We start from the raw sequence: 56108 nt of genomic DNA, 5'->3' as shown, positions 1-56108 counted from the left end.
ACGGCTTGCCCAGCTCTTTTGCGGCTTCTTCCGCAATGTAGCGGTGAGAAGTACCGTGGGCACCGTAACGACGAATACCGTGTTCGCGGTAGAGCTTGTGCGGCAGCGCATAGAGGTAGGCCTCTTGCGGCAGAGTCTGGTGGAAAGCGGTGTCGAACACGGCCACGTTCTTCTCGGACAGCTGCGGGAACACTTTCAGCGCGGCGCGAATACCGATGAGGTGGGCCGGGTTGTGCAGCGGGGCGAACGGAATGGCGGCTTCGATACCGGCGATCACGCCGTCATCAATGCGCACGGAGCGGGAGAACTGCTCGCCACCGTGTACGATTCGGTGACCGATGGCCACCAGTTGCTCGGCAAGAGTCGGATCCTGCGGCAGGATGTGACCCACGATATGGTCGAGGGCCTCCTGGTGAGCGGCACCCGCTCCCAGCATGGCTTCGCCCTTGACCCCGTGGAGTTTCCATTTGATACGTGCATCATCCAGATTGAAGCATTCGGCCAGGCCGGACAGCATGTCCTCACCTGTTTCGGCGTCCATTACGGCAAATTTCAGGGAAGAGCTACCGCAGTTAAGGATCAATACCAACTTGCTCATTTTCTACATCTTCCTGTGCTTCGGCTTTATGCCGACAGTGTCGTGTCATCCAAAAGAGGATGGGATTCCCCTGCCGGGGGCTTATGGTCGCAGGAGGGTGCGTCCAATTTTTCAATTCTTGCTCTTGAAAGAGTCATCGCAACCTGTGGTGCGTATCACTGGTTTCAATTCTTGCTCTTGAAAGAGTGATCGCAACTTGTGGTGCGTATCACTGGTTTCAATGCTTGCGAGTCTCAACGCATCAGCTGCGCAGGGCTCGCCTCAATGGGAATGCTCAGGCGATAGCCAGCAGATCCTTGTGTACCTTGACCACCAGCTTCTTCACCTTGGCGGGCTGGTTGAAGGTACAGAGCGGGCGGTGCAGCTCGCCCGGCCAGAAGATGGCAAAATCGCCCGGTTGCAGCGCCAGATAGCTGGTCTGCTCGTCCTCGACAAACCAGAGGTCAGGATGGGGATGGTCGGCGCCGTCGCTCACATAGTCGTGGGGGCCCACACCTATCCACTCTTCACCGCGCAGCAGCAACTGGATATCGAGATACTGCTGATGGAATTCGCCACGGCGATCCGCGGCTGGCTCGGTCAGATCTTCGCTCACCAGACAGAACAGGTTGAGGCCATCGATCTCGCTCTTGCCGAGCGGAGCGTCACCCCAGTGAGCCACGCTCTTCACCACCTCGGCCATGATGCGGGCCAGCGGGGCGGGCAGCGGCGTCCGCTGCAGGGTGTTCAGGCTACCGGTGATCATGGCGTCTGTTTCCTGTTAGGTATATCTGGGCGGCATCTTTGCCAGCCAATGAAAAAGGACCTGTGACAGGTCCTTCAATAATGCCGTCTGCAATCCGTGCAAACCGGTTTAGAGCTTTTGCTCATGTTCAGCTATATGGGCACTGTTACACACTCGTCAGCACCTTGCCAAGAGACATAATCCCATTTTCATAGTGATCGTACCAGCTGAAACCATATTATTCACCACCCTTTCCCCCTCGACTTTGACCAGACGCAAAAACGGGCGCATCAGCGCCCGTTTTTTTCGCAAAACCGTTTAACAACCGGTTTCATTCAAGCCTTTTGGGCATTTTCCACCGGTTTGGCGTACATGGCCCGCCAGATCGCCTTGTGCTCTTCCGGCACCTCTGACTGACGGGTCAGGAAGGCCGCCTGCTCGATGGTATTGGCCTTGCCGGAGACATCGGCCGCCAGATAGTTGCTGGGGAACAGGTGGTAGCTGCTCCAGATCGCCTTGTCGATCAGCGCGGCCAGTTCGTCCGGATCGCTGAAGCCCTCGGTGATCGGCGCGCCGAAGGAGACATGTACCCGCCCCTTCATGCCGACGATACCGGCGACGATACTCTCGATATCCTCGAACTCGCCCTTCTCATAGCTGCCGTTGACCGACTTCTCGTAGAGCTCGCGCGCCTTCGCCTTGTCGGTCGGATCCAGCTCGTAGCTGATGCTGACCGGCACGATATTGAGGCTGCGCATATAGTCGACGAAGTCGATCTTCTGCTTCTTGCCGTCGACGTAGAACATCTTGAGGATGGCGGGATCTGTCTTGTCATCGCCATTCTTGGCGCGTCCTTCCTTCTGGGCGATCCAGATGGAGTGACCTTCGTGAACCGAGTTGCCGATATAGGCAGACAGCTCGCCGAGCGCCTTCATCATCTCCCGCGGCCCCTTGGCGGAGCGTTTGACGATAAAGCTCTTGTTGAGCTTCATCAGCTCGGTGGCGCAGGGTTTGCGCAGCAGGTTGTCACCGATGGCGATGCGCACGGTATCGAAACCGTGGGTGTGCAGCCCCCAATTGACGAACGCAGGATCCATGGCGATGTCTCTGTGGTTGGAGACAAACAGATAGCCCTGCTCTTTCTTCAGATGCTCGATCCCGGAGAAGGTCACCCCCTTGGTAGAGGTGGCGATCATGCGGGACATGTACCGGGTGACCCCCATCTGGACCTGATGCACCGTGGTCACTTTTGACCATTTACGGCGCAGAAACAGGCGGATCATCGGGCGAATGGCCCAGCCCAGCCAGCTCATCAGGGAACCGAAACGATACTTGGCGATGGCGCCGATAAATTCATCATCCTGGATCAGCCGTTCGATGGCTGCCGGCACTTCTTCATCGCGGTAGGGGCGAATATCCGCGAATCTATCTACTTCAGTCACAATGTCAGCCTTGCATGCTAGGAAACCGCAGCCAACCCGTGTTGGCCGGGGAAAATTCAGGGCGCAATTTTACACGCTTTTATGGCAAGGGGTATGAGACAAGCATGAATAGTGAGATCTGACCAGTTAATTAATCGGAGCAGAGCGCCAGTGCCACGGCGGCCTCGGCATGGATGGCAGTGGTGTCGTAGAGCGGCACCGCCGCCCGGGCATCGCCCACCAGCAGGGCAATCTCGGTGCAACCGAGGATCACCGCCTCGGCACCAGCATCCACCAGCGCCTCGATAATGGCCAGATACTCGGCCCGCGACGATTCACGGGTCTCCCCCAGACAGAGCTCGTCATAGATGATCCTGTGTACCCGCTCCCGCTCAGCTTCGGCAGGCACCAGCACCGCCAACCCGAAGCGATCCTGCAAGCGCCCTTTGTAAAAATCCTGCTCCATGGTGAAGCGGGTGCCGAGCAGGCCGACTCGGGTGATCCCGTCAGCCCGCAATTTGGCCGCGGTGGCATCGGCGATATGGAGCAACGGGATATCGATGGCGGCCTCAATCTCGGGGGCGACCTTGTGCATGGTGTTGGTGCCGATCAGCAAGAAATCGGCGCCGCCATCCTGCAACTTGCGCGCCTCCGCCGCCAGCAAACGAGCGGTAGCGGGCCAGTCACCGGCATGCTGCAACCGCTCGATACCGGCAAAATCGACGCTGTTGAGCAGCACCCGCGCCGAGTGCAAACCGCCGAGCTGTGCCCGCACCCCACGGTTGAGCGCCTGATAGTAACTGACGGTGGACTCCCAGCTCATGCCACCCAACAGACCGATACATTTCATAGGAACTCCTTCATTCCAAGGGAGGGCAGAACCACGCCACCTTGCAGGCAAGGTCACGCAGGCGAGATAAAAAAGGCCCCGCAGGGCCAACAAGACAGCCGGTAAAGGCCCGGGTCAACCCCGGGCTAAATCCAGATCATCCCGACACAGGCGGCCGTCGCCAGCCCCATGCCGAGATTGAAACGCCGCCAACCCCGGGCAGTGCGAATGATTTGCCGCACCTGGGCACCAAACAACACCCAGAACGCCCCGGTGTAGAGGCCGGTAATAAAGAAGATCACCAACACCCAGAGCGCGGAGGGCCAGTAAGCCTCCCCCGCCAGAGTGAAACCGCTGATGGCGGAGAGCGCCATCATCCATGCCTTGGGGTTGAGCAGTTGCAGCATGGCCCCCTGATGGGCGGGAATGAGCGGCCGGTTGCCCTCGGCCGGGCCGCTGGCGGTCGCCACCTTCCACGCCAGCCAGAGCAGATACGCCGAGCCGATAATCTTGAGGCCATCGTGCAGCAGCGGCACCTTCTCGAACACCACGCCAAGCCCCAGCGCGGTAGCGAGGATCATCAGATTGATCCCCCCCACCACCCCCACCAGCAGGGGAATCGTGCGGCGAAACCCCTGCGCCGCCCCGGCGCTGGTGAGCAACATGTTATTTGGCCCCGGCGTGCCGCAGGTAACCAGGGCAAACCCCGCCAGGGGCAGTAACCAGTTCAGATCCATCTCAACCTCTTGTCGATTCAACGCCCCCGTTATGGGGAAAGCCTTCTAATATGCAGAGCCAACCCCGTGGCGACAAGTCAGAAATGCCTCTTTCTCGGCCACCTCCCCCTCCAGCGCAACACGGCTCAATACCAGAGCATCACCACACAGAGTGCCGTCAGCAGGCCGAGAGAACCGTTGAGTCGCCGCCAGCCCCGATCCGAGCTGATCCAGTTGCTCAGCTGATGGCCGAACAGTACCCAGACAAAGCAGACCGGCAGGGCCACCAGCGCAAACATGACCATCACCGCCAGCTGACTCGACCAGTAACTGGCGCCGGGCAGGCTGAACAGACTGATGGCGGAGATCCCCATCATCCACGCCTTGGGATTGAGGAACTGAAAGCCCAGCCCCTCCAGCATGGTCAACGGACGGGCCCTCCGGGCCGGATCCCCCGGCGCCCCGGCCACCGCGATACGCCACGCCAACCACAGCAGATAGAGGCTGCCGAAGATCTGCAAACCGAGCCGTAGCAGGGGCCAGCGCTCGAACAGCGGATAAAGCCCCAGCGCCAGCACCAGTTGCAACACCGGCTGCCCCAGCCCCACCCCGAGCAGATGTGGCAGAGTGCGACGCACCCCGAAGTTGGCGCCGGAAGCCGTCAGCATCAGGTTGTTGGGCCCCGGCGTACCGCAGGTGAGTACGGCAAAACCGAACAGGGTAACATACCACTCCATCGTCATATTGTGACTCCTTACTCGCTGAGTTGTATCGATACAATGCAAGCTATTTGATTGTTATCAGGCTGAAATTCACGCTATATTGACAACAAATTTGGATCAATGGATTTATTGTCACCATGACAATCTGGACGCCCGACCTTGCGGCCTTCGATGGCCCCCTCTACCTCAAGCTGGTCAAAGCAATCGAACAGGGGATCGCGAATGGCGAGCTGCCACCGCAGACCCGATTGCCTACCCACAGATCCCTGGCGGATCGTCTGGGTGTCACCGTCGGCACCGTCACCCGCGCCTACAGCGAGGCGGAGCGGCGCGGCCTGCTGGCCGCCCGGGTGGGCCACGGCACCTGGGTCAAGGGAGCGAACACGGATCCCGCCAATGAGTGGGTGATCCGTCAGGAGGAGGGGCACCGCATCGAGCTGTGGCAGAACCTGCCGGTGCAGCTGGATCGGGCGGCCATCATTCGCCCCATGCTGGGGGAAGTGGCGGACGGGGATCTCAACGCCCTGCTCGGCTACGACAAGGAGGCGGGACGACCGGATCAGCGCCAGCAGTTCGTCAACTGGCTGGCGGAGCAAGGGGTGGCCTGTAGTGAGGATCGCCTGCTGTTCAGCCACGGCGCCCAGCACGGCATCATGCTGGCGCTGCTGGCGACCGGCTGCGTGGGGGAGACCATCCTGTGCGAGGGGCTGAGCTACCCCGGTATGCTGGGCAATGCCCGCCAGCTGAAGAATCAGGTGGTGGGACTGGCGATGGACGAGGAGGGGCTGCTGCCCGAGGCGCTGGACGCCGCCTGCCGCACCCGCCGGGCCAAGCTGCTCTACCTCACCCCAACCCTGCAAAACCCCACCACCGCCATCATGAGTCTGGCGCGGCGGGAGGCCATCGTCACCATCGCCCGTCGCCACGATCTGCTGATCATCGAGGATGACGTCAACGGCCTGCTGCCCCAGCAACCTGTGATCCCTCTGGTCAATCTGGCGCCGGAGCGGGTCATCTATCTGGGCAGTCTGGCCAAGATCGCCTGCGGCGGCCTGCGGGTGGGCTTCGTGCTGACGCCCCCTGCCCTGCGCAGCGCCTTCGCCCAGACCATGCGGCTGTCGAGCTGGATGGTGAGCCCGCTGTTGATCGAGCTCGCCTGCAAAATGGTCAGTCAGCGCCAGATCATGCCGCTGGTCGAGCAGCAGCGGGAGATCCTCAAACGCCGTGGCGAACTGCTGCGCCACCTGCTGCCTGCCGCCCGCTGGCAGCCGGGCAGCATGCACGCCTGGCTACCGCTGCCGGAGCCCTGGCGCAGCCAACAGTTTGCTGCCGCCGCCGATGCTCTTGACGTTGGCGTGGCGAGCGGGGAACACTTCGCCGCCGGTCAGTTTGCCGCTCCGCAAGGGGTGCGCCTGAGCCTGAGCCAACCCGCCACCGATGCCCGGGTCGGCGAAGGGCTGGCCCGTCTGGCGCAGCTGCTGCAGGGGACGCCCCCGAGCAATCCCCTGCTATAGTCAGGGCCAGCCGACCTGACCTTCACGCTTCATCGTCATTGCCAAGGAGATGCCGTGCCCCCCATCAGAGCCGCCCTACTGCTTGCCACCCTGTTGCTGGGTGGCTGCGCCTCGTCAACGACCCACCAGCAGCTGGGGGCCGCGCTCAATGGACTGGAAGGGGAGTTGCAACGGCTGGAAGAGGAGCTGGCGGCCATGAACGGCCTGCACTATCAAAAGGCGATCGATGCACCGCTCAGTTTGCGCCGTGCGCTCGGGGCGCCGCAGCCCACGCCAGAGGGGCTGGTGCCGGTGGCCAGCAAGCTGGAAGATGGGCCGATCCTGCGCTATCAATACCGCCTGCCAGCGGGTATGACGAGTCTGCCCCAAAACAACCTCTGCCAGCGCTACGAATTTGAACTGCGCCATCTGGGCCGCCTCGGCAAGCTGGAATTAAGCTGGCAGGGGGAACAGGGGAGTGGCTCACACCAGATCCGTCAAACAGAGTGTGTCTTTCTCACCGAAGCACATAAATCCCGGTAACCGCCTATAATGCCCTTCCTCGTCTCGCGCCGACTACTGTCACTTTTCCTCCCCCGCAGAGTTGTCGCCATGTTCCTCTTGGGTCTAATCTGATCTACTCGTGGAGTATTGAAAGGACGCGTGCATGACGATACTGCTGCTCGAAGAGGATCCCCTGCTCCGTAGCGCCATCACCCGGGAACTGACCGAACAGGGTATCCCTGCTGAACGGATCCACCACCACAGCCACCCGGGTCAGGAACGCAGCGGTCTACTCACCCTGCTGCAACAACAGCCATTTGATGCCATTATCTGCCAGCAAAATAGACAACTGGGGCATGACGGCGCCCGCCTGCTGCATGAAGCACACTACCTCGGCCTGCTACAACCCGCCTGCGTACTACTGTTGATGGATGCAGACCAGAACGAGCAGGATTTTCTCCCCTCGGACCTCTACTTCTCCCTCCATCTGCCACTCCCCTTCATGACCGGGGAGCTCACAACTGCGCTCAAGCAGTTGACACAACTGAGCAGGATGACCCACACCCTCGCCCCTCCAACCCTGCTGCGGGAGTGGAAACTGGCGACCGCACTCTGTGAAGACCTGCTCTATCAACGGGACAACCGACCCCTTGCCCCCTGGCTGGATCGGTTCAAGGGTTACCTGCTGCTGCAGTCCAGCGAACAGCTCACTGCCGCCCAGCATTATGCCCTGTGTGCCAACGAGTATCGGGCAAGCTGGCCGAGGGCCGGATTGTTCTACGCCATGTTGGGACTGGGCAAACTGCAGAGTGCCGAAACCGACTTGCAGCGTCATCAAACCATATTGCCGACCGCCACCCGACTGGAGCTGCAACTCGCCAGTCAGTTGCACCAACATCAGTGGCAGGCAGCCTGGGAGACCATGGTGCAGTTGCAACAAGTCCGCCCCCATCAACCCCGCTGGCATCAGCTGGCCATGATGCTGGGACTATTACAGCAAGACGAGAGGAAGGTGCTGGAACAAGCCAGCACCCTGAATCTTCACCATTTCAGTGAACAGCGCGTCCGGCTGGCCATCGACCACTTCATGATCAACGCCATGCTGGCGGTGCTGTGGCATACACCATCCAGCAACCGGATCCGCTCCCTGCAACAGGAGTGGGCCCATCTGAAGCGAACAGTAAACCTGCCCGCGCAGGAGTTCGAGCTGCTGCAGGCACTGATGCAGGGATTGGATTACCGCTTCGACGAGGCGCTGATCCTGCTCGCCCACCATCAACCCAGCCAGGCGAGCGAGAACCATCTCACCCTGTTATTGGGCTTTGCCGTCTGTCAGTTTTGTGGCCTGCCCCACCATGCCCAGCGCTATCTGGCGCAGCTGACACACTACCGTGACCGTGTCGCCCCCCACCCCCTGACCCGTCAGCTGTTTCACCATCTGCTAACGGAACTGGGCCAACAGTTGACGGCGCGGGAGCAGCGCCTGACCAGCTTGCGCCAAACCCGTCATCAAGGGATACAAAAAGGTGACTATCAACTGGCACTGCAGGCCGGCTTGCAACTGCTGGAGGAATTTCCCGCCCTGCCCGGCGATGCCTGGCAACTGCTGGAGCTGCTACAGCACAGCTGGCCGGCGGGCATGGCGGCCCCCAGGGTTGCGCTGCTGGTCGATACCCTGGAGCGGCGCCTCAAGCACAGCCCTGCGTTTCTGGATCAACATGCCCAGCAGTATCAGCGTACTCTGCACGAGATCCGCACTCACTTGCAGCCGCACCTCTCCGGCAGCGCCCCCGCCAGCCTGGGCAAGGGGCCCCCGGAATCATGATGAGGCTGGCCTGTGCCGCCAGCCACATAAGAGAGAGGGGAGCCTTGGCTCCCCTCTATTCATTTCGTGTAACCTTATGGCCCTCAAGAACGGGCACAAGCAGATACGGTGACAGATGACTGTTAAGTCCCCGGGCTCAGCCCAGTGCATCACTCTCCAGCGCCGCCTTGAGAAAATCCTTCCAGCTGATGATGCCGACCAGGGCGCCATTCTCCAGCACCGGCAGGCAGGAGACCCCCTTCTCCAGCATCAGCTTGACGCCGTCGCGCACGGTGAGATGGGGAGCGATGGTGACGAGCTGACGACTCATGATCTGGTGGGCCCGCTTGTTGAGGGTTTCGGTATCGCGGCTCATCTCGGCTTCGGAGTCGAGATAGGGGCTGATGGCGCGGAACAGATCCCGATCCGAGATGACCCCCACCAGCTCCTCCTCTTCCAGCACCAGCAGGTGGCGAAAGTGTGCCTGCTCGAAGATATCCCTGATGACTCGGAGTCGATCATCCATTGAAACGGTGGCGACCCGGGTCGTCATAATATCCCTGATATGCATGCTAACCTCCCGTAACCAAACTGGTTTCTCTGTTATGGCATGTTTTTGCAGTGCCAGCCAGTAGCCAGCCCTTCGCTACAGTGCAAATCAGCGTCATTTCACGTAAGATCCGCGCCAGTTTTTCTCCTCCATTTTGAGCAAGCAGATCCCACCCATGATAGTTGCCAGTCAAATCGAACTGATCCGCGGCGGCCGCAAGCTGCTGGACAACGCCTCCGCCACCATTCACCCCGGCCACAAAGTGGGTCTGGTGGGCAAAAACGGCTGTGGCAAGTCCACCTTTTTTGCACTGGTACGGGGCGAGCTGGCCATCGACAGCGGCACCTTCAGCCTGCCCGCTGGCTGGCAGATCGCAGGCGTAGCGCAGGAGACCCCGGCGCTCGACTGCTCCGCGCTCGAGTATGTGATCGACGGCGACAAGGAGTTCCGCTCGCTGGAAGCCCAGCTGGTACAGGCCGAACAGGATGACAATGGTCTGCTGGTAGCCGAGCTGCACGGTCGCCTCGATACCATTGGCGCCTACAGCATTCGCGCCCGCGCCGCCGAACTGCTGCACGGCCTCGGTTTCAGCGATGAGCAGCTGAGCTCGCCGGTTCGCAGCTTCTCCGGTGGCTGGCGCATGCGTCTGAACCTGGCTCAGGCGCTGCTCTGCCGCTCCGATCTGCTGCTGCTCGATGAACCGACCAACCACCTAGATCTCGACGCCGTCATCTGGCTGGAGAAGTGGCTCAAGGGCTATCAGGGCACGCTGGTGCTTATCTCTCACGACCGCGATTTCCTCGACTCGGTCATCAGCCGCATCATCCATATCGAGAACGGCAAGCTCAACGAATACAGCGGCGGCTACTCCGACTTCGAACTGCAGCGCGCCGAACAGCTGGCCCAGCAGCAGTCCATGTACGAGAAGCAGCAGCGGGAGATGTCCCACATGCAGGCGTATGTGGACCGCTTCCGCTACAAGGCCTCCAAGGCCCGTCAGGCCCAGAGCCGCCTGAAAGCGATGGAGCGGATGGAGAAGATCCTGCCCGCCCACGCCGACTCGGAATTCAGCTTCGAGTTTCGCGAGCCGTCGGCCCTGCCGACCCCGCTCATCGCCATGGAGAACCTCTCTGCCGGTTACGGCGACAAGGTGATCCTGGAGAAGATCAAACTCAATCTGGTACCGGGTTCGCGCATCGGTCTGCTCGGTCGCAACGGCGCCGGTAAGTCGACCTTTATCAAGATGCTGTCGGGCTCCAACCCGCCGCTCTCTGGCAAGCTCGAAGTGAGCGCCGGGGTGAGCATCGGCTACTTCGCCCAGCATCAGCTGGAGACCCTGCGTCTCGATGATTCCCCGCTCGATCATCTGGCCCGCCTCGCGCCGGACAAGACCGAGCAGGAGCTGCGCAACTATCTGGGCAGCTTCGGTTTTCACGGTGACAAGGCGCTCGACAAGGTGGCGCCCTTCTCCGGCGGCGAAAAAGCGCGGCTGGTGCTGGCGCTGATCACCTGGCAAAAGCCCAACCTCTTGCTGCTCGATGAACCGACCAACCACCTGGATCTGGAGATGCGCCACGCCCTCACCATGGCGCTGCAAGGCTTCGAAGGGGCCATGGTAGTGGTCTCCCACGACCGTCACCTGCTGCGCACCACCACCGACGACTTCTATCTGGTACACGGTGGCCGGGTCGAGCCGTTCGACGGCGATCTGGACGATTACCACAAGTGGCTCGGCGAGCAGGAGAAAGAGGCCAACGCCAAACCGGCCGATGGCCCCGTCTCTGCCAACTCGGCGGTGGCTCGCAAGGATCAGAAGCGGCGCGAGGCGGAGTTCCGCCAGCAAACCCGCCCCCTTCGCCAGAAGCTGGAAAAGCTCGAAGCGAGCATGGAGAAGCTGCAAGGCAAGCTTGGCGACATCGAGAGCCAACTGTCCGACCCCGCCATCTACGAAGAGAGCGCTAAAACCAAGCTCTCCGAGCTGCTCAAATCCCAGGGCCCCCTCAAGGAGCAGCTGGAAGAGGTGGAGCTGGAGTGGATGAGCCTCTCCGAAGAGCTGGAAACCATGGAGCAGGCCTTCTTTGCGTGACGAACAGCTGATGGCCAGCGAGCGGGTCGCGGTCCACGAATTGCCGACGCCGATCGGCTTCTGGCACTGGAGCGGCAAGGTCTATGGTGAGCGCAGCCAGGATTGGCTCACCGTGCAGGAGCAGGGGGGCAACGTCAATCTGGCGCTGCTGCTGCACCGGCTCGATCAGCTCGGCATCGTGGTCGATCTCACCGATCTGCAACCGGCGCTGGTGCAGACCGAGGCGGTGCTGACCCCGTGGCGCGCCCTGCGCCAGAGCGCCAAGACGCGACTCGACGAGCAGCAGTATCAGTCGATGCTGGCCCACGAGCTGGAGCTGGAGCGGCTGCAACAGGGCGTCCTGTTGCAGACCCTGCGCAGCCTCTCCCTGTTTCGCGGCAACAGCCGCAATTTGTTGAACTATCTATCGTTACTGGGTGCCCAGCAGGGCCCCCTCAGAGATCTAATATGCTGAGCTACCGCCACGCCTTTCACGCCGGCAACCATGCCGACGTGCTGAAACACGCCGTTCAGGCCCTGATCATCGAGTCCCTCAAGAAGAAGGAGAAACCCTTCATCGTGCTGGACACCCATGCCGGTGGCGGTCTCTACGACCTTCGCGGCGACTGGTCCCAGAAGAAGGCGGAGTATGCCGACGGCATCGGCCGCCTGTGGGACGAGCGGGCCCAGTGGTCTGCCATGGCTCCCTATCTCGGCGTCATCGAAGAGATGAACAGCGATGGCCAGCTGCACTACTACCCCGGCTCGCCGGAGCTCTCCCGTCGCCTCACCCGCGAGCAGGACAAGCTGGCGCTGATGGAGCTGCACAACAACGAGGTCGAAGATCTGCGCGCCAACATGGGTTATGACCCTCGCGTCGCCGTACACCACCGTGACGGCTTCGAGGGGCTGATCGCCCTGCTGCCGCCCACCCCGCGCCGCGGGCTGGTGCTGATCGACCCGCCCTATGAGCTCAAAGAAGATTATTTCGCCGTGGTCGATACCCTGAAAAAGGCGCAAAAGCGCTGGGCGACCGGCATCTACGCCCTCTGGTATCCGATCCTCGGGCAAGAGGCAGACAAATCCCGCGACATGCTGCGCGCCATCAAGCGAGAGAACTTCGGCAACGTCTTGGTGGCCGAGCTGGAAGTGGCCGGTCAGACTGCCGACTGGGGCATGAACGGCTCAGGCATGCTGATCATCAGCCCGCCCTGGATGCTGGACGAGCAGATTGAAGCCTTCCTGAAACCGCTCTGTGCCAAGCTGGCGCAGGGCGCAGGCGCCCAGTACAAGGTGGAGTGGCTGAACAAGGTCGAAGAGTAAACCTGCACCAGCCCGCTCTGGCGCCCGGTCAACGCGCCAGCAAGTCGCTCACCCAAACCGTTCACAGTGACGGCATGGCCAGCAAAGAGAAGCCCCGTTCAGGGGCTTCTTGTTTTTTACCTGCCAGCGCTTTTACCCACTAACTGTTTTCCTCACCAATGGCAGCACCCGCCCCATCTGCGCACCAGATCAGTCGTTATTGACTAATTAGCCGATCCAGATCAGAAATCGGCCATCTGGTCCTTTCCCTCCGTCTACCCGCCGCTAATATACCCGATTGGCAACAAAGCCTCGTAGGAGTCACCCCATGAGCCATGCCAACCCCATCCAGTTGGTTAAACGCAGCAGACTGGAGGCTGTAATTCAGGGGCGGTAGCCATGCCGGATGGAATGGATAAGCGAACGTTGCCCACGACTACCCAGTCAACATGGTGACAGCCTTATGCTGATTTCTGACCCGCTCACGCAGGCGTGCTTTGGCGGCGCTTGCCAAGAGTGTGCTGAGCACTGATTTTTCATACTGTAGTAACGGTGGCGCAAAAAGAGGAAGTCAAGCGAATACGCCCAGCATGCGAAGAAAGCTGATGACGTTATGATTTAATGGTTGTTTTTACTTGGCGGCAATGAAAATGTTACGGAGTTATATGGAATGCTCTGCTAACGGATTAGTGCCGCCTTCTATCTAATCACTGTTAGCCGACTTGTCATAGAATAGGTACTTTAAATGACCATATATCAAGACTTTTTTAGGGCAAAAGTGATTGGAGCAATCACTGAAGCTAAAGCTGCGAGCAAGCTGACACATCAAGGTGTAAAGGGGACAGTGTTAGAGATTCTGATTTCCAAATTATTTCGGCCGCTATTGCCAGCAGATATCGGTGTGGGAACTGGACAGGTTGTTGAACAAGCAACGGGGAAAATGTCGAATCAGATTGACATTATACTTTATGACAAATCCATATTGCCTCCGGTGTTGTTTGATGAAACCACAGGTATTTTCCCAATTGAAGCTGTTTTATACGTAATTGAAGTGAAAACAAAACTGACAATGAAAGATCTAAGAGTTGCTCATGACAGCGCTTCTTTTTTGGAAACATTTAGCTTTCTGCCAGGTTTTTTTGACCAAAATGGCCAAGCAATTCAAACGCCAGCGGTAAGTCCAATTAGTGTTCTATTTGGTCTTGATAGTACATTAACCGGTAGCCAAATTTCGGAAGCTGAGCGATATAAATCGTACTATGGGGAGATAAATCGGCCTAGTATAAAAGCTATTTGCATTGCAGGAAAAGGTTATACGTGGATGGAAGGGTTTGAGTTTTGGAAGCACTTTCCTGCGTCAGATGATTATGATGAAATACTAGCATTCATTGGTGGTATTACTAACACATATAAAGATATAGCCGCATATCGAGGACAGCCAAAACTAGGTCATTACATCATTCCAGACAAACAAGCTGTTCGAGGGATTGATGTTTAACTCCAGCATATTCGGCTAACAAACTGCTTAAGAGGGATTCGCAATGCTTGGCATTTTTAGGATGCTTTGGGTTTTGTGATTAAGTTGGTGTGCGGTAGCTTTCCTAGTGCATTGCTCACCCCTTAGCAGGGTGTTAGGCGCCAGAAAAGTTTCAAATTATTTTAAGGATTAAAAAATGAATAAAAATATAGTGATTGAAGATCATGTTGTACCTCAACTATTCACTACGGCCATAGAGGCTTACGAGTTTGAACATAAGGCGCATAAAAATGGTAAATCGCATAAAAACTTGGAGACCTTCGGGTTGTTATGGGGTTATTCGATTCCTCAAAAAGGAAATTTACCCGCTCGGGTAGTAGCTACAATGGCTACAGTGGAGACATCTGCTTTAAGACATCAGGATTGGGTTCAGCCTGATTTAAATTCAATAATCGCGAAAAAACGCTTTTTCGAAAAATATTGGCCAAATATCGAATTAGTAGGAACGTTCCACTCTCACCCATACGCTAACTTGACTGAGGTAAACGAAGTGAAAGGCTGGCGAGCATCTCCAGGAGATGAAGGATTTTGGCCTTGGTTCCATAAAATTGTGTCACCTGAACAACCTTTGTTGGCTCACTTGATTGTTACGATTACTAAACTTGAAAAAAAAGGTTGGGCATATCCGGATCGCCTTAAAGGAACAGAAGAGCTTAAAGGATATGCGCTCTCGGCCGAAGACAGGAAGCTCTGGTTGCGCTCATACGCCACTGAGTTACATATGTCTGATAACAATGAAGAAAATTTTGAATATGCAGATGATTTGCAATTAGAAATCCCTTCGCTCCAAAATAGGTTCTGGTAAAGCGCCTAACAAACCACATCACAAATCTGGGACACCCACCTTTTTGAGCAAGACGTAGCATAGCCCGAACCCAAAAGATGGGTGTCCAAGGTCTTAAAGTAGAGCAAATAGCCTCATGACCGAAATGCGTTGAAATGTGCATGAAGTACTGAAATCGAGGAAAAAATGAAGAACCTGATACCTGTAGTTGCCAGTGCATTTTTGATAGCTGGTTGCCAATCCAACCCTTCCCAGAACACACCTGCATCGGGAATTGAGTTCGCACATGACAAATTCAGCGTTCTCATGGTTTCGGTTGATGACACATTTGATTTTCCGAGAGGTAAGTTTTTCCGCTCCTCCTATGCTATCCAGGAAAAATTAACGGTCAAATTGCCTGGTGTTGTGGGCATCTATGCTGACTTCTTCGACCACTGCCTGAATACCGGCAATAAACCGCAGATTATCGATGGCGTCGCGCTAGTCTGCCGATCTGATCAGGTCAATCTTTATGCCGTTATCGCTGTAGAGGCTGGCAGGACAGCGTGGCTGCAAGTCGTTGAACCGAGTGACATGAGTTTACAGATAAGTGCACAAGAGCTTGCTGACTATGCAATGAATAATTTTGCCAATTATGTTGAGGCTGATGTGAGCAGTACCAAGCGGCTGCTTGGCACCAGCTCTCTTTACAAAAACGTTCCCGATTGGCCGTAACAAAGTAACGGGAGTATAAGAAATGCAGCAAATCTCCAAATCTGGGACAAATCTGGGACACCCACCTTTTTGAGCAAGGCGTAGCAGAGCCCGAACCCAAAAGATGGGTGTCCAAGGTCTTCTGCTCACCGAGTTCAAAAGCAAAAGCCCCATCACGGGGCTTTTTCTATTGGTGCGGCCGGTGTGTGCGGCAGCCTGAACCAGCCCGCCCTATGAGCGGGCGGGCAGATCCTGTTTCAGCGCAACCAGCAACAGGGCCAGCAGGCCAAAGGGCGGAAACAGACAGAGTAGGGAGCAGATAAGGGTGACCAGCGCCGGATGCTCGCTCTTGCGGCGCGCCAGTCGCCAGGCGATGACGCCGACGATGACCATCAGCAACGCAATGAACTGGCCAAGCAGGGTGGCATTGATATTCATGAAAGATCCTTTTTCATGGGCAAGTGTGAAGAACCTGTACTTTATCGCCTTGGCTGCGATTGGCAACCGCTGAACCTCACCGGCCACTCGCCCGTCGATAGGTTCTCTCTATTTCGGCAATAGATGAGAATAGTTTTCATTTAATCTCATTTCGGCAGATACTCTCATTATCAACAGAGGGAGCCGCCATCATGAAAAAGACCATCAGCTTTGCCATCCTGCACTTCGGTGTCGCCTTTACCGTGGCCTACCTGCTGACCGGTGAGCTGCTGACCGCCAGCCTGATCGCCCTGATCGAGCCCGCCGTCAACACGGTCGCCTTCTACTTTCATGACCTTGGCTGGCACAAGCTCAAGCCAAAGCACAGCCTGCAGGCCAAGACCAGCAGCTTCGCGGTGGTCCACTTCTCGGTGGCCTTCGGGGTGGCCTTCCTGCTGAGCGGCGAGCTGCTCACCGGTGGTGTGATGGCGATGATCGAACCGGCCATCAATACCGTGGTGTTCTTCTTCCACGAGCGGCTGTGGCGCGCCCGCAGTCAGCAACTGGCGCTGGCCTGATCAACCGGGCAACCCGCCTCCCCCCTTTATCGCGGCCACAAAAAACCCGACATTCCGGCCAGGAGTGTCGGGTTTTTCCGTTTGGCAGCCATTCAGCAGCGCAAGTACGCTCGGCTCCCCTGCTGCATTGCCCTGTAGAGTGTGCTGTAGTAGGCAGATATGCCCTCCTCATTGCTGGAATCTATCGATGAACAAGACCTTGCTTGCCACCCTGCTGTTTGCCCCTCTGCTCGCCAGCGCCGCAACCCCCTCCTTTGACTGCACCAAAGCGTCAGGGTCGGTCGAAACTCTGATCTGCAAGGATGCCGGACTGGCCACCCTTGATAACGAACTGGCTGCCCTCTACCCCAAGGCGATTGCTGCGCTCTCTCCCGAACAGCTCAAGACAGAGCGCGCCATGCAGCGCGGCTGGATCAAGGGGCGTAACGACTGCTGGAAGGGGCAGGATCTGCGCCAGTGTGTGGAAGATAACTACCTGCTGCGGATCACCGAACTGCAGATCAGCGGCGGCCAGCTGATGGTGCCGGCACCGGTCAACTACAAGTGCGGCAAGAGCGTCACTCTCTCCACCTACTTCTATAACGATGCCAAGCTGCCCGCCGCGGTGATCAACCTGAGCGAGGGCGACAAGCAGCAACAAGTGCTCGCCTATGAAGCCCCCAGCGCCAGCGGCGCCCGTTATGAAGGGCAAAACCTCACCTTCTTCATCAAGGGGGACGACGCCACGCTGGAGCGTTACGGCCAGCCAACCCTCACCTGCATGGAAAATCCGACCAAGGGCTGACGCTCATAGGGGCGGCTCATCTTGCCGCCCCACCTTGACTAGATGGCGATATCCAGCGGTTTTCCTTCCCGCACAATCCGCAACTTGAGCGACCCCGGCTTGCCGGTGCTGAGCAGTTCACGCACCTTGTCGATCTCGAGGGGACGATAAGCCACCCCGTTGATCTGTTCCAGAATGTCGCCGTTGGCCAGACCATAGGGGGCAAGATCCCGTTCGTCGCTGTAGTAGACCTGCAGATGCTCGCCATCAAAACGCACCCCGATATTGCGCAGGACTGGCGGCACTTTGCGCGCCAGGCTGTCGGCGTCGTAGCAGAGCATCATCCGCCCGGGCATGATCGCAAAGCGATTGAAGCGGTTAACAAAATCCAGCCCCAGACCATACTGCTCATTGCTGTTTTCCGACACGCGCAGCTCACCGAGCTGGCGCTCATCAAAATGCAGGCCGGTGAGGATATGGTCACGCCCCTCTACCATACCGCTGGCGTCCACCCCTTTGCGTGGCGAGGCATCTTCGCCAGAGATCGCCTTCTGGCTCGCCATAAAGTCGATAAAGGCATGGTCGGCATAGCTCTGATCGGCCCCGGTATCCAGATACATGCGCACACTGCTCTCGCCGTGGGTCAGATACACTGCCGGGGAGCGGTTGTAGCTGTCTTCATAGCCGATGCAACGCTCGAACGTGGCTGCCGACGGTGCCGTCAGCGAAGCTATGAGCTGATGCTTGTCGCGATCAAACACCCAGTTGAAACGGCGGATGGTGTCGATCCCGAGGATGCCATCGATACGGCTGCCAAGAGACTGGGAGAAGAGATCGAAATCAACTGTTGCCCACAGATCGCTGTCATCAATGGTGACCGACCCCAGCGAGAAGGGCTGCGGCTCAACAAAGCCAAGCTGCTCGCTGCCCAGTTGGCTCGACACGCTGCTCACAGTGGCAAAATCAGCCTGATAGGCCCTGGGCAATTCGCTTAAGGTCAGCGCCTTGAAACGGCTGGCCAGACGACGATCGATAAAGGTGATACTGGCCCCGGTATCCAGCAAAAACTGGTACTGCTCACCCGCTATGGTGACGGGGATCAGGGGGGCGCTTTCGTAATGCACTGTCAGCACCGGGCCGGGAGCATTGTGCTTGGTGGATGAATCCGGGGCTGTGCAGCCTTGGACGACGAACAGGGCCAACATGGCCAGCGCCACTTTTAACTGCGACTTCATAACTCTCCTTCCCGATAGCTGATGCCCCCGCGACGCCACCGCATAATGCTATCTTGTTGATTTATAGATAAATAAGCTGTTTCAGCGGGGAGCGCGGACAATAACAAAGAGTTTTATGCTGGTTCAAGCCAGATATGACCATGAATATTCTATGGGGATTGATAAAGAATGGCTGTTCACGCTATCTCGGCACGTCATCAATCGTAGGCGACATTTGATTAATTTATTGATCTTGCACAGAAAATCTCAATATTGAGCTTTCTCTCCACAGCGCCATGGTTAATATTGCCATTTGGCAACACTTGCCTCGTCGGAGTCTCCCATGAGCCATGCCAACCCCATCCCGTTGGTGAACCGCAGCAGACTGGAAGCTGAAATTCAGGGGCGGTAGCCATGCCAATTCCCCTGCCTGCCAAGCCGGTGACTCACCCACAACATGCAAATCAAGGTGGTGTATGGAAACACAAACCCTGTATCGAGGTCGCTTGATCGACCATATCCAACTGGTGGTCAAAGATTTGGTCGCCAGCCAGCGCTTTTATACGGCCATTCTCACCACCCTCGATATTCCGCTGGGCGGCACAGGGGAGGGCTACTTCTGGGCAGACGAACTGTTTGTCACCTCTGTCGATAGCCCCGCCGCGCTGGGGGCACTGACCGGTCGCCACCACCTCGCCTTTCAGGCAAAAGATCGCGCCATGGTGGATCGCTTTTATCAGGCCGCGCTGGCCAATGGCGGCAAAGATAACGGCGCCCCCGGCGAGCGCAATTATCATCCCGGCTACTACGCCGCCTTTGTCCTCGACCCGGATGGCAATAATATCGAAGCGGTTTATCACGGCGAGGCAAAGCGTAGTGTGGAGTCGGTGGAGATTCGGTTTTAGCAAGAAAGCGGAGCACTAATTAATGGGGCTTTCATGGCGTAACGATCTGATAATAATAGTACCGCCCAATATTTATTTTCTATACAGCCGTAGGGTCGTGTAAAAAAAATATCAAATGAACACGTTCAGCTTAATACGATGGAAGATAAAAAGATCATTTCAAACATTATTAAAAACAGCCTTTATCGGGCTTAATCTAATCATTATTAGCCATCAATCAGAATTTGTGAGTTTTTATGAATAATGAGTATCACTGGTGGGATTTAGAAAAATCTAGCTTCAAAGGTGTTCTATATGATTCGATAAATTGCTATTTTCTCAATGACTTACCTTATCAAAACTGGCAAGAATTCTCTGAAGCTGATCCACATATGGCTTATGCACACTTAACTTATGTTAGATTTAATATGCTTGAACAGCAGTTCATCGATTTACGAGTAATACCTCAAATGCTTGGAGTTGAAACTGTTCCAGTGAAGTCGAGCGTTCAAGATATAAATAGATATGACTGGCTAAAGTCTATAGTTGACCTAACTTTATTTCGTTTCTCTAGCCTGCGAGATATCGCTTTTCATTTTGTGAATGAAGTTTTGGAACTAGGCCTCTCTGATTTTCAGTTGAATATTAAGCAGCTAAATAAAGTGCTTAAAACCGAACACCCTGACATTCTAGAATCCTTAAAAATTCTAGACAAAACTGGTGAGGAATTGAGAACAGATCGTAATGAACGAGCTCATAAAGGTTTCAGTGAGCTTTATACTGGTGATGATCAGATGTTCAAAAATATGTCATGGATGGAGGGCACAGTTATCGATAATACTGGGTACGATCTAGTGGGCATCTACGAAAACTCCCGAGATAAAATTTGCGAGCTAGTTGTGCAAGAGGTACAGGTTGCACTAAAAGCTACAATTAACTTAGTTGATAATTGCTATACCCATTATCGCGATACACATCTTAGATTATCGCATGGTTCTGCAATGGGTGTTTCGCAGCATTTCCCTCTACACTGTGAAAAAGATAGCTAACAAACATTTCAAGCCCGTAGGTGCGAATCGCGAATATACCAGCCAAAAAAAATCCGGAAAATTCAATATCTCTATGGTAAATTTCCCTGACAAGGTAGAGATCCGCTGCCATTCACTGATTAAGTAGATGTTATTTTAATCCAACTGGAATAGACAATGAAATATTCATTAAATTGGAAACAACCATTACTCTCCATGAGCAAGCGGTTCTTTATATTTATCACTTTTATTTTTGCCGGGTTTGTTGCACTCAGTACATACAAAACCCAACTCGACATGGAGTTGGGCTCTTGGCTCTTTTACCAATATTTAAAAATCCTGCTAGCATCCTTCGTTGTATTATTCGCAATGGCTCAAGCCTCCAGATTGTTTTCTGTCGAACTAAGAAATGAGGACGTGATAGGTAGAAACCGCTTTTTCCGGAAAGTATCCATACCCTATACAGAGATGATCGGTGTGAGCATGGAAATGTTACTAATAGTAAATTGCCTGGTTATTCGCACCAACAGTCGCAAGAAAATCTATGCCCCTTTTGACTTGGATGGCTTTTCAGATTTTTCGAATAAAATAGATGCCAGGCTACAAAGTAACAAAGCACTCAAAAATAATGCGTAACCAACTCCACCTTTATATTTTTTAGTTAATTTCACGACTTCTTATCATTCCGCCGTTTAACCTCATATAAAATTTCATGGAGATATCATGAAGATTTCTGAAGTCGCAGAGATGACAAATATTTCCATTCATACACTGCGATATTATGAGAAAGAAGGACTATTACTGAATATCCGTAGAAATGAATCCGGCCAACGTATTTTCGATAAAACAGATATTGAATGGTTAACCTGGATTAAACGTTTAAAGTCTACCGGAATGCCGCTAGCGGAAATAAAGTCATTTGCCAAGCTACGCCAAGCCGGCTCTACAACCTTGTCAGAAAGGAAGTCTTTGCTTGTCGCTCATAAAACCAACCTTGAACAAGAGATAACAAGACTCAATGGTGAACTGAATATTGTGCTTTACAAAATAGATGCCTACGACCAAAAAATGCTTGACCTAGAGTGAACTCGAGGGATTAGCGTGCAGATTCCATTGAAAGGAGTCATTTATGTTTAATCCCGGTTATTACATTACTGCCGAGCTAAAGGTCAAAGTTCCTGAAAACATCGATAAAGCTCGCCAACACTTGAAAGAACTTTGCGAAGAGACTCTAAAAGAGCCTGGTTGCTCTATTTTCACACTTCATCAATGTGTAGATGATAAGAGCCGTTTCTTGCTGTGGGAAAGGTTTAACAGCGAAGATGATTTCAAATATCACTTTGAACAAGCTCACACGCAAGAGTATCTGAAGCATGACTTGACAGAGGTGGTGCAGTACTTTGTGACGGATATGCTTTAACTCGCTTGTACAGATCTAGTTACCATCAGACACCGACGGCCACCAGTCGGTGTCTGACTCCATTTGCAATCACAGCCAATCACTGTTTGGCGAATGCGCCAAGGAGATAAATGAAGCCTGACTTAACCGGCACTCGGATTGTGCTGCGCACCATTGGCCCGCAGGATGCTGCCGATCTGTTCGAGATTTATGGCAATCCGCTGACCATGGAGTTTGCCTCTGATCCCTGCTTTACCTCTCCCGCCATGGTGGCGCAGATGATGGCGAGCGTGGTACGGCTGGAGCAAACGGGGAAGTCGCTGGAGTGGGCGATTGTCGAGCGGGAGGGCAACAAGGTGATCGGTACCTGCGGCCTGCACAGTTTCAGCGAGGCGGGCCACAGCTGCGAGGTGGGCTGCCTGCTCAATGCGGCCTATTGGCGCAGAGGGTTTATGTCGGAAGCGCTGGGATTGCTGTTCGCCCACGCCAGCACACTGGGAGTCACCAGCCTCACCGCAGATATCGATGCAGATAACGTCCGCTCTATCGCCCTGTTTGAAAAACTGGGATTCAGGGCGCATGCAGGGCGCTATCAGCGCACGCTCCCCTTTGTCTGACCCGATACCAGAGGCACAACGCCCTCGCCTCTCAGGGCGTTGTGGCAAGGATCAGGCATAAAAAAACCGGAACCCAAGGGTTCCGGTTTTTTTCATTCCAGCCGAGGCTGGCAAACCAGCAAATTAAGCCTGGTTTTTAACTTCTTTCAGACCGCGGAAAGGAGCTTTGGCACCCAGAGCTTCTTCGATACGGATCAGCTGGTTGTACTTGGCAACACGGTCAGAACGGCTCATGGAACCGGTCTTGATCTGGCCAGCAGCGGTACCAACAGCCAGGTCGGCGATGGTAGCATCTTCGGTCTCACCGGAGCGGTGGGAGATGACTGCAGTGTAGCCAGCGTCTTTGGCCATCTTGATGGCAGCCAGAGTTTCGGTCAGGGAACCGATCTGGTTGAACTTGATCAGGATGGAGTTGGCGATGCCGTTGTCGATACCGCGCTTCAGGATCTTGGTGTTGGTTACGAACAGGTCGTCACCCACGATCTGGATTTTCTTGCCCAGTTCAGCAGTCTGGTAGGCGAAGCCTTCCCAGTCAGATTCGTCCAGGCCATCTTCGATGGAGACGATCGGGAACTTGGTGGTCAGGTCAGCCAGGAAGTCGGAGAAACCGTTGGAGGTGAAGACACGACCTTCGCCTTTCAGGTTGTACTCTTTCTTCTCTGCGTCGTAGAACTCGGAAGCAGCGCAGTCCATAGCCAGGGTGATGTCGGTGCCCAGTTTGTAACCGGCAGCGGCAACGGCTTCAGCGATAACTTCCAGCGCTTCGGCGTTGGATTTCAGGTTCGGAGCGAAACCACCTTCGTCACCAACTGCAGTGTTGTAGCCCTTGGACTTCAGCACTTTGGCCAGGTTGTGGAACACTTCTGCGCCCATGCGAACGGCTTCTTTCAGGGTCTTGGCGCCAACCGGCTGGATCATGAACTCCTGGATGTCGACGTTGTTGTCGGCGTGCTCACCACCGTTGATGATGTTCATCATCGGCAGCGGCATGGAGTAAACACCCGGGGTGCCGTTCAGCTCGGCGATGTGGGCGTACAGCGGCATGCCTTTGGCAGCAGCGGCAGCTTTGGCGTTAGCCAGGGAAACAGCCAGGATGGCGTTGGCGCCGAACTTGGATTTGTTCTCGGTACCGTCGAGGTCGATCATGATCTGGTCAACGGTGGCCTGGTCCTTGGCATCTTTACCCAGCAGAGCTTGAGCGATCGGGCCGTTTACGGCTTCGATGGCTTTCAGCACGCCTTTACCCAGGAAACGGCTCTTGTCGCCGTCACGCAGTTCCAGCGCTTCGCGGGAACCGGTGGACGCGCCAGACGGAGCGGCTGCCATACCAACAAAACCACCTTCCAGGTGAACTTCGGCCTCAACGGTCGGGTTACCACGGGAGTCGATGATTTCACGACCGATCACTTTAACGATCTTGGACATGTGTATTTCCTCAGGTTTCGTAAAAAAACAACAAAAATATGCCAAAAAAAGCGGCTGTGGCACAGTGCCCCAACCGCATTTATTTTCAATTACTTCAAATTACGCTTCTGATACTCGCCTGCCGCCTTCACAAAACCGGCGAACAGAGCGTGGCCATCACGAGGAGTAGAGGTGAACTCCGGGTGGAACTGCGCAGCCACGAACCAGGGGTGATCCGGGATCTCGATGATTTCCACCAACTTCTTGTCGGCGGAGAGACCGGTCACTTTCAGACCTGCCGCTTCAATCTGCGGCAGCAGCTTGTTGTTGACTTCGTAACGGTGACGGTGACGCTCGTAAATGGTCGGGCTGCCGTACATCTGACGCACCTTGGAATCTTCGACCAGGTGGCAGAGCTGGGAACCCAGACGCATGGTACCGCCCAGATCAGACTTCTCGGTACGGGTCTCGACGTTGCCCTCTTCATCCACCCACTCGGTGATGAGGCCGACGACCGGGTACGCGCAATCTTTCTTGAACTCGGAGGAGTGAGCCCCTTCCATACCCGCGACGTTGCGAGCGAATTCGATCATGGCAACCTGCATGCCGAGGCAGATACCCAGGTAGGGGATCTTGTTCTCGCGGGCATACTGGGCAGCCAGAATTTTGCCTTCCACACCACGCTCACCGAAGCCACCCGGCACCAGGATCGCGTCCAAACCTTCCAGCAGCTCGGCGCCACGGGTCTCGATATCCTGAGAGTCGATGTACTTGATGTTGACGGAGTGACGGGTCTTCAGACCACCGTGCTTGAGCGCCTCGTTGACGGACTTGTAGGCGTCCGGCAGGGAGACGTACTTGCCGACCATACCGATGGTCACTTCACCAGTCGGGTTGGCCTCTTCGTAGATAACCTGTTCCCACTCGGACAAGTCAGCCTCTTTGCACTCCAGACCGAAACGCTCGGTGAAGTAGGAGTCCAGATTCTGGGACTTGAGCAGTGCCGGGATCTTGTAGATGGAGTCGACGTCTTTCATGGAGATGACGGCGCGCTCGGGCACGTTGCAGAACAGGGCAATTTTGGCGCGCTCGTTGGCCGGAATGGCACGGTCGGAGCGGCAGATCAGCACATCCGGCTGGATACCGATGGAGAGCAGCTCTTTGACGGAGTGCTGGGTCGGCTTGGTCTTCACTTCACCGGCAGCAGCCAGGTAAGGAACCAGCGTCAGGTGCATGAACATGGCATTGTTGCGGCCCACTTCGGCAGCCAGCTGACGAATGGCTTCGAGGAACGGCAGGGACTCGATGTCACCCACAGTACCGCCCACTTCGACGATGGCAACCTGATGGCCTTCGGCACCGGCAATCACCCGCTCTTTGATGGCGTTGGTGATGTGCGGGATAACCTGAATGGTGGCGCCCAGATAGTCACCACGACGCTCTTTACGCAGTACGTCGGCGTAGATACGGCCGGTGGTAAAGTTGTTGCGACGGGTCATCTTGGTGCGGATGAAACGCTCGTAGTGGCCCAAATCCAGATCGGTTTCGGCCCCGTCCTCGGTTACGAACACTTCACCATGCTGGGTCGGGCTCATGGTGCCCGGATCCACGTTGATGTACGGGTCCAGTTTCATGATGGTCACATCCAGACCACGGGCTTCCAGAATGGCTGCCAGAGAAGCTGCGGCAATGCCTTTGCCGAGGGATGAAACAACGCCACCAGTAACAAAAATATATTTGGTCGTCATGCTGAACCTGAAAGAAGTTTAGGGAATTTTAAGGGGTGCTTCGGGGATGAAGCAGGACGGGGAAACAGTATACCAAAAACCCCTCTCCCAAACAATGAGCAAAAATCTATCAGGCTCACCGCCCCCCCATCTTGCGCCAAATCAACTTTGCTCGGTTTCCTTCGCCTTATCCCAGGCGGCATCGAGCTTTTCGAGGGTGCAATCGGTCATTTTCAAGCCTTCTGCGGCGATTATCTGCTCAACCTGACGAAAACGACGTTCGAACTTGGCGTTGGCACCGCGCAGCACCTGCTCCGGATCCTTGCCCAGATGACGCACCAGATTGACGGTGGCAAACAACAGGTCGCCGAGCTCGTCGCTCACCCGCGCCTCGTCCACATCGGCCATCAATGCCTCTTCCATCACCTCGTCGATCTCTTCGTGGATCTTGTCCACCACAGGCCCCAACGTCTTCCAGTCAAAACCGACGGTGGCGCAACGTTTCTGAATTTTGGCGGCGCGGGTCAGGGCTGGCAGCGAGAGCGGGATATCGTCCAGCACACTCTCTTTGTCGAGGGCCGCTCGTTCTTTGGCTTTTTCCGCCTCCCAGTTCGCTTTTACCGCCTGCTCGTTGGCAAGGTCTGCATCGGAAAAAACATGGGGATGACGGCGAATGAGTTTCTCGCTCACCGTATCGACGATATCGGCAAAGTCGAACAAGCCCCGCTCTTTACCCAGCTGGGCGTAAAACACCACCTGAAACAGCAAATCCCCCAGCTCCCCTTTCAGCCCCTGCCAATCTTCGGTCTCGATGGCATCGGCCACTTCGTAGGCCTCTTCCAGAGTGTGCGGCACTATGGTCTGGAAGTCCTGTTTAAGATCCCAGGGGCAGCCGTTTTGCGGATCGCGCAGGCGAGCCATGATATCGAGCAATTGAGAGAGGTCATAACGTTGGGACATGGGATATTCGCTTTCGATTCGTTCAAAAAGGGTCGTAAATGCAGACCGGCCACTGGGGCCGGTCGGTTCGATATCAAAGCCGCTTGGCGCTGATCACGTCGTTAAGCTGACTGAGCTTGGCCAACGCCCGGTTGAAGGCGTTGATGTTGTAAATCTCCAGCTCCATGTCGATCTCGGCAGTCTGCTCGCGCACGTTGGAGCGCGAGCGCACCCCCATCACATTGATCTTCTCGTTGGCCAGCACGGTAGTGATATCGCGCAGCAGGCCGGAGCGATCGTTGGAGATGATCCGGATGGTGAGGCCATAGCCGCCGGAGTAGTTCTCCCCCCACACCGCATCGATCAGCCGCTCAGGGTTGCGCCGTGACAACTCCTTGAGCTGCTCACAATCTTCCCGGTGGATCGAAACGCCGCGCCCCATGGTGATAAAGCCCTGAATGGAGTCCCCCGGAATGGGCTGGCAGCAGCGGGCGATATGGGTCATCAGGTTGCCGACCCCTTCCACCACGATATGGTCTTTGGGCTTGTGGCGCATCGGCGCATTGGCCTTCTGCTCCAGCTTCTCCAGCAGGCGGCGATCTTCCTCTTCCGCCGTCGGCTTGTTGTAACAGGTGTCGAGATAGTTGAGCACCTGGTTGATGCGGATATCGCCGCTGCCGATACCGGCCAGCAGATCGTCGGTGCTCTCCAGATTGAAGCGGCGCAGCATGTTGCCCTTGTCGATCTTGGACATGCTGAGGTTGTGGCGATCCAGCTCCTTCTCGAACAGCTCGCGACCGGCCACGATATTCTTGTCCCGATCCAGCTTTCTGAACCAGGTCGCCACCTTGGCCCGCGCCCGGCTGGAGCGCAGGAAGCCGGCGTTGGGGTTCATCCAGTCGCGGCTCGGGTTCGGCTCCTTCTGGGTGATCACCTCCACCTGATCCCCAGTCTGCAGCGCATAGGTGAACGGCACGATGCGGCCGTCAATCTTGGCACCGATGCAGCGGTGGCCGATCATGCTGTGCACGTGATAGGCAAAGTCGAGCGGGGTGGCGCCCGCCGGCAAGTCGATGACATCCCCTTTCGGGGTGAAGACATAGACCCGGTCCTCGAACACCTGACTGCGCAGGTCTTCCAGCAACGAGCCACTCTCGGAGAGATCCTCCTGCCAGGCGAGCAGCTTGCGCAGCCACTCGATCTTGTCTTCGAAGGTGTTGGCCTTGCCGCCAGCCTGCGGACCCTCCTTGTAGCGCCAGTGGGCAGCGACGCCGAGCTCGGCATCCTGATGCATCTGGTCGGTACGGATCTGGATCTCGACCGTCTTGCCCTCCGGCCCCACCACTACCGTGTGGATCGACTGATAGCCGTTGGGTTTGGGGTTGGCGACGTAGTCGTCAAACTCGCGGGGAATGTGGTGGAAGTGGGTGTGGACGATGCCGAGCGCCGCATAGCAATCCTGCAGCCGCTTGGTTACCACCCGCACCGCGCGCACGTCGAACAGCTCGTTGAATTCGAGATGCTTCTTCTGCATCTTGCGCCAGATGCTGTAGATGTGTTTCGGCCGGCCGTAGACCTCGGCCTCGACCCCCGCCTCTTTCAGCGCATCGCGCAGGGAGCGCACAAATTCCTGAATGTAGCGCTCCCGATCGAGCCGCTTCTCATCCAGCTGTTTGGCGATCTGCTTGTAGGTTTCCGGGTGCAGGTAGCGGAAGGCGAGATCTTCAAGCTCCCACTTGAGCTGACCGATACCGAGCCGGTTGGCGAGCGGCGCATAGATGTTGGTGATCTCCTGGGCCATCAGCACCCGGGTCTCTTCATCCGCCTTTTTCGCTTCCCGCAGGCAGGCGATCCGCTCGGCCAGCTTGATGACCACGGCGCGCACATCCTCGACCATGGCGAGCAGCATGCGGCGCACGTTGTCGACCTGCTCCGGCGAGGTTTCGCTGCGATGGAGGGTCTGCAGGGAGCGGATGGCCTCCATCTCCAGCACCCCTTCCACCAGCTTGGCGATCTTGGGCCCGAAGTCCTCGTCCATCCGCTCCTGGCTGATGAGACCGGCTTCGACAAAGGGGTAGATGATGGCGGCCTTGAGAGTACCGAGATCCATGCTGAGCATCAGCAGGATGCCCACCATCTCGATGCCGCGCACCAGCAGCTTGCTGGTGAGGGCCTCGTCGCCCAACGTCAGGCAATACTGGTAGACGGTTCGCAACTGCTCCTTGTCACTGTCACTCAGGGTGAGCGAGCTGACCCACTCCTCCAAAGTGAAGTTGTCTTTCAAATGAATATCGCGAACCGCAACCATGGTATCAATCCTTTAAATTATCGGGCCGAAAGCTGTCACTTTCTCCCCTCATGAGATTGCCTCAAATGGGGATATCCAGCGCACTTTTCAAGGCATATTGTCCAGAAAGACAATAGAGCGCGCCAACAGGCCCTGCCGAACGACGAGGGTCTAGATTACCCCAATCACACCAGCTCAAACAGCCGCAGACACGCCAGATTACATATCTGCATCGCCGTACTGATGAGCAGGATTACTTCATATACACACCCGCTCAAACAGCCGCAGACATGCCAGATTACATATCCGCATCGCCGTACCGATGAGCAGGATTACTTCATATACACACCTGCTCAAAGAGTAACAAACATGCCGGATGACCTATCCGGTATCGCCGAACTGATGAGTCATTTACTCCCGTTCAAACAGCGCCATGGACTCCAGATGACCGGTGTGAGGGAACATGTCGAGCATGCCGAGGCGCACCAGACGATAACCCCCTTTCACCAGCACCTGACTGTCCCGCGCCAGGGTGACCGGGTTACAGGAGACGTAGACCACCCGCTTGGGTGAAAGTTTCACGACGTGTCCCATCACTTCCAGCGCGCCGGGACGAGCCGGATCCAGCAGCACCAGATCAAACCCTTCCCGCGCCCAGGACATGCCGACAATGTCATCGCTCAGGTCGGCCTTGTAGAAACGGGCATTGCTGATGCCGTTGCGACGGGCGTTCTCTTCGGCCCGCTGCACCATGGCCAGTTCACCTTCCACACCCACCACTTCGCGAGCCTGACGGGCCAGCGGCAGGGTGAAGTTGCCTATGCCGCAGAAGAGATCGAGCACCTTGTCATCCTTGCTCGCCCCGAGCCATGTCAGCGCCTGCTCAACCATGCTCTGGTTGATGGGGCCGTTGACCTGAATGAAATCACCGGGGACAAATGCAAGAGACAGGCCATCCAGCGAGTAGGATGGGGAAAATTGTTGCTGCAGCGCTTCGATGCGATCATCGGCCGCTTGCAGATAGAGGTCGATCCCCTGCGCTTTTGCAAACTCCACCAGCAGGGCGCGATCCGCCTCATTGGGGCGGCCGGTGTGGCGCAGCAGCATCATGATCCCCTGCTCGGCCTGGATAAGCTCCGCATGGCCCAGCTCGCGCTGGCTCTTGAGGCGATTGAGGCACTCACGCAGCGGGGCAATCAGCGCAGAGAGCGGCTCGGCCAGCACAGGGCAACCGTCGATCTCCACCAGATCGTTGCTGTTACGGCGGCGGAAACCGACCCGGGTGCAGCGACCGTTCTTGTCAAATTTGATGGCCAGACGACAAACCCGGCGGTAGGCGCGATCTTCACCGGTCAGTACCGGCTCCAGCGCCGGTGCCTTGATGTTGCCCAACCGCTCGAACAGGCTGACCAGTCCGGCCGCCTTGGCGGCTTGCTGATCGGCAACCGACATGTGCTGGGCACTGCAACCGCCGCACTCGCGATAGTGGCTGCAGAAGGGGGCGATACGGTTGGCTGCCGGGGTCACCACCTGCTGCAAGGCGGCGTGACCATACTGCTTTTTCTCTTCGGTGATGCGTGCCTTGACGGTCTCGCCAGGCAGTGCCCCTTCGACAAAGATCGCCTTGCCCTGATGGCGACCGATACCGACGCAATGGTGATCGAGGGTGTCTATCGTAAATTCAATGCGTTGGAGCTGGGTGGACTTCTTTTGGGGCTTGAAAAACTGGGCCATAAAACTTGGTGCCTATAGGTGGCTATGTCATGATTGTGGAATCTGCTGCCGGGTATTGTCCCACAAGAATAATAGTATGACCAAATACGGCCACAGAGCCCGTGTATTGCCATCAACCCTATCGCCAACCCTGTTCACTGGTGGCCTGTTCGTATGACCAAATATGGCCTGAGAGCACGCGTTCTCGCCTTCACCATCCTGCCGACCCTGATCATCGGTGGCCTGATGGCCGGTTACTTCACCTTCCACCGCTACCAGCAGCTGGAAAACAACCTCATTGATCAGGGGATCAACATCATCGAACCACTGGCAATCGCCAGTGAATACGGGATGACCCAGCACAGTCGCGAATCCCTCAAGCGGCTGATTGGCCTGACCCACCGCAAGAACTCCCCCTTCATCAAGTCCATCGCTGTCTTCACCCAGGACAACCAGCTGTTCGTCACCTCGAACTATCACCGGGATTTCACCCGACTCAGGCTGCCCGATGGCGAGCCTATTCCGGATCTGACCAGCGTGACGTTTCAGGGGGACGACATCATTTTGCGCACCCCGATCCAGGCTGAAACCAGTCTGGATGGCTTCCCGCTGCCCAGCGATGTAGAGCCGCCGATGATCGGCTACATCTCGATGCAGATGGCGACCGATAGGGCCATGCTGCTGCAGTACCGCGACACCTTCTTTGCGGTGATCATGGTGCTCATCGGGGTCGCCTTCAGTACCCTGTTTGGCTTCCGTCTGGTCAAGAGCGTGACCCAGCCCATCACCAACATGGTGCAGGCGGTGCACAAGATCAGGGAGGGGCGGCTCGATACCCGGGTCAGCGGCCAGCTCACCGGCGAGCTGGATATGCTGAAAAACGGCATCAACGCCATGGCCAAGGCGCTCTCCGAATATCACGAAGAGATGCAGCAGAATATCGATCAGGCCACCTCTGACCTGCGCGAAACCCTGGAGCAGATCGAGATCCAGAACGTCGAGCTCGACATGGCCAAGAAGCGGGCGCAGGAGGCGGCGCGGGTAAAGTCGGAGTTTCTGGCCAACATGTCCCACGAATTGCGTACCCCGCTCAACGGGGTCATCGGTTTTACCCGCCAGCTGCTGAAAACCAGCCTGACCCCGAGCCAGACCGACTACATGCAGACCATCGAGAAGTCGGCGCGCAACCTGCTTGGCATCATCAACGACATCCTCGACTTCTCTAAGCTGGAAGCGGGCAAGCTGCAGCTGGAGCATATCCCGTTCAGCCTGCGCGACACCCTCAACGAGACCATGCACCTGCTCGGCCCCAGCGCCCACGACAAGCAGCTGGAGCTCTCCCTGCGGGTGGATGCCGATGTGCCGGACTACCTCACCGGCGACCCCATGCGTCTGCAACAAGTGCTGACCAACCTCACCGGCAACGCCATCAAGTTCACCGAACAGGGCAACGTGGATGTCCATATCGAGCAGACCGGCAGTGGCAACCACAAGGTGAGGCTCAACGTCCAGATCCGTGATACCGGCATCGGCATCTCCCAAGAGCAGCAACATCAGCTTTTCCAGGCCTTCAATCAGGCCGACTCCTCCATCTCTCGCCGTTATGGCGGCACGGGCCTGGGCCTCGTCATCACCCAGAAGCTGGTGCAGCAGATGGGCGGCCAGATCCGCTTCGAATCGGAACTCGGCAAAGGCTCCATCTTCTCGTTCAGTCTGGATGTGGAGGTCTCCCCCCTGCCCCAGACCGATCAACTGCCGCTGGATCGGATCCGTGGCAAACGGCTCTGGCTGCTGGAACCGGATCCCTTCGCGCAAGCCTCTCTGCTCGCCCTGCTGGCGGAGTGGCGCCTCGACGTGCACCCACTGACCAGCGATGATCCCTGGCCCGAGATGAGCGAGCAGGAGATGGTGATCATCGGCAGCAGCACCCTGCATACGCCGCAGCAGGTGATCGGCCGTCTCGACAGACTGAACGGCCAGCAGCAGAACACCATAGTGCTGCTCAGCAGCCACGAGCCGGCGCTCTATGAAGCGATGCTGGCCCATGGCGCCCAGCACTGTCTCTCCAAACCGGTCAACCACCGCAAGCTGCTGCACGCCCTGCTCTCGCCGGAATCGAGCCGCCAGAAGCTGCCCGCCCAGCCTGCACCGCGCCAGTTGCAGCCAATCAAGGTGCTGGCGGTGGATGACAACGCCGCCAACCTCAAACTGATCGCCGCCATGCTCAAGGAGATGGTGAGTCAGGTGGTGGTGTGCAAAAACGGCAAGGAGGCGGTCAAGCAGGCACAAAGCCAACCGTTCGACATCATCTTCATGGATATCCAGATGCCGATCATGGATGGCATCAGTGCCACCCAGGCGATCCGCAACCAGTCCCTCAACACCACCACCCCGATCGTGGCGGTGACCGCACACGCCATCCCCGGCGAACGGGAGCGGCTGATCCGGCAGGGGATGGACGACTACCTGGCCAAGCCCATCGACGAGAGCATGCTGGCCCAGCTCATCACCGACTTTGCCCATCGCCGCCACCAGAATAATGGTGCCCAACAGATCGACTGGGCACTGGCGGTGCGGCAAGCGGCAGGGAAAGAGCATCTCGCCAAAGAGATGCTGACCATGCTGCTGGCCAGTTTCGACGAGGTCGAGCCAGTGCTGGATAGCGCGCTGGCTGGCGAAATTGAAGATAGCGAAGTGTTGGCCCAGCTCCATCGCCTCAACGGTGGCTGTGCCTATTCCGGTGTGCCGGGGCTGCAACGGCTGCTCTCCCAGCTGGAGCAACAGCTGCGTGACGGCGTGCCGGTCAGCGAGCTGGAACCCGAGCTGCTGGAGCTGCAAGATGCGCTGGAACTGGTGCGCCAGGAGGCGCCCCGCTATCTCGGCAAGGCTTGATGAGCTTGACCTGAACTGTATCGGCCCCCGCTTTTTCTGACGCGAGGGCTGCCAGATGGTAAAGTTGCGCCGTTTACACAGGAGTCAGCATGACCAACAACGATATTCTGCGCCGTCTGCGCTACGCCCTCACCATCAGCAACGACCAGATGGTCGAGATGTTTGCCAAGGGCAACCTGACGGTCACTCACGCCCAACTGCACAGCTGGTTGATGAAAGAGGCGGCGGAAGGTGAAGAGCAAGAGGCAGGCTATGTTGCCTGTCCCGACTCGGCCCTGAGCCAGTTCCTCGACGGTTTCATCATCGCGCGCCGCGGCGGGCGGGAAGATGCACCGGCCCAGGTGATCCCGAACCGGATCAACAACAATATGATCCTGCGCAAGCTGCGCATCGGTCTCAACTTCAAGGAAGAGGATATGCTCGGCACCCTCAAGCTCGCCGACTTCAACCTCTCCAAGTCCGAGCTCAGTGCCCTGTTCCGCTCCAAGGATCACAAGCACTATCAGGATTGCGGGGATCAGATCCTGCGCAACTTCCTGATCGGTCTCACGGCCAAATACCGCGGCTAACCAGCCGCGCGACTGACCAGACAGGGCCTTCGACATGTGCCAGCGACTCACTCCTCCCACGTTCAGCAGACTGGCTGTCGCAGGGGGATGGCGCTGGCGCTGTCTTCTTCCCCTCTTTTTTCTGCCACTGGTTCTGCTGCTGGGTGGTTGTACCCCATCCGAGTACCGGCTCTCGACCCGCTATCAGAGCGCCAACCTGAACGAGCGGATCGCCTTTTTGATCCTCCACTACACCGACGAAGACGATGCCAACTCCTTGCGCCTGCTGACCGAGCCGGAGCACAAGGTGAGCGCCCACTACCTGATCCCCCGCGACAGCCACGAGACCCCGCTACCGGTCTATCAGCTGGTGCCGGACAGCGCGCGCGCCTGGCATGCGGGACGCAGCCGCTGGCACCAATATGCCGGGCTCAATGCCAGCTCCCTTGGCATCGAGATCGTCAACCTCGGCTATCCAGCAGAAGATGAGCCGCTGGCACCCCATGCTCGCCGCTGGCAACCCTATACCCCGCAGCAGATTGCTGCCGTCGGCGCCCTCAGCCGGGAGCTGGTCGCCCGCTACCAGATTCCACCGACCCAGGTGCTGGGCCACAGCGATGTCGCCCCCGAGCGCAAGCAGGATCCCGGCCCCCACTTCCCCTGGCGCCAGCTCTATCTGACGTACGGAGTCGGCGCCTGGCCCGATGAAGGTCGGGTGGCTGAGTTGCTGGCCAGCCCCTTGCCCGACTGGGATGCGGCCATGTGGCAACAACAGCTGGCCCGCTATGGCTATGGCCTGCCCCAGACTGGCCAGTGGGATGAGCAGAGCCGCGCCGTCATGGGCGCCTTTCAGCTCCACTTTCGCGCCAGCAAGGTCAATAGCGAACCGGACCGCGAGTGCCAGGCCATCCTGATGGCGCTGCTCGAGAAATACTTCCCCTAATACTCATCCATTGCCCCTGTTGCTGCGTACTGTTTGATAGCCGTTAGCTATCAAACAGTTAGGCACAAGCAATTGTCCCTGCATTTTGCAAGGCGTTACTCTGACTGCGTTCCGAAAGAGAATTTCAAACCGATTTCCAAATCTGGAGGTGAATGATGAAAAGCCCGATTGGTCTTGATACTGCTCAATCACAAGCCCTGGCAGCCGAGTTGAACAAATTGCTGGCCAGCTACCAGATCCTCTACATGAACGTGCGCGGCTTCCACTGGAATATCCGTGGCAACCAGTTCTTCGAACTGCACCTGAAATTTGAAGAGATTTACAACGACCTGCTGCTGAAAGTCGATGCACTGGCCGAGCGGATCCTGACCCTGGATGGCGTGCCAATGCACAGCTTCACTGAATACCTGAAAGTCTCTGCCATCCCGGAGCAAAAAGGGCTGCACGATGGCCGCGCCTGTGTCGAATCCCTGCTGGAGAGCTTCCGTGAACTGCTGGTCGCCCAGCGCCGTATTCTGGGTCAGGCCGCCGAAGCCGGTGATGAGGGCACAGCCTCCATCCTCTCCGACTATGTGCAGCAGCAGGAAAAACTGGTCTGGATGCTGCGCGCTTATCTGGCCTGATAGTGAACCAAGCCGACTACAGCGTACGTATGCTGGCTTGAGTAAGTACCGGGCCGAAAGCTCCTGACCAGACCACGGCCCAATCCGTCTGATTGTTATGTTCTGTTGCAAACCTGAGTTGTCTCTCCTTTTATCCACCCGCTTGCCGCCCTGTTTGGGCGGCTTTTTTTGTTTTTGATCTGCATCAAGGGAATCTTAATTGGCAAATTGAATGCCTATTAAGTTTTTCGCGAGAGGAATAGAATCGCCACAAAACAGACAACTGAAATGTCCAATTAGGAGAGGCATGATGTTTTGTGTGCAATGTGAACAGACAATTCGTACCCCGGCTGGCAACGGCTGTGCCTACGCACAAGGTATGTGCGGCAAGACGGCTGAAACCTCGGATCTGCAGGATGTACTGATCTATACCCTGCAGGGGCTCAGCGCTTGGGCGCTGGCCGCCCGTGAGCAGGGCATCATAGATCGCGAAATCGATGCCTTCGTGCCCAAGGCCTTCTTCGCTACCCTCACCAACGTCAACTTCGACTCGAATCGCATCGTGGCCTATGTCAATCTGGCCCTCGCCTATCGCCAGCAGCTGGCCGATCGTCTGAGCACCATGGCGGTGCAGGTCAAAGACTTGCCACACTCCGCTTACTTCGAACCCGGTGCCGAGCTGCTGGAGCAACTTGCCCATGCCGCACCAGCCGCCCCCAATCGGGGCAAGAACGAGGTAAACGAAGACATCATGGGGCTGCGTCTGCTCTGCCTCTACGGCCTCAAGGGCGCCGCCGCCTACATGGAGCACGCCCGGGTGCTGGATCAGCAGAGTGACGAGGTGGCCGCCGAATTCCACCGCATCATGAGCTGGCTAAGCACAGACCCGAGCGAAATGGGTCGGCTGTTCAGCTGTGCCATGGAGATCGGTCAGCTCAACTTCAAAATCATGGAGATGCTGGATCTCGGTGAAACCAGCGCCTTCGGCCATCCGGAGCCGACCCGGGTCAGGGTCACGCCGCTCCCCGGCAAGTGCATTCTGGTCTCCGGCCACGACATGATGGATCTCAAGCTCATTCTGGAGCAGACCAAAGGGACCGGCATTCATGTCTACACCCACGGCGAGATGCTGCCCGCGCTGGCCTACCCCTTCTTCAAGCAGTACCCCCATCTGGTGGGCAACTACGGCTCCGCCTGGCAAAACCAGCAGAAGGAGTTTGCCAACTTCCCGGGCGCCGTGGTGATGACCTCCAACTGCATCATCGACCCGAATGTGGGCAACTACTCGGATCGCATCTTTACCCGCTCCATCGTCGGCTGGCCGGGCGTCACCCATCTGGAGGGGGATGATTTCTCCGCCGTGATCGCCAAGGCCCAAGCGCTGGAAGGCTTCAAGCACGTTGAGCTCGAGCACTTCATCACCATCGGCTTTGCCCGCAACGCCCTGATGCAGGCCGCCCCCGCGGTGATTGAGAAGGTCAAAGCCGGAGAGATCAGCCACTTCTTCCTGGTGGGTGGCTGTGACGGTGACAAGGCCGAGCGCGCCTACTTCACCGAGTTTGCCAAGGCGGCGCCGCGCGACAGCCTGCTGCTCACCCTGGGTTGCGGCAAGTACAAGTTCAACAAGCTCGACTTTGGCGACATCGGCGGCATTCCCCGTCTGCTGGACGTGGGCCAGTGCAACGATGCCTACTCCGCCATTCAGTTGGCGCTGGCACTCTCCGAGGCGTTCGAGTGCGGGGTCAACGATCTGCCGCTGACGCTGGTGCTCTCCTGGTTCGAGCAAAAAGCCATCGTCATTCTGCTCACCTTGCTCTCCCTCGGGGTGAAGGACATTCGTACCGGCCCGACCGCCCCCGCCTTCCTCACCCCGGCCCTGCTCAAGGTGCTAGAAGAGCAGTTCGGCCTGAAAGGAACCACCACGGCCGAGGCTGACCTGGCCGAGATCCTGGCGGCCTGATCGGCACCTCATGTTGTAAGCGTTTGGCGAGCCGCCCGGCTCGCCTTTTTTCTGGATCCGGCTTTTTCACCAGACGTTTTTCGAACCGTTTCAAACCTAAGGAGCCTTGTGATGACCTCTCTCACGCTCACCTGCATTGGCCGCCAACAGAGCACCCACGACGTCGTGAGCTGGCAGCTGGCGCCGCTTTCCGGCAGCCTCCCACCCGTACTGGCTGGCCAGTGCATCACCCTGCACACCGAGATAGACGGCCAGCCGGAGTGCCGCGCCTATACCCTCTCCTCCAGCCCGCAGGATGCATGCTGGCAGGTCACCATCAAGGATGTGGGACGGGTCTCTCGCCATCTTCACCAGACCTTGCAGGTGGGAGACAAGATCCGGGCCGATGGTCCGTTCGGCGATTTCAACCTGACCACCTTGCCTTGCGAACGGCCACTGCTGCTCAGTGCCGGTTCCGGCATTACCCCCATGTGGTCCATGTTACGGGACGAGCTGGCCAAACGGCCGGATGCCGATATCCGCTTTATTCACAGCGCCCGCTCGCCAGCAGATGTGATCTTCGCAGAGGACTTGGATACGCTGGCAGCGGCTCATTCAGGCGTACGTCATGCCCTGATTCTGGAAGAGGCCCCAGCAGATCACCCCTGGATTGGCCGACTCACCCCAGCCATGCTGGCCGAATTGGCCCCAGACCTTCACGAACGCCATGTCTATCTCTGCGGTCCGGCCCCCTATATGGCGGCGGTCAGAACCATGCTGACGAAGCTGGGATTGCCGCCGGAGCAGCTGCATCAGGAGTCCTTCGGTCTTCCTCCCGCAGAGCCCATCAAGACCACCAGCGACCACTTCTGGCTGACCCTGAAAAAGAGCGGCAAGAAAGTGAAAATCCTGCCGGGTCAGACCCTGCTGGCGGCGCTGGAAGCGGCGGGCGAAACCATAATGGCGGCTTGTCGCGCCGGGGTATGTGGCAGCTGTCGTTGCACCACCACAGGTGACATCGAGCGCCAGAGCGTGATGACCTTAAGTGCTCAGGATCTGGAGAGCGGCGTTGCTCTAGCCTGCTCCTGCACCGCGAAAGGGGATATCAGTCTCGATTATTGAGGCGTGGTGCAGGCTTTTGTGAGGTGCGGTGAAGGCGTCATCGGTATCCCAACCTTTTCCCAAGTAGACAGGGGCGCTAGACTCGGCCCCAGTTTCACCAGAACACGGGATAAAAAATGACAATACTGGTCACAGGGGGCGCTGGCTATATCGGCTCCCACACCCTGGTTGAGCTGCTCGGCGCGGGGCAGCAGGTCGTGGTACTCGACAACCTCTCCAACTCCTCACCGGAGTCACTCAAGCGGGTCGAGCAGATCACCGGTAAACCGGTCACCTTCGTCGAAGGGGATGTGCTGGACAGAGCCTGCCTGCAGCAGCTGTTCGCCAACCACCAGATCGAATCGGTCATCCACTTCGCCGGCCTCAAGGCGGTCGGGGAGTCGAGCCAGATCCCGCTCACCTACTACCAGAACAACATCAGCGGCACTCTGGTGCTGTGCGAAGAGATGGCCAGGGCCGGCGTGTTCCGGCTGGTATTCAGCTCCTCGGCCACCGTCTATGGCGATCCCGCCTCGGTACCGCTGCGGGAAGATTTCCCCACCAGCGCCACCAACCCCTATGGTCGCTCCAAGCTGATGGTGGAGGAGATCCTGCGCGATCTCGCCAAATCCGATCCCCGCTGGGCTATCGTACTGCTGCGTTACTTCAACCCGGTCGGCGCCCACGAGAGCGGCCTGATTGGTGAAGATCCCAACGGTATCCCCAACAACCTGCTGCCCTATATCAGCCAGGTGGGTGTCGGCAAGCTCAAGGAGCTGGGGGTATTTGGCAACGACTACCCGACCCCGGATGGCACCGGCGTGCGCGACTACATCCATGTGGTGGATCTCGCCATCGGTCACCTCAAAGCGCTGGCACGCATCAAGAGCGACACCGGTGTCTTCACCTACAACCTGGGTACAGGTCAAGGCTACTCGGTACTGGAGATGGTCAAGGCGTTTGAAGCGGCCAGCGGCCGACCCATTCCCTACCAGATCAAACCCCGTCGCCCGGGCGACATCGCCGAGTGCTGGGCAGAGCCGACGCTGGCCCGTTCCGAGCTGGGCTGGCAGGCAGAGCGCGGTCTGGAGCAGATGATGGTCGATACCTGGCGCTGGCAAAGCAACAACCCGAACGGCTATCAAGGCTGATCTCTCGCGGGTTGATAACAAAACGCCCCGACATTTTCATGTCGGGGCGTTTTATTTTGCGACGTTCAATCAGTGGGTCTGACTGCGCAACAGCGGCACACGGGCCAATCGGGGGGCGAGGCGCTCTATCAGCCGATCCGCCAGCGGGGTCAGCAGCAACCAGGGCAGACAGAGGGTCGCCAGCCCCAACGCGCCGACATAGACATCGGTAAACCAGTGAGCGCCAGCCAGAATGCGCGGCGCGGAAAAGATCGGCACTATCAGCAATGCGGTGACTCCCGCCCAGCGCGGCAGATAGCGCAGGGCAAAACCGGCAAAGATCATCAGGAACAGGGCGTGATCCCCCGGGAAGCTATCACCGGAAGAGTCCTTGGTCGGAATAGCGCTGATCTGGGTCACCCGCAGCGCATCGGCCACCATCAGGGTCGGACTGGGTCGCTCCACCGGCAATCGGTGACCAAGCTGGTTGATCACCAGAGCACTCAGCAGCATCACTATGCCCATCGCTACCAGTTGGCGACGACCCGCCAGATCCCGGGCAAAGAAACAGCGGGCCAGGATCAGCCCCATACAGGCCAGCACCGCCAGATCGAACAGCCGGTTATTGGTGATAGCCACCAGATCGGCCCACAGAGCCGACTGGCCGAGCCAGCCGTTAACGGTGTGAAAAATCGCGAGGTCCCACTGATCCCAGGGACCATGAGCGGGCAGCGCAGCCCAACTGATGGCCACCAGACCACCGACCAGATAGCAAAGCAGGAACTTGCCCATGGGGACTCTCCTTTGGAAAAGGGCAATATCGTAAAACTGTAAAGTGCGTCACAAAACCGAAGAATTGTAAGAAAGTGCGACATAATATCAAGCTTCAAATAAAACCCAAAAATCCATTCAAGCCTCACACACCCCAACAGCGCCAAGATTTCTGCCTTCGGTGCTGCATCTGTGGGCCTCTCACCATGAGTGCGGCTTGTGCCACCACCGCAACACCCCCTAGAATGCGCACTTCCCTTTACTGCGAAAGGAAGCGGTATGCATATTCACATTCTCGGGATCTGCGGCACCTTTATGGGTGGTCTGGCGGTGTTGGCAAAACAGCTTGGTTACCGGGTGACCGGTTCGGATGCCAACGTCTATCCCCCCATGAGTACCCAGCTCGAGCAACAGGGCATCGAACTGACCGAAGGCTATGACCCCTCCCAACTCGATCCGGCGCCGGATCTGGTAGTGATTGGCAACGCCATGAGCCGCGGCAACCCCTGTGTTGAATATGTGCTGGACCGCAATCTACCCTACATCTCCGGCCCCCAGTGGCTGCTGGAGCACGTGCTGCAGGATCGCTGGGTGCTTGCCGTCGCCGGCACCCATGGCAAGACCACCACCGCCAGCATGCTGGCCTGGGTGCTGGAGTACGCCAAGCTGGAGCCCGGTTTCCTTATTGGCGGCGTGCCGGGCAACTTCCCGGTCTCGGCTCGTCTCGGCTCCGCCCCCTTCTTTGTCATCGAAGCGGACGAGTATGACTGCGCCTTCTTCGACAAACGCTCCAAGTTCGTCCACTACCATCCGCGCACCCTGGTGATGAACAATCTGGAGTTCGACCACGCGGACATCTTCCCGGATCTCGCCGCCATCCAGCGCCAGTTCCACCACCTGATGCGCACCGTGCCGAGCAACGGCCGGGTGCTGTTCCCGCAAGCCGATGACAACCTCACCGCCGTACGCAAGATGGGCTGCTGGAGCGAAGTGGAGCTAGTGGGTCAGAACGACGCCAAGTGGAAGGCGGTCAAGCTGGCCGATGACGGCTCCGCCTTCGAGGTGTGGCTGGATGGCGAAAAACAGGGCGAGGTGCACTGGGAGTGCATCGGCGAACACAACGTCAACAACGGTCTGATGGCCATCGCGGCCGCCCGCCATGCTGGTGTCATGGTGGAGCACGGTATTGCGGCGCTCTGCCAATTCAAATCCCCCAAACGGCGGATGGAGCTCAAAGGCGAGGTGGCTGGCATCAGTGTCTATGACGACTTTGCCCACCACCCCACCGCCATCGAGACCACTCTCGGCGGCCTGCGCGCCAAGGTGGGAGAAGCCCGTATTCTGGCGGTGCTGGAGCCACGCTCCAACACCATGAAGCTGGGGGTTCACAAGGAGGAGCTGGCTGGCTGCTTCGATGGCGCCGACGAGGTGTTCTTCTTCCAACCCCCCAACATCGGCTGGGATCTCGGCGAGGTGACGGCCCATATGACCCGACCGGCCAAGGTATTCAACGATCTGGAGACCTTGATCAACCGGCTGGTGGCCGAGAGCCGCGATGGCGACCATATTCTGATCATGAGCAACGGCGGCTTCGGTGGCATTCATGACAAGCTGATCGCCCGCCTCAAGGATTACCACGGCGAACTATGAACAACGCGATCACCCTGGCGCTGACTGGCGCCTCCGGCGCCCCCTACGCCCTGCGCCTGCTCCAGTGTCTGGTGCAGGCGGACTATCGGGTCTACCTGCTCGCCTCATCGGCGGCTCGTGTGGTACTCAAGACCGAGCAGCAACAGGATTGGCCGGGCTCGCCGAAAGAGCTCTCTGCCTATCTTTGTCGCCAATATGGCGCCAAGGAGGGGCAGATTGTCGCCTGCGGCAAGGAGGAGTGGTTCTCGCCGGTGGCCTCCGGCTCGGCCGCGCCCAAACAGATGGTGGTCTGCCCCTGCTCTATGGGCACAGTCTCGGCCATTGCCAACGGTACCTCGGACAACCTGCTAGAGCGGGCAGCGGATGTGGTGATCAAGGAGCGCGGCCAGCTGATCCTAGTACCCCGCGAAACCCCCTTCTCGGCGATCCATCTGGAGAACATGCTGAAACTGGCACGGCTCGGGGTGACCATCATGCCTGCCGCGCCCGGTTTCTATCATGAGCCGAAAAGCATCGAGGATCTGGTGGACTTTATGGTCGCCCGCATCCTCGATCATCTCGGTGTCGAGCATGAGCTGACCCACCGCTGGGGCTATGGCCACCACTGAGGTGACCGCCACATTCGGCCATAAAAAAACGGCGCCACTCAATGAGTGACGCCGTTTTTTCGTTAAGTCGTGTTAGCGAGCCTGAATTGGCGCCGTCACGTACTTGAACAGGAAATCAGTCACCTCTTGGCGCGCCGGGCGCTGAGGTTGATTGATCATCTGCATCATCACATAGCCAAAACCGGTCAGAGAGCGGGCCAGATCCTGTGCTGACAGCACGCTGGTGATCTCCCCTGCATCCATGGCGGTTTGCAGCTCGCTGGCGATCAGCTCAAGGCAGTGATCGAGCAGCCGGGTATAGCGGGGCCATACCTCTTCCCGAACCGATGAGCTCCACTCCAGCCAGATACCGGCATAATCCGGTTGATCGTAGGCGGCATCGACAGAGAGGCGTACATGACGCTGGATCTTGTCGAAAATGGAGCCCTGGTCACCGTATGCCTGCGACAGCATCTGGTTCACAAAGCGTTCGATCTCGGCCAGCACCTCATCTACCAACTCCTCGCGGGTGTTGAAATAGTTGAAGACGGTAGCCACAGAGACCTTGGCCTGTTCGGCTATCTCGGCGTGACCTGCACGGCCAATGCCGCGACGGGAGAACACCTCGATGGCACATTCCATCAATTGGGAGCGACGAGCTTCCGGCGACAGCCGGGTACGACGTCTTATTTCTGCGCGTGGTTCCATAGTTTTTATCATCTAATAGTTATTGATTATGGTGTTTATAGTATTTTAACTAATCATGCCTGAGTGCCTGCTAACTCTATCAATTAAAATAAGCCGATAAAAGCACCACGTATCTCTAGCACCCTTCAACATGAGTGGTAGAATCATCGGTTTTGATATTCATGAACGGCCAAATCCCCTTTGGCCTTATGGGAGTAAGTGATGAAACACACCGTCGAGGTGATGATCTCCGAGGCTGAAGTAGCCGCCCGGATCGCCAAATTGGGTGAAGAGATCACCGCCCGCTATCAGGGTTCTGACGAAGTCGTGATGATTGCGTTGCTGCGCGGTTCCTGCATCTTCCTGGCCGACCTCTGCCGCCAGTGCAAGCTGCCCATCACCCTGGACTTCATGACCGCCTCCAGCTACGGCTCCGGCATGCACAGCACCCGTGACGTCCGCATCCTCAAAGACCTGGACGATGACATCAAGGGCAAGGATGTGGTGATCGTGGAAGACATCATCGACACCGGTTACACCCTCAACAAGGTGCGCGAGATCCTCTCCCTGCGCGAGCCGAAATCCCTGGCCATCTGCACCCTGCTGGACAAACCCTCCCGCCGCGAAGTGCAGGTGCCGGTCGACTGGATTGGCTTCGCCATTCCGGACGAATTCGTGGTCGGCTGTGGCATCGACTACGCCCAGAAGTACCGCAACCTGCCGTTTATCGGCAAAGTGGTACCTCAGGAGTAAGCCAGGTTCAGGAATATCACGGGTGAAGCGGCCTTGCGCCCTTTACTCTGTGCAGGCGGCCTTGGCCGCCTTTTCTGTATCGAGCCGGATTCAACCATCACAGAGGTTGCAATGAACGCACTGGAAATCAGCGGCCTGAAAAAGACCTATCAGGGGGGCGTCGAAGCCCTTAAAGGCATCGATCTTACCGTCAGGCAGGGGGATTTCTTCGCCCTGCTAGGCCCGAACGGCGCGGGCAAATCCACCACCATCGGCGTCATCAGCTCGCTGGTGAACAAGAGCGCCGGCAAGGTGAAGGTGTTTGGCTACGACATCGACAGCGACCTTGAACAGGCCAAGGCCCAGCTCGGACTGGTACCGCAGGAGTTCAACTTCAGCCAGTTCGAGAAGGTGATCCAGATTGTCACCCATCAAGCCGGCTTCTACGGCGTGCCCAAGGCAGAAGCCAAGATCCGCGCCGAGAAGTACCTGCGCCAGCTCGATCTGTGGGAGAAGCGCGACATGCCAGCCCGCACCCTCTCCGGCGGCATGAAGCGCCGGCTGATGATCGCCCGCGCCCTGATGCACGAGCCCAAGCTGCTGATCCTCGATGAACCGACCGCCGGGGTCGATATCGAGATCCGCCGCTCCATGTGGACCTTCCTCAAGGATCTCAACGAGCAGGGCGTCACCATCATCCTCACTACCCACTATCTGGAAGAGGCGGAGATGCTCTGCCGCAACATCGGCATCATCGATAAGGGTCGTCTGATCGAGAACACCAGCATGAAGAATCTGCTGGGCAAGCTGGGTCGCGAGACCTTCCTGCTCGACCTTGCGCCAGGTTCTGCCGTACCTGAAGTGCCAGAGTTCAACGGCCGCATGCCGGATGAGCGCACCCTTGAAGTGGATCTCGACAAGAGCCAGTCACTCAACAGCCTGTTCGAGCAGCTGTCGAACCAGCAGGTGCAGGTCGTGAGCATGCGCAACAAGGCCAACCGACTGGAAGAGCTGTTCGTCAATCTGGTCGAAGAGGGGAGAAAAGCATGAATCTGGCCATCTATTACATCGCCTTCAAGAGCATTCTGGCCAAGGAGGTGAGCCGCTTTACCCGGATCTGGATCCAGACCCTGGTGCCACCGGCCATCACCATGAGCCTCTACTTCGTCATCTTCGGCAACCTGATCGGTTCGCGCATCGGTGACATGGGTGGCTTCACCTACATGGAGTTCATCGTGCCCGGCCTCATCATGATGTCGGTGATCACCAACTCCTACTCCAACGTCGCCTCCTCCTTCTTCAGCGCCAAGTTCCAGCGCAATATCGAGGAGATGCTGGTCGCGCCGGTGCCAAACTACGTCATCATCGCCGGTTACGTGGGCGGAGGCGTGGCACGCGGCCTCTGTGTCGGCCTTATCGTCACCCTGGTGTCGCTGTTCTTCGTGCCGCTGCAGATCCATCATCTGTTCAGCGTCTGCTTCACCGTGCTGCTGACCGCCATCCTCTTCTCGCTGGGTGGCCTTATCAACGCGGTGTTTGCCAAGACCTTCGACGACATCAGCATCATCCCCACCTTCGTGCTGACACCGCTCACCTATCTGGGTGGGGTGTTCTACTCCATCAGCCTGCTGCCCCCCTTCTGGCAGGGTGTCTCCCAGGTGAACCCCATCATCTACATGGTGAACGCGTTCCGTTACGGCTTCCTCGGCATCTCCGACGTGCCACTCGGCACCGCCTACCTCATCATCATCGGCTTTATCGTGGCCCTCTACGGTCTGGCCTGGTGGCTTATCTCCCGGGGTACCGGACTGCGCCACTGATGACCAAAACGGGCACCTCGCGGTGCCCGTTTTCATTGTCCTGCCGGCCTCGGGATGACCTAGACCCGGATGGCGTGATCCTTTAGCAGCCGGGCGGTGAGATCAAGCTTCTCGTTACGCTCGGGAACCGTGACGCCCCCCTGCTCATCGACCCGCTCCTGACCGAAAGCATCGTCGATAGCCTGCGCCATGGCGGTGCGACCAGCCGCGAGATCGGGATCGATCAGGCTCTCCTGCATCCGGATCCGGTTCTCGCTGGCCGCCAGCTGCAGTTCCTCCAACTGGGTGGCGAGAGTGACAATCCGGTTATCGACCCGCTGGGCCAGTTCGAAGAGACGGTTTTCATTCCCTGCCGCCATCGCCAGTCCATCTAGCTGCTCCCCTTTGCGCTGATCAAAGTTGCTTACCGCACGAGCAGCCAGCTCCAGTGCATACGCCTTGGTTGCCATGGCGTTGACTCCGCCCTCCCAACCGACATCGGACCCCACCCCCAGTGTCACGCCAAGGGTAGTATGAAACTTGGCTCCCTGTGGCCCGAAAGCCGCAGTGGCACCGGCCGATGCACCTACCCCCAGATTGGCGGAGGCGCGTACCTTGGCCGAAAGGCTATAGGCATCCGCATACTGACTCTTGAGCAGATTGAGCTGGGCACTCCCCTCTGCTTTCATACCAGCAAAGGCCGAGGCGTTGGCCGTTACGCTGACCACTGGCCCATTGGGCGTCATGATAGCCGCAGAACCGGCCTCCAGCTTGGCATTGGCGACCACCTCGGCAGAGCCTGCCAGCTTGGCGTTAAGCAGGTTGCCGATAGTCCAGCTCCCCTCAACCGACAGCCCCAGCCTGCTCACCAGCTCGGCACTGGCCCCGATGCGAAGCAGACTAAGGTCATGGGGCCCCGGGGTGTAACGCGAGCCGTCGGTATCATTGACGATCTTGTTCACCGGATTGAACACCAATGAGCCCTCCGCCTTGCCAATCACCAGCTCGGCCTTGGCACTCGCCTTGTTCTCCTGGGTCAGAGCCACCTTGCCGGCAAACTCTCCTACCGGTGTGTCGCGACGCCCCTCCCACTTGCCAATCTCGATCTTGGCGAAAGCCTCCACCAGCGCACTGGCACTGACCAGCCCGAGCCCGCCAAAGGCCTTCTGGCTCACAGGCTCACCCGGTTTCAGCTCCTTGCTGGCCGCAGAGAGAGGACTCTTGAGCTCGGCCCGCACACCACTCTGATAGTGCTTTCCTGATACGGCCTCTCCCTGCCAGAGCGCCTTCTCCTGCGCCTCGCGCTCAAGCCAGGGCTCATCCAGTCCATCCACAAGCGCGGTCAGCAGCTCGGTCCTGAGCAAACCAATCTCCCCCTGCTTGCTCACCTGCTGCTGAATGCTGAGATCCAGAACCTCCTTAAGGTGGCCCAGCTCCAGCAACTGGCTGTGGGTCAACAGGATATCGCGACCATTCTCCTCGGGCAGTGGCTTGCGGCTTGAGCTCACCCAGTGCGGGCAGAGCCTGACGCAAGGTCCCGCAAAACAGCTGCCACTCGTGGCTTGTTGCGACCTCTTCACGGGTCGGCGCCCGCTCCAACCGTCTCGCCATCATCCCCTCACTCACCCCGAACATCAGGTCTAGCCCCCCTTGCAGCTCCCGCTTGAACAAGTCGTTGGCCCCCTCCTGTTGCAGGCGAGCCAACTCGCTGCACCACTGGCGGATCTGCTGGTTACTCTCGATAGGCTGATTGACCCTCCCCTGTTCGTTGCAGACCCACGCCAGCTGAAATGAGGGAGGCTTGCCACCCTGTGCCAACGCCTGACGGCGGACAGCGATGTCATCGACCAGTTTTTGCAACACGGGATCCTGCTGACGGGAGCGATTCTTGCCCGAGTCGATCCAGAACTGCAGCGCCTGTTCGATCTTCGCCAGCCCGGCCAGTGAAGGTGTTGGCTGGACCTGATAGTGCCGTACCGCCTGCTTGACCGCCTTGAGTTCCGGGCTCTGCCGATGGCCAATACCGCGGCGGATCCCCCTCTCGAACTCCCGGCTACCGGCATCCAGCAGCCGTAGTCTGGCGTTGCCAAGGCGAGCAGTAGCAGGAGGTGTAGCATCAGAGCTTGTCTGCTGATGACGGCTTACATCGATATCCGGGGAGGCAATTTTCATGGCAAGAAACCTGCGTTGATGAGAGAGAAGATCCTCAGCGTACGCCGACCCCCCTTGTCACCCTGTCAGCGATGGTCCCGCTTTTTTAGGATTCGGACTGACCCGTAAAAGATGTCTGTCAGCTCACAATTTCGGCACAATCATTCGCCCCGCCGACCAAAAACGCTAAAAAAATGACGACAAGTGATAAGCAACCACCGATCAGCCGCATAGGGTGTCACTCTCTCCCTGCCCGAGGTTTGGCCATGTATCACGCTCTCATCACCGCCCTGTACACACAACTTGGACTTCCGCTTCCGGTGGCCGGACAGACAGCCACCACCCTCGCCATCAACGACGAACTGGTGCTGACGCTGGCAGAGGATGAGGGCCATCTGGTGATCTATCTGCTGCTACCGGGCCACGCCATGCCCAACACGCCCCTGCTCAACCACCTTGGCGACGAGCCGGTGTTTCTGCTGGATCAGACCGAGCAGGGAGAGACCCTGATCTGGGCCCACGAGTGGCTCGATCATCTGACGGTCGACAGCTTGCTGCTACTGCTCGAGCGGGCCATCGAGCTGGCTGCCGAACTGCTGACCCACCAGCACGACCGGGAGCAATCGACACAGCCACAGCATCCCGCCTCTACAACCGCCACCATCAGGGTCTAGCGCCCCCATTCTGGTCACTGCCCCGCAAAATCGAGATTTATCTTGTCCGGCATGGGTTTAGTCATTGCGGCTCAATCGGGAATTGTTAGAATTTACCACTCTCTATAAAGAGGTAGAACATGCCTGCGTTGTTGCGCATGCTGGCCAATCTGGCGTTGGGGGGATTCTTCCTCGCCTCCGCCGGGTTCAAGCTGGTATCCCCCGCCCTGTTCATCGAGCAGATCGGCGCCTTTGGCCTGATCTGGCCGCCGCTGATCCCGTTCGCCGCCTGGGGGCTGATCGCCCTTGAGCTCTGCGCAGGGCTTGCAGTCATCGCCAACCGGCGCTGGGGATTGTGGCTGGTGATCGGGCTGCTCGCCCTGTTTATTCCGGTGTTGGGCTATGGCGTTGCCATCGGGCTCGACATCTCTTGCGGCTGTCTAGGCAGGGCTGACCTCAGCTCGTTGCCGGAGGCCATTGTGCGGGATCTGCTGCTACTGACGCTTGCGGGCGCCCTGCTGCGAACTTCCCGCCCCGTTTTTCCCGTTCTAAAGGAGTAGTGACATGATGACATTGCGATCCCGCACCCTGCTGGCCTCGCTGATCGCCGCCAGCTTTGCCCTCGGTGGCTGTGGCGACAACCAGTTCGAGCAGGAGGTGAAGCTGGAGCAGTCGGCGGTGCAGCTGGCGCAAGAGACGCAGCAGGGGGGCTATCAGCTGCTGACCGTGGCCGAGCTGAAGACCCGGATGGACAAGGGCGAGGAGCTGGTGATCATCGACACCATGCCCTATGAGGACTCCTACAAGAAAGAGCACATCCCGGGCGCCAAGAACTTTGTCTTCGTGAAGGAGGCCAAGTCCGGCGACAACTGGAGCGAAATCGTCGAGGGGAGCGGCACGGCGGAGCAGTTCCAGGCGCTGCTGGGTGAAGACAAGTCCCGCCCGGTGGTGATCTACTGCGGCTTCGTCAAGTGCGGCCGCAGCCACAACGCAGCCGCCTGGGCGGTGACTCAGGGCTATCAGCAAGTCTATCGGGTGCCGGGCGGCATCTTCGCCTGGAAAGGAGCCGGTTACCCCGTCTCTGCCGAATAACCGCGTCTGCCCACAAGGCAACACAGCCGATATGAAAGAAGCCCGCAACTGCGGGCTTCTTTCATATTGGGCAACACTCGGAGTTAACTGGCGGCCTGCGTCTGCGGCGGCTCTGCTTGGGCCAGCGGTTGCTTGCCCAGCAACCGCTTGGTGATCATGGCCGCCATGATGGAGCCGTTGACGTTGAGGGCGGTTCGGCCCATATCCACCAGCGGCTCGATGGCGATCATCACCCCCACCAGCGCGATGGGGAAATTGAGGGTGGAGAGCACGATAAGCGCAGCGAAGGTGCCGCCACCGCCGACGCCAGCCACCCCGATGGAGCCCAGCGCAATCACCGGCAGCAGAGTCAGCAGGAACAGGGGATCAAACGGGTTGATACCGAGCATGGGAGCAATCATCGCCACCATCATGGCCGGATAGATGCCGGCGCAGCCGTTCTGGCCGAGGTTGGCACCGAACGAGGCGGCAAAGTTGGCGATGCTGGAGGGCACCCCAAGACGCTGCTGGGTCTCGATGCTGAGCGGGATGGAGGCGGCGCTGCTGCGGGAGATAAAGGCGAAGGTGAGCACGCCCCACACTTCCCGCAGATAGTGCAGCGGGTTCTGACCGATCAGCAGCAGGATCACCATGTGCACCGCAAACATCGCCAGAATGGCGACGTAGCAGACCAGGATAAAGCCGAGCAAGCTGAGGATCTCGCTAAGCGGATAGTGGGCCACCACCCGGGCGATCAGCGCCATCACCCCATAGGGGGTGAGCGCAATCACCACCCGCACCATCTTCATCACCCACAGTTGCAGGGTGTCGATGGCCACGGCGGCGCGAGCACCCGCCTGCGGATGCTCCGCCTTCAACTGCAGCAGGGCAACCCCCGCCAGCACGGTAAAGATCACCACGCCGATCACCGAGAGGCCGCGGCTACCCGCCATATCGGCGGCAAAGTTGGTGGGCACCAGCGAGAGCAGCAAGGCAGGCAGGGTCTGGGCACTGTCGATGGTGCTCATGCTCTGTTGCAGGGCTGCCGTGAGACCGCTCAGGTGGGTGATGGTCATCCCCACCACACCGGCGATCATCACCAGGGTCAGCATGGAGCCGATCAGCACGGCGCTGATCTTGCCGAGAGACTGGGCCTGCTCCAGCTTGTTGATGGCGGAGAGGATGGAGGTGAACACCAGCGGCATCATCACCACCTTGAGCAGGCTGACATAGCCGCCGCCGATGATATTGACCCACTCTAGGGTCTGCTGAACGCCGGCATCATCGGCGCCCCAGCCCAGCTGCAGACCGAGACCAAACAGCCCCCCCAGCAGCAGACCGGCGAGCACCTTGCGCGACAGCGGCACCGTGGCGGGCAGCCGGGTCAGGGCAAAACAGAGCAGACAGAAAACAAGCGATGCAATCAGGACAAACATCATGAATACCTGTAGCGGCCATCAGGCCAAAAGTGGATAGAAACGAAGGGAGATGCGGGCTGGGCCGCAGAACAAAACGCCGGAATGCAGGAGAGTGCAGGCGTCAAAAAGCAGCGGACGCCCAAGAGGGCGTCCGCTGGCAATCGGGGGTATTACTTCTTTACTGGGGCGTCGTACTGTTCGGGTTCGTCGCTATAGACGCAGACATTCCACTTGGCAGCCAAACCATCTTCCGCCAGGCAGTAACGCTCGAAGAAAGCCTTGATCTCCGCGCGCTGGCAGTGGGCTTCGAAAGCCGCCATATCTTGCCAAATCTCGTTGAACACGATGGGAAAACTTTCCCCCTCGGCAAACGGGCTCGCGATGTGGCGGGTCACCCGATATTGCAGGCAACCATCCTCACGCAGGGTGTTGGGCTCGAGCGCCTGCAGCACCTGAAACAGGGCTTGCTCCTGACCGGGTTTGGGCAGGAATTGGGCAATGCAGTAAACCTTCTTGGACATGGGGTCCTCCTGGTTGTGGCGGGCTCAGGCTTGCTGCAGCGTGACCACTTGATTGTCGATAAGGCGGGCCTTGCCAAGATAAGCGGCCATCAGGATCACCAGCTGCGCGCTCTCGTCAGTGGCAGATTCGAGGGTGGCGGCATCGACGATGTTGATGGCATCGGTACGAAAACCGGCATTGTCGAGACGCTGGCTGGCCTGCGCCACCAAGGAGGGCAGGTGGTGGTCACCCGCTTCAATCTGCTCGGCGATCCAGTTCATGGTGCGCGCCAGCTCGGGGGCAATGGCCCGCTCGGCGGCAGTCAGGTAGCCGTTGCGGGAAGAGAGCGCCAGCCCGTCTTCGGCCCGCACGGTGGGCACGCCAACGATCTCGATGGGCATCGCCATGTCGGCCACCATCTTGCGAATAAGCGCCAGCTGCTGGTAATCCTTCTGGCCAAAGCAGGCCACATCAGGCTGCACCAGATTGAACAGCTTGGTAACGACTGTACTGACCCCGCGGAAGTGACCCGGGCGCAGCGCCCCCTCCAGCAGATTGGAGAGACCCGGCACCTCGACGAAGGTCTGGCTCGCCAGCCCCTGCGGATACATGATCTCCGGGGTCGGGGTGAACACCATATCGACCCCGGCCGCTTCCAGCGCAGCGCAATCCTGCTCCAGAGTGCGCGGGTAGTTGGCAAGATCCTCGGCCTTGTCGAACTGCATCGGGTTGACGAAGATGCTGACCACCACCTTCTCGGCATGGCTGTGCGCCTCTTTCACCAGCGTCAGGTGGCCCTGATGCAGGTTGCCCATGGTGGGCACGAATGCGATGGCACGCCCTTCACGGCGCCATTGGCTGATCTGCTCACGCAGAACGACGGGATTATTTACGACCAACATCAGCAGTTCACCTTCCGATAAATCAAAAAGAGAGACGGGTTGCATCTACCGGTAGCACTCGGGCGGGATGAAGCACGAAAATGGCTATCAGCAGTTCACCTTAGATGAATCAATAAGATACGGATTAGCTATACGGGTTAACTGTGCGAGGCTGAGAAGCAGAGACGGGGGCCGCAGCCCCCATCATGCAACTGCCAGGGTCAGTTGAAGCTGTGCTCCGGGCCGGGGAAACTCCCCTCGCTCACCTGCTGGACATAGAGGCGGATGGCGGCACGGACATCGCCGGTCTCGGCCAGGAAGTTCTTGGTGAACTTGGGCACATAGCCAGAGGTGACGCCAAAGGCATCGTGCATCACCAAAATTTGACCATCGGTCGCGGGGCCGGCACCAATGCCAATCACCGGGATGCGAAGCGCCTTGGTGATGCGCTCGGCCAGCGCAGTGGGCACACACTCGAGCACCAGCAGCTGGATACCGGCCGCTTGCAGTTCGAGGGCCTGGCGGTAGATCTCCTGCGCCTGAAACTCGTCACGCCCCTGCACCTTGAAGCCGCCAAAGACATGAACGGATTGCGGGGTGAGACCGAGGTGACCACACACAGGCACCCCGTTGCGGGTAAGGTGACGGATAGAGTCACAGAGCCAGTCGCCCCCTTCCATCTTGACCATGCGGGCACCGGCCGCCATCAGGCGGGCAGCGTTCTGGTAAGTCTGCTCGGGGGTGGCGTAGCTCATGAACGGCATGTCGGCGACCACCAGTGCCTTGCTGGCACCGCGCGCCACACAGCGGGTGTGATAGACCATCTCATCCATGTTGACCGCCAGGGTATCCTGACCCCCTTGCAGCACCATGCCCAGCGAATCGCCGATAAGCAGCACGTGGGCCCCCTCGTCGTCGAACAGCTTGGCAAAGGTGGCATCATAGGCGGTGATGGCGGTGAACTTTTGACCTTCCTGCTTCATCTTCAGCAGGCTGGCGGTGGTGATCTTGCTCATAGAGGCTCCTGTACGTCTGCACGCGGGGCAATGATGGCCAAATCATTGTGCGGGCAGCGGGCAACCAGTCGGGCGAGCGGGGTGCCGCAGGGCAGCACCAGAGCAGGCGCAATTTCGGCAAGAGGCAGCAGCACGAACTCCCGCTCCTTCATGCCGTAGTGGGGTACGATCAGGCGCTCATGGTTGATCACCTGATCCCCATAGAGCAGCAGATCGAGATCCAGAGTTCTCGGCCCCCACCGCTCATCTTTGCGCACACGTCCCTGTTCCAGCTCGATTTTTTGTAATTGATCCAGCAGCGCAAGGGGTGCGAGCCGGGTGTTGAGCCGGACCACGGCATTGACGTAGTCCGGTTGGTCAGCAGGCCCCATGGGGCGGCTGCTGTAAAACGACGAGGCCTGCACCAGCACAGATTCCGGCAACCTTGCCAGGGCGGCAACGGCGCGACGAGCCTGACCCAGCGGATCAGACAGGTTGGAACCAATGGCGATGAAGACCTCGGTCATCACGTCTGTGGTCACTCGGCCGTTTTCGGTTTACGACGGCGCGGGCGGCGGCGGTTGCGGCTGTTGCTGCTGCGCTTCTCGCCATCGTGGCTACGGGCTTCGCCGGCCCGACCGCGCTCACCGCTGGCCGGGCGACGGGTCGCTTCACGCTGCAGTTGCGGGCGCACATCCGGATTGGAGGCAACATAGCGCTCCCACCAGCTGGCCAGCTCGCCGAGACCGCGCTCGACCCGGTTGCGCAGCAACAGGAAGTCGAACGCCGCGCGGAACTTGGGATGCTCCATGGCGCGCTCGGGGTGCTTGCCCTGACGACGGGTCAGACGCTGTTGTAGTGCCCAGATGTCGCGGACATCGGTGGTGAAACGGCGGGGAACGGCGATGATCCGCACCTGATTGTCCAGCACCTCGTTGATCGCCAGCATGAAGGCGTCATACCAGGGCAGGCCGCTCTCGTTCTCCAGCACCCGACCACGGGCCTCGACGCAGCCCCACAGCAGGGTGGCGTAGAGGAAGGCGGGGGTGACGCGCTTATCTTCACGAACCCGGGTATCGGTATCGATCAGCGCCTGCTCGATAAACTGCTCGTAGGGCGAGTTGCCGTGCGGGGTAAACAGCGCAGCTACTTGCGGGAAGAGCTGCTGGAACAGACCATACTCGCGCAGCAGCTTGTAGGTCGCCAGACCGTCGCCAGCCAGGAACAGCTTGAGGGTCTCCTCAAACAGGCGGGCAGCCGGGATGTCTTGCAGCAGTGGCGCCAGCTCCTTGATGGGGGCGGCGGTTCGCGGGCTGATGGTCATATCCAGCTTGGCGGCAAAGCGCACGGCGCGCAGCATGCGCACCGGATCTTCACGATAACGGGTTTCGGGATCGCCGATCAGCTCAAGCTTCCGCTCGGCCAAATCTTCCAGCCCGCCCTCGAAATCGTGCAGGGTGAAATCTTTGGCGCTGTAGTAGAGGGCGTTGACGGTAAAGTCGCGGCGCTCGGCATCCTCTTCGATGGTGCCGTAGACGTTGTCGCGCAGCAGCATGCCTTCATCAGACTGGGCCGACACATGTTTGCTGGTATTGACCTGATGGTGGTGACCCCGGAAGGTGGCCACTTCGATCACGTCACGACCAAAGACAATGTGGGCCAGGCGGAAACGACGGCCAATCAGGCGGCAGTTGCTGAACAGCGCCTTGATCTGCTCCGGCGTCGCATCGGTTGCGATGTCGAAATCCTTGGGCGTCTTCCCGAGCAGCAGATCCCGGACTCCGCCGCCGACCAGGTAGGCCTCATAGCCCCCTTTGTTCAGGCGATAGAGCACCTTGAGTGCATTCTCGCTGATCTCTTTGCGCGAAATAGGGTGCTGATCACGGCTTAAGGTACGACGTTGACCGGCGACACGGGCTGGAATGGGGGATTCCACCGACTGCTCGCCGTCTTCCTTGCCGAGCACCTTGCGGCAAAAGTTTGCGATCTGGGAAAAAATGGTACACCTCTTCATGACTTCTAAATTGACGGGAGGCCAAAAAATAGCGGCCTATCATAGCTCACGCCTAACCAAATGAAAAACCGTGACGGCAATTGATCCCGTTTGAATCGGCGTTGCCGGAAAAAATAGCGGTCTATTCCGATAGCTCACACCTGACCAAATGAAAAACCGTGACGGCAATTGATCCCGTTTGAATCGGTGTTGCCGGAAAAAATAGCGGTCTATTCCGATAGCTCACGCCTAACCAAATGAAAAACCGTGACGGTAATTGATCCCGTTTGAATCGGCGTTGCCGGAAAAAAATAGCGGTCATTCACTGCCATCAAACCGGCCATTGCCCTTT

Annotated in this window: 56 protein-coding genes (1 of these 56 only partly in view); 32 read left to right on the top strand and 24 right to left on the bottom strand. The window is 58.1% G+C overall.

What is annotated here, in order from left to right:
• The 6 genes from G5533_RS15905 to G5533_RS15880 all read right to left on the bottom strand — a co-directional run.
• On the bottom strand, positions 1 to 598 hold the beginning of the coding sequence (locus G5533_RS15905; RefSeq protein ID WP_005354534.1) for an acetate kinase. Its footprint begins 602 nt before the window's first position; the window shows 598 of its 1200 coding nt (coding positions 1–598); the start codon lies at positions 596 to 598; its stop codon lies beyond the left edge, outside the window.
• A gap of 274 nt (positions 599 to 872) precedes the next feature.
• Positions 873 to 1343, bottom strand: a complete 471-nt coding sequence (locus G5533_RS15900) for a YhcH/YjgK/YiaL family protein (protein WP_421206962.1) — start codon at positions 1341 to 1343, stop codon at positions 873 to 875.
• Between the two features lie 314 nt (positions 1344 to 1657).
• Positions 1658 to 2764, bottom strand: a complete 1107-nt coding sequence (locus G5533_RS15895; RefSeq protein WP_042084524.1) for a 1-acyl-sn-glycerol-3-phosphate acyltransferase — start codon at positions 2762 to 2764, stop codon at positions 1658 to 1660.
• A gap of 130 nt (positions 2765 to 2894) precedes the next feature.
• Positions 2895 to 3593: an aspartate/glutamate racemase family protein gene (locus G5533_RS15890; RefSeq protein WP_421206960.1), complete on the bottom strand. Its 699-nt coding sequence runs from the start codon at positions 3591 to 3593 to the stop codon at positions 2895 to 2897.
• A 125-nt stretch (positions 3594 to 3718) separates the two neighbouring features.
• The gene (locus G5533_RS15885; RefSeq protein ID WP_040068358.1) at positions 3719 to 4309 is read right to left on the bottom strand and encodes a LysE family translocator; all 591 of its coding nucleotides are present in this window, start codon (positions 4307 to 4309) and stop codon (positions 3719 to 3721) included.
• Positions 4310 to 4434: 125 nt separating this feature from the next.
• Complete coding sequence (locus G5533_RS15880; RefSeq protein WP_040068356.1) at positions 4435 to 5031, bottom strand: LysE family translocator; 597 nt, start codon at positions 5029 to 5031, stop codon at positions 4435 to 4437.
• Positions 5032 to 5147: 116 nt separating this feature from the next.
• Between G5533_RS15880 and G5533_RS15875 the strand changes: the two genes are divergently transcribed.
• The 3 genes from G5533_RS15875 (at position 5148) to G5533_RS15865 (ending at position 8832) form a co-directional block, all read left to right on the top strand.
• On the top strand, positions 5148 to 6524 hold the full coding sequence (locus G5533_RS15875) for an aminotransferase-like domain-containing protein (protein ID WP_421206958.1): 1377 nt from the start codon (positions 5148 to 5150) through the stop codon (positions 6522 to 6524).
• A gap of 54 nt (positions 6525 to 6578) precedes the next feature.
• On the top strand, positions 6579 to 7046 hold the full coding sequence (locus G5533_RS15870) for a hypothetical protein (RefSeq protein WP_216979440.1): 468 nt from the start codon (positions 6579 to 6581) through the stop codon (positions 7044 to 7046).
• Between the two features lie 124 nt (positions 7047 to 7170).
• On the top strand, positions 7171 to 8832 hold the full coding sequence (locus G5533_RS15865; protein WP_421244545.1) for a hypothetical protein: 1662 nt from the start codon (positions 7171 to 7173) through the stop codon (positions 8830 to 8832).
• Positions 8833 to 8968: 136 nt separating this feature from the next.
• On the opposite strand, the gene G5533_RS15860 is transcribed toward G5533_RS15865, so the two are convergent.
• On the bottom strand, positions 8969 to 9382 hold the full coding sequence (locus G5533_RS15860) for a CBS domain-containing protein (protein ID WP_227341361.1): 414 nt from the start codon (positions 9380 to 9382) through the stop codon (positions 8969 to 8971).
• 154 nt (positions 9383 to 9536) lie between these two features.
• On the opposite strand from G5533_RS15860, the gene G5533_RS15855 reads away from it, so the two are divergent.
• The 6 genes from G5533_RS15855 to G5533_RS15830 all read left to right on the top strand — a co-directional run bounded on the left by G5533_RS15855 (position 9537) and on the right by G5533_RS15830 (position 15763).
• Positions 9537 to 11447, top strand: coding sequence for an ABC transporter ATP-binding protein (locus G5533_RS15855; RefSeq protein WP_441255047.1), 1911 nt, complete (start codon positions 9537 to 9539; stop codon positions 11445 to 11447).
• Positions 11440 to 11901: a DUF2390 domain-containing protein gene (locus G5533_RS15850; protein ID WP_005343337.1), complete on the top strand. Its 462-nt coding sequence runs from the start codon at positions 11440 to 11442 to the stop codon at positions 11899 to 11901. Before G5533_RS15855 ends, G5533_RS15850 begins: the two co-directional genes overlap by 8 nt.
• On the top strand, positions 11895 to 12749 hold the full coding sequence (locus G5533_RS15845) for a 23S rRNA (adenine(2030)-N(6))-methyltransferase RlmJ (RefSeq protein WP_139428650.1): 855 nt from the start codon (positions 11895 to 11897) through the stop codon (positions 12747 to 12749). Before G5533_RS15850 ends, G5533_RS15845 begins: the two co-directional genes overlap by 7 nt.
• A gap of 724 nt (positions 12750 to 13473) precedes the next feature.
• Positions 13474 to 14226: a DUF6602 domain-containing protein gene (locus G5533_RS15840; protein WP_421255525.1), complete on the top strand. Its 753-nt coding sequence runs from the start codon at positions 13474 to 13476 to the stop codon at positions 14224 to 14226.
• A gap of 175 nt (positions 14227 to 14401) precedes the next feature.
• On the top strand, positions 14402 to 15070 hold the full coding sequence (locus G5533_RS15835; protein ID WP_421255526.1) for a hypothetical protein: 669 nt from the start codon (positions 14402 to 14404) through the stop codon (positions 15068 to 15070).
• A gap of 165 nt (positions 15071 to 15235) precedes the next feature.
• Complete coding sequence (locus G5533_RS15830; protein WP_236351254.1) at positions 15236 to 15763, top strand: hypothetical protein; 528 nt, start codon at positions 15236 to 15238, stop codon at positions 15761 to 15763.
• Between the two features lie 210 nt (positions 15764 to 15973).
• On the opposite strand, the gene G5533_RS15825 is transcribed toward G5533_RS15830, so the two are convergent.
• Positions 15974 to 16180 carry a hypothetical protein gene (locus G5533_RS15825; protein WP_042656489.1) on the bottom strand — a complete coding sequence of 69 codons (207 nt, stop codon included), beginning with the start codon at positions 16178 to 16180 and terminating at the stop codon, positions 15974 to 15976.
• Between the two features lie 191 nt (positions 16181 to 16371).
• On the opposite strand from G5533_RS15825, the gene G5533_RS15820 reads away from it, so the two are divergent.
• Positions 16372 to 16737 carry a DUF2061 domain-containing protein gene (locus G5533_RS15820; RefSeq protein WP_005343334.1) on the top strand — a complete coding sequence of 122 codons (366 nt, stop codon included), beginning with the start codon at positions 16372 to 16374 and terminating at the stop codon, positions 16735 to 16737.
• Positions 16738 to 16924: 187 nt separating this feature from the next.
• Positions 16925 to 17521 (top strand): MliC family protein, encoded by a 597-nt coding sequence (locus G5533_RS15815; protein ID WP_279459707.1) that lies wholly within the window; start codon positions 16925 to 16927, stop codon positions 17519 to 17521.
• Between the two features lie 38 nt (positions 17522 to 17559).
• Here the strand turns inward: G5533_RS15815 and G5533_RS15810 are convergent, their stop codons facing one another.
• Positions 17560 to 18735 carry an aspartyl protease family protein gene (locus tag G5533_RS15810; RefSeq protein WP_441255043.1) on the bottom strand — a complete coding sequence of 392 codons (1176 nt, stop codon included), beginning with the start codon at positions 18733 to 18735 and terminating at the stop codon, positions 17560 to 17562.
• Between the two features lie 455 nt (positions 18736 to 19190).
• On the opposite strand from G5533_RS15810, the gene G5533_RS15805 reads away from it, so the two are divergent.
• The 6 genes from G5533_RS15805 to G5533_RS15780 all read left to right on the top strand — a co-directional run bounded on the left by G5533_RS15805 (position 19191) and on the right by G5533_RS15780 (position 22642).
• Positions 19191 to 19619 carry a VOC family protein gene (locus tag G5533_RS15805; protein WP_441255042.1) on the top strand — a complete coding sequence of 143 codons (429 nt, stop codon included), beginning with the start codon at positions 19191 to 19193 and terminating at the stop codon, positions 19617 to 19619.
• Positions 19620 to 19855: 236 nt separating this feature from the next.
• Positions 19856 to 20647 carry a Cthe_2314 family HEPN domain-containing protein gene (locus G5533_RS15800; RefSeq protein WP_194494643.1) on the top strand — a complete coding sequence of 264 codons (792 nt, stop codon included), beginning with the start codon at positions 19856 to 19858 and terminating at the stop codon, positions 20645 to 20647.
• A gap of 156 nt (positions 20648 to 20803) precedes the next feature.
• A complete protein-coding gene (locus tag G5533_RS15795; protein ID WP_227341368.1) occupies positions 20804 to 21262 on the top strand; it encodes a hypothetical protein in 459 nt (152 codons plus the stop codon).
• Between the two features lie 87 nt (positions 21263 to 21349).
• Positions 21350 to 21712 carry a MerR family transcriptional regulator gene (locus tag G5533_RS15790; protein ID WP_429105314.1) on the top strand — a complete coding sequence of 121 codons (363 nt, stop codon included), beginning with the start codon at positions 21350 to 21352 and terminating at the stop codon, positions 21710 to 21712.
• A gap of 43 nt (positions 21713 to 21755) precedes the next feature.
• Complete coding sequence (locus G5533_RS15785; RefSeq protein WP_005335576.1) at positions 21756 to 22046, top strand: putative quinol monooxygenase; 291 nt, start codon at positions 21756 to 21758, stop codon at positions 22044 to 22046.
• A gap of 110 nt (positions 22047 to 22156) precedes the next feature.
• Positions 22157 to 22642 carry a GNAT family N-acetyltransferase gene (locus tag G5533_RS15780; RefSeq protein ID WP_441255039.1) on the top strand — a complete coding sequence of 162 codons (486 nt, stop codon included), beginning with the start codon at positions 22157 to 22159 and terminating at the stop codon, positions 22640 to 22642.
• A 123-nt stretch (positions 22643 to 22765) separates the two neighbouring features.
• Here G5533_RS15780 and eno read toward each other — a convergent pair whose 3' ends face one another.
• From eno to rlmD, 5 genes are all read right to left on the bottom strand, one after another.
• Positions 22766 to 24067, bottom strand: a complete 1302-nt coding sequence (eno, locus tag G5533_RS15775) for a phosphopyruvate hydratase (protein WP_005335583.1) — start codon at positions 24065 to 24067, stop codon at positions 22766 to 22768.
• Between the two features lie 89 nt (positions 24068 to 24156).
• A complete protein-coding gene (gene pyrG, locus G5533_RS15770) occupies positions 24157 to 25794 on the bottom strand; it encodes a glutamine hydrolyzing CTP synthase (RefSeq protein ID WP_005335584.1) in 1638 nt (545 codons plus the stop codon).
• Between the two features lie 141 nt (positions 25795 to 25935).
• Positions 25936 to 26733, bottom strand: coding sequence for a nucleoside triphosphate pyrophosphohydrolase (mazG, locus tag G5533_RS15765; RefSeq protein WP_350235759.1), 798 nt, complete (start codon positions 26731 to 26733; stop codon positions 25936 to 25938).
• Positions 26734 to 26806: 73 nt separating this feature from the next.
• Complete coding sequence (gene relA, locus G5533_RS15760; protein ID WP_421266664.1) at positions 26807 to 29020, bottom strand: GTP diphosphokinase; 2214 nt, start codon at positions 29018 to 29020, stop codon at positions 26807 to 26809.
• Positions 29021 to 29410: 390 nt separating this feature from the next.
• The gene (gene rlmD / locus G5533_RS15755; RefSeq protein ID WP_421313110.1) at positions 29411 to 30733 is read right to left on the bottom strand and encodes a 23S rRNA (uracil(1939)-C(5))-methyltransferase RlmD; all 1323 of its coding nucleotides are present in this window, start codon (positions 30731 to 30733) and stop codon (positions 29411 to 29413) included.
• A gap of 153 nt (positions 30734 to 30886) precedes the next feature.
• Between rlmD and barA the strand changes: the two genes are divergently transcribed.
• From barA to galE, 7 genes are all read left to right on the top strand, one after another.
• A complete protein-coding gene (gene barA, locus G5533_RS15750) occupies positions 30887 to 33604 on the top strand; it encodes a two-component sensor histidine kinase BarA (protein WP_421352891.1) in 2718 nt (905 codons plus the stop codon).
• Between the two features lie 89 nt (positions 33605 to 33693).
• Entirely contained in the window at positions 33694 to 34173 is a 480-nt protein-coding gene (locus G5533_RS15745; RefSeq protein ID WP_421212630.1) for a DUF1456 family protein, read from the top strand.
• A gap of 34 nt (positions 34174 to 34207) precedes the next feature.
• Complete coding sequence (locus G5533_RS15740; RefSeq protein ID WP_421307029.1) at positions 34208 to 35095, top strand: N-acetylmuramoyl-L-alanine amidase; 888 nt, start codon at positions 34208 to 34210, stop codon at positions 35093 to 35095.
• Between the two features lie 155 nt (positions 35096 to 35250).
• Positions 35251 to 35718, top strand: coding sequence for a Dps family protein (locus tag G5533_RS15735; RefSeq protein ID WP_441255038.1), 468 nt, complete (start codon positions 35251 to 35253; stop codon positions 35716 to 35718).
• A gap of 289 nt (positions 35719 to 36007) precedes the next feature.
• Entirely contained in the window at positions 36008 to 37657 is a 1650-nt protein-coding gene (gene hcp, locus G5533_RS15730; protein ID WP_421206991.1) for a hydroxylamine reductase, read from the top strand.
• Positions 37658 to 37768: 111 nt separating this feature from the next.
• Positions 37769 to 38758, top strand: a complete 990-nt coding sequence (locus G5533_RS15725) for an FAD-binding oxidoreductase (protein ID WP_441255036.1) — start codon at positions 37769 to 37771, stop codon at positions 38756 to 38758.
• A 116-nt stretch (positions 38759 to 38874) separates the two neighbouring features.
• The gene (gene galE, locus G5533_RS15720; protein WP_421206921.1) at positions 38875 to 39888 is read left to right on the top strand and encodes a UDP-glucose 4-epimerase GalE; all 1014 of its coding nucleotides are present in this window, start codon (positions 38875 to 38877) and stop codon (positions 39886 to 39888) included.
• 69 nt (positions 39889 to 39957) lie between these two features.
• On the opposite strand, the gene G5533_RS15715 is transcribed toward galE, so the two are convergent.
• Positions 39958 to 40659 (bottom strand): phosphatase PAP2 family protein, encoded by a 702-nt coding sequence (locus G5533_RS15715; RefSeq protein ID WP_421255532.1) that lies wholly within the window; start codon positions 40657 to 40659, stop codon positions 39958 to 39960.
• A gap of 258 nt (positions 40660 to 40917) precedes the next feature.
• Here G5533_RS15715 and mpl point away from each other — a divergent pair, with 258 nt between their 5' ends.
• Both mpl and G5533_RS15705 read left to right on the top strand, forming a co-directional pair.
• Positions 40918 to 42288: a UDP-N-acetylmuramate:L-alanyl-gamma-D-glutamyl-meso-diaminopimelate ligase gene (gene mpl, locus G5533_RS15710; RefSeq protein ID WP_118854605.1), complete on the top strand. Its 1371-nt coding sequence runs from the start codon at positions 40918 to 40920 to the stop codon at positions 42286 to 42288.
• Positions 42285 to 42896: a flavin prenyltransferase UbiX gene (locus tag G5533_RS15705; protein WP_128815641.1), complete on the top strand. Its 612-nt coding sequence runs from the start codon at positions 42285 to 42287 to the stop codon at positions 42894 to 42896. Before mpl ends, G5533_RS15705 begins: the two co-directional genes overlap by 4 nt.
• Before the next feature lie 72 nt (positions 42897 to 42968).
• On the opposite strand, the gene G5533_RS15700 is transcribed toward G5533_RS15705, so the two are convergent.
• Positions 42969 to 43583 carry a TetR/AcrR family transcriptional regulator gene (locus tag G5533_RS15700; RefSeq protein WP_042079938.1) on the bottom strand — a complete coding sequence of 205 codons (615 nt, stop codon included), beginning with the start codon at positions 43581 to 43583 and terminating at the stop codon, positions 42969 to 42971.
• Between the two features lie 201 nt (positions 43584 to 43784).
• Between G5533_RS15700 and hpt the strand changes: the two genes are divergently transcribed.
• The 3 genes from hpt (at position 43785) to G5533_RS15685 (ending at position 46114) form a co-directional block, all read left to right on the top strand.
• Positions 43785 to 44315, top strand: coding sequence for a hypoxanthine phosphoribosyltransferase (gene hpt / locus G5533_RS15695; protein WP_005362861.1), 531 nt, complete (start codon positions 43785 to 43787; stop codon positions 44313 to 44315).
• A gap of 111 nt (positions 44316 to 44426) precedes the next feature.
• Positions 44427 to 45344 carry an ABC transporter ATP-binding protein gene (locus G5533_RS15690; protein WP_005354634.1) on the top strand — a complete coding sequence of 306 codons (918 nt, stop codon included), beginning with the start codon at positions 44427 to 44429 and terminating at the stop codon, positions 45342 to 45344.
• Positions 45341 to 46114, top strand: coding sequence for an ABC transporter permease (locus tag G5533_RS15685; protein ID WP_236294737.1), 774 nt, complete (start codon positions 45341 to 45343; stop codon positions 46112 to 46114). The genes G5533_RS15690 and G5533_RS15685 overlap by 4 nt, the downstream gene beginning before the upstream one ends.
• Positions 46115 to 46173: 59 nt before the next feature.
• Here G5533_RS15685 and G5533_RS15680 read toward each other — a convergent pair whose 3' ends face one another.
• A complete protein-coding gene (locus G5533_RS15680; protein ID WP_441255035.1) occupies positions 46174 to 47601 on the bottom strand; it encodes a hypothetical protein in 1428 nt (475 codons plus the stop codon).
• Entirely contained in the window at positions 47513 to 48265 is a 753-nt protein-coding gene (locus G5533_RS15675) for a hypothetical protein (protein ID WP_441255034.1), read from the bottom strand. Before G5533_RS15675 ends, G5533_RS15680 begins: the two co-directional genes overlap by 89 nt.
• A 245-nt stretch (positions 48266 to 48510) precedes the next feature.
• On the opposite strand from G5533_RS15675, the gene G5533_RS15670 reads away from it, so the two are divergent.
• The 3 genes from G5533_RS15670 to G5533_RS15660 all read left to right on the top strand — a co-directional run bounded on the left by G5533_RS15670 (position 48511) and on the right by G5533_RS15660 (position 49989).
• Positions 48511 to 48918 (top strand): hypothetical protein, encoded by a 408-nt coding sequence (locus tag G5533_RS15670; protein ID WP_421206913.1) that lies wholly within the window; start codon positions 48511 to 48513, stop codon positions 48916 to 48918.
• A 119-nt stretch (positions 48919 to 49037) separates the two neighbouring features.
• On the top strand, positions 49038 to 49457 hold the full coding sequence (locus G5533_RS15665) for a MauE/DoxX family redox-associated membrane protein (protein ID WP_160881351.1): 420 nt from the start codon (positions 49038 to 49040) through the stop codon (positions 49455 to 49457).
• Positions 49458 to 49461: 4 nt separating this feature from the next.
• The gene (locus tag G5533_RS15660) at positions 49462 to 49989 is read left to right on the top strand and encodes a rhodanese-like domain-containing protein (RefSeq protein ID WP_042063117.1); all 528 of its coding nucleotides are present in this window, start codon (positions 49462 to 49464) and stop codon (positions 49987 to 49989) included.
• An 83-nt stretch (positions 49990 to 50072) separates the two neighbouring features.
• On the opposite strand, the gene G5533_RS15655 is transcribed toward G5533_RS15660, so the two are convergent.
• The 6 genes from G5533_RS15655 to pcnB form a co-directional block, all read right to left on the bottom strand.
• The gene (locus G5533_RS15655) at positions 50073 to 51404 is read right to left on the bottom strand and encodes a cation:dicarboxylate symporter family transporter (RefSeq protein ID WP_441255032.1); all 1332 of its coding nucleotides are present in this window, start codon (positions 51402 to 51404) and stop codon (positions 50073 to 50075) included.
• A 152-nt stretch (positions 51405 to 51556) separates the two neighbouring features.
• The gene (locus tag G5533_RS15650) at positions 51557 to 51907 is read right to left on the bottom strand and encodes a putative quinol monooxygenase (protein ID WP_005354654.1); all 351 of its coding nucleotides are present in this window, start codon (positions 51905 to 51907) and stop codon (positions 51557 to 51559) included.
• Between the two features lie 24 nt (positions 51908 to 51931).
• Positions 51932 to 52789, bottom strand: coding sequence for a pantoate--beta-alanine ligase (gene panC, locus G5533_RS15645; RefSeq protein ID WP_421309697.1), 858 nt, complete (start codon positions 52787 to 52789; stop codon positions 51932 to 51934).
• A gap of 200 nt (positions 52790 to 52989) precedes the next feature.
• On the bottom strand, positions 52990 to 53784 hold the full coding sequence (gene panB, locus G5533_RS15640; protein WP_128815565.1) for a 3-methyl-2-oxobutanoate hydroxymethyltransferase: 795 nt from the start codon (positions 53782 to 53784) through the stop codon (positions 52990 to 52992).
• A complete protein-coding gene (gene folK / locus G5533_RS15635; protein WP_216980231.1) occupies positions 53781 to 54290 on the bottom strand; it encodes a 2-amino-4-hydroxy-6-hydroxymethyldihydropteridine diphosphokinase in 510 nt (169 codons plus the stop codon). Before folK ends, panB begins: the two co-directional genes overlap by 4 nt.
• Before the next feature lie 11 nt (positions 54291 to 54301).
• Entirely contained in the window at positions 54302 to 55777 is a 1476-nt protein-coding gene (pcnB, locus tag G5533_RS15630) for a polynucleotide adenylyltransferase PcnB (protein WP_421255536.1), read from the bottom strand.
• Between the last annotated feature and the right edge of the window lie 331 nt (positions 55778 to 56108).

Origin of the sequence: Aeromonas sp. A600620 (assembly GCF_029479985.1) — a bacterium.
Lineage (GTDB): Bacteria > Pseudomonadota > Gammaproteobacteria > Enterobacterales > Aeromonadaceae > Aeromonas > Aeromonas veronii_A.
The sequence above is the reverse complement of the archived record's forward strand: the minus strand, read 5'-3'. Positions and strand labels throughout refer to the sequence as shown.

What these genes read in the sequence shown, in the direction of transcription:
- G5533_RS15900 (WP_421206962.1), bottom strand. Translation starts at nt 1,343, where the DNA reads ATGATCACCGGTAGCCTGAACACCCTGCAGCGGACGCCGCTGCCCGCC.
- G5533_RS15890 (WP_421206960.1), bottom strand. Translation starts at nt 3,593, where the DNA reads ATGAAATGTATCGGTCTGTTGGGTGGCATGAGCTGGGAGTCCACCGTC.
- G5533_RS15885 (WP_040068358.1), bottom strand. Translation starts at nt 4,309, where the DNA reads ATGGATCTGAACTGGTTACTGCCCCTGGCGGGGTTTGCCCTGGTTACC.
- G5533_RS15880 (WP_040068356.1), bottom strand. Translation starts at nt 5,031, where the DNA reads ATGACGATGGAGTGGTATGTTACCCTGTTCGGTTTTGCCGTACTCACC.
- G5533_RS15875 (WP_421206958.1), top strand. Translation starts at nt 5,148, where the DNA reads ATGACAATCTGGACGCCCGACCTTGCGGCCTTCGATGGCCCCCTCTAC.
- G5533_RS15865 (WP_421244545.1), top strand. Translation starts at nt 7,171, where the DNA reads ATGACGATACTGCTGCTCGAAGAGGATCCCCTGCTCCGTAGCGCCATC.
- G5533_RS15860 (WP_227341361.1), bottom strand. Translation starts at nt 9,382, where the DNA reads ATGCATATCAGGGATATTATGACGACCCGGGTCGCCACCGTTTCAATG.
- G5533_RS15855 (WP_441255047.1), top strand. Translation starts at nt 9,537, where the DNA reads ATGATAGTTGCCAGTCAAATCGAACTGATCCGCGGCGGCCGCAAGCTG.
- G5533_RS15845 (WP_139428650.1), top strand. Translation starts at nt 11,895, where the DNA reads ATGCTGAGCTACCGCCACGCCTTTCACGCCGGCAACCATGCCGACGTG.
- G5533_RS15840 (WP_421255525.1), top strand. Translation starts at nt 13,474, where the DNA reads ATGACCATATATCAAGACTTTTTTAGGGCAAAAGTGATTGGAGCAATC.
- G5533_RS15835 (WP_421255526.1), top strand. Translation starts at nt 14,402, where the DNA reads ATGAATAAAAATATAGTGATTGAAGATCATGTTGTACCTCAACTATTC.
- G5533_RS15830 (WP_236351254.1), top strand. Translation starts at nt 15,236, where the DNA reads ATGAAGAACCTGATACCTGTAGTTGCCAGTGCATTTTTGATAGCTGGT.
- G5533_RS15825 (WP_042656489.1), bottom strand. Translation starts at nt 16,180, where the DNA reads ATGAATATCAATGCCACCCTGCTTGGCCAGTTCATTGCGTTGCTGATG.
- G5533_RS15820 (WP_005343334.1), top strand. Translation starts at nt 16,372, where the DNA reads ATGAAAAAGACCATCAGCTTTGCCATCCTGCACTTCGGTGTCGCCTTT.
- G5533_RS15815 (WP_279459707.1), top strand. Translation starts at nt 16,925, where the DNA reads ATGAACAAGACCTTGCTTGCCACCCTGCTGTTTGCCCCTCTGCTCGCC.
- G5533_RS15810 (WP_441255043.1), bottom strand. Translation starts at nt 18,735, where the DNA reads ATGAAGTCGCAGTTAAAAGTGGCGCTGGCCATGTTGGCCCTGTTCGTC.
- G5533_RS15805 (WP_441255042.1), top strand. Translation starts at nt 19,191, where the DNA reads ATGGAAACACAAACCCTGTATCGAGGTCGCTTGATCGACCATATCCAA.
- G5533_RS15800 (WP_194494643.1), top strand. Translation starts at nt 19,856, where the DNA reads ATGAATAATGAGTATCACTGGTGGGATTTAGAAAAATCTAGCTTCAAA.
- G5533_RS15795 (WP_227341368.1), top strand. Translation starts at nt 20,804, where the DNA reads ATGAAATATTCATTAAATTGGAAACAACCATTACTCTCCATGAGCAAG.
- G5533_RS15790 (WP_429105314.1), top strand. Translation starts at nt 21,350, where the DNA reads ATGAAGATTTCTGAAGTCGCAGAGATGACAAATATTTCCATTCATACA.
- G5533_RS15785 (WP_005335576.1), top strand. Translation starts at nt 21,756, where the DNA reads ATGTTTAATCCCGGTTATTACATTACTGCCGAGCTAAAGGTCAAAGTT.
- G5533_RS15780 (WP_441255039.1), top strand. Translation starts at nt 22,157, where the DNA reads ATGAAGCCTGACTTAACCGGCACTCGGATTGTGCTGCGCACCATTGGC.
- eno (WP_005335583.1), bottom strand. Translation starts at nt 24,067, where the DNA reads ATGTCCAAGATCGTTAAAGTGATCGGTCGTGAAATCATCGACTCCCGT.
- pyrG (WP_005335584.1), bottom strand. Translation starts at nt 25,794, where the DNA reads ATGACGACCAAATATATTTTTGTTACTGGTGGCGTTGTTTCATCCCTC.
- mazG (WP_350235759.1), bottom strand. Translation starts at nt 26,733, where the DNA reads ATGTCCCAACGTTATGACCTCTCTCAATTGCTCGATATCATGGCTCGC.
- relA (WP_421266664.1), bottom strand. Translation starts at nt 29,020, where the DNA reads ATGGTTGCGGTTCGCGATATTCATTTGAAAGACAACTTCACTTTGGAG.
- rlmD (WP_421313110.1), bottom strand. Translation starts at nt 30,733, where the DNA reads ATGGCCCAGTTTTTCAAGCCCCAAAAGAAGTCCACCCAGCTCCAACGC.
- barA (WP_421352891.1), top strand. Translation starts at nt 30,887, where the DNA reads ATGACCAAATATGGCCTGAGAGCACGCGTTCTCGCCTTCACCATCCTG.
- G5533_RS15745 (WP_421212630.1), top strand. Translation starts at nt 33,694, where the DNA reads ATGACCAACAACGATATTCTGCGCCGTCTGCGCTACGCCCTCACCATC.
- G5533_RS15740 (WP_421307029.1), top strand. Translation starts at nt 34,208, where the DNA reads ATGTGCCAGCGACTCACTCCTCCCACGTTCAGCAGACTGGCTGTCGCA.
- G5533_RS15735 (WP_441255038.1), top strand. Translation starts at nt 35,251, where the DNA reads ATGAAAAGCCCGATTGGTCTTGATACTGCTCAATCACAAGCCCTGGCA.
- hcp (WP_421206991.1), top strand. Translation starts at nt 36,008, where the DNA reads ATGTTTTGTGTGCAATGTGAACAGACAATTCGTACCCCGGCTGGCAAC.
- G5533_RS15725 (WP_441255036.1), top strand. Translation starts at nt 37,769, where the DNA reads ATGACCTCTCTCACGCTCACCTGCATTGGCCGCCAACAGAGCACCCAC.
- galE (WP_421206921.1), top strand. Translation starts at nt 38,875, where the DNA reads ATGACAATACTGGTCACAGGGGGCGCTGGCTATATCGGCTCCCACACC.
- G5533_RS15715 (WP_421255532.1), bottom strand. Translation starts at nt 40,659, where the DNA reads ATGGGCAAGTTCCTGCTTTGCTATCTGGTCGGTGGTCTGGTGGCCATC.
- mpl (WP_118854605.1), top strand. Translation starts at nt 40,918, where the DNA reads ATGCATATTCACATTCTCGGGATCTGCGGCACCTTTATGGGTGGTCTG.
- G5533_RS15705 (WP_128815641.1), top strand. Translation starts at nt 42,285, where the DNA reads ATGAACAACGCGATCACCCTGGCGCTGACTGGCGCCTCCGGCGCCCCC.
- G5533_RS15700 (WP_042079938.1), bottom strand. Translation starts at nt 43,583, where the DNA reads ATGGAACCACGCGCAGAAATAAGACGTCGTACCCGGCTGTCGCCGGAA.
- hpt (WP_005362861.1), top strand. Translation starts at nt 43,785, where the DNA reads ATGAAACACACCGTCGAGGTGATGATCTCCGAGGCTGAAGTAGCCGCC.
- G5533_RS15690 (WP_005354634.1), top strand. Translation starts at nt 44,427, where the DNA reads ATGAACGCACTGGAAATCAGCGGCCTGAAAAAGACCTATCAGGGGGGC.
- G5533_RS15685 (WP_236294737.1), top strand. Translation starts at nt 45,341, where the DNA reads ATGAATCTGGCCATCTATTACATCGCCTTCAAGAGCATTCTGGCCAAG.
- G5533_RS15675 (WP_441255034.1), bottom strand. Translation starts at nt 48,265, where the DNA reads ATGAAAATTGCCTCCCCGGATATCGATGTAAGCCGTCATCAGCAGACA.
- G5533_RS15670 (WP_421206913.1), top strand. Translation starts at nt 48,511, where the DNA reads ATGTATCACGCTCTCATCACCGCCCTGTACACACAACTTGGACTTCCG.
- G5533_RS15665 (WP_160881351.1), top strand. Translation starts at nt 49,038, where the DNA reads ATGCCTGCGTTGTTGCGCATGCTGGCCAATCTGGCGTTGGGGGGATTC.
- G5533_RS15660 (WP_042063117.1), top strand. Translation starts at nt 49,462, where the DNA reads ATGATGACATTGCGATCCCGCACCCTGCTGGCCTCGCTGATCGCCGCC.
- G5533_RS15655 (WP_441255032.1), bottom strand. Translation starts at nt 51,404, where the DNA reads ATGTTTGTCCTGATTGCATCGCTTGTTTTCTGTCTGCTCTGTTTTGCC.
- G5533_RS15650 (WP_005354654.1), bottom strand. Translation starts at nt 51,907, where the DNA reads ATGTCCAAGAAGGTTTACTGCATTGCCCAATTCCTGCCCAAACCCGGT.
- panC (WP_421309697.1), bottom strand. Translation starts at nt 52,789, where the DNA reads ATGTTGGTCGTAAATAATCCCGTCGTTCTGCGTGAGCAGATCAGCCAA.
- panB (WP_128815565.1), bottom strand. Translation starts at nt 53,784, where the DNA reads ATGAGCAAGATCACCACCGCCAGCCTGCTGAAGATGAAGCAGGAAGGT.
- folK (WP_216980231.1), bottom strand. Translation starts at nt 54,290, where the DNA reads ATGACCGAGGTCTTCATCGCCATTGGTTCCAACCTGTCTGATCCGCTG.
- pcnB (WP_421255536.1), bottom strand. Translation starts at nt 55,777, where the DNA reads ATGAAGAGGTGTACCATTTTTTCCCAGATCGCAAACTTTTGCCGCAAG.